Below are 40,956 nucleotides of genomic sequence, written 5' to 3' on the forward strand. Positions count from 1 at the left end.
ACTATAAACTATAAACTATAAACTATAAACTATAAACTATAAACCGTAAACTGTAAACTGTAAACTATAAACTGTAAACCCCCTATCTACTTTCAAAACTTTTGGAAGAAATGAAATAGCACACCACTACTCACGACTCTCTTCGCGGCTATTACCCATAGGGTGGATAAGAAGATTATTTTCTCTTATATTGGCCCCGATTTTTAACCAACGATAATAACTATGAAAAAACTAAACTTGTATTTTCTGATGGTACTGGGGGCTACATTGGCGGCCTGTAATGGTACTTCCAATAAGGGGGAAGCTAACGAGACAGAGACAACAGAAACAACTGAAGAGGTCAAAGCCAGTAAGGAGCAGATGACTGCCCGGGCGCAGTTGTCGAGCGCTAGCGGGAGCGGGGCAACCGGAGAGGCTACGTTTACCGATCTTGGAGAAGGAGAAGTAACGCTTAAACTGACGATAGAGAATGCTACTCCGGGGGAGCATGCAGTGCATTTGCATGAAAATGGAGATTGTAGCGCTCCTGATGCCAGTTCAGCAGGCGGGCACTGGAATCCTGCCGGTGTTGAGCATGGTAAGCGCCCGGTAGATATGCAATTTCATGCAGGTGATATTGATAACCTTGTGGTAGGTGAAGACGGTAAGGGAGAACTGACTATGACCGTGGCCGGATGGAGCATAGGAGGGTCTGACAGCACTAATATTATCAATAAAGCAGTAATTGTACATGCTGAGGCTGATGATTTCGAATCACAACCATCTGGCGCTGCAGGCAAACGAATTGCCTGCGGGGTGATAAAAAAGACTGAATAAAGTGCCGTTGAGTAATCATAAGCTATTTTGGATAAAATGAAGGGTTACTTCATTTTATCCAAAGCTATTTTCCTGGCCGCAATTTCCATTTTCATATAGGCCAATACTTTATTTACCCTTTCCTCGATTTCCTTCTTTGAGATATACTTACTTGGCTCGGGAAAAGCTTTGATGTGCTTTCTAATATCGATGATCATAATACTCTTAAATTTTAAAATGTTCCAACTTCTATATTTAAATAACGTAAAATCACCGCGATCGGTGCAGGGCATTCGATAATATTTTTTATTAATTTCCCTGTTCCAGACTGGCGATATTTACCTCTTCATTTTGCAAAAGTTTTTGCTGGTAATTATCCCAGTAAGCCGTTATCTTTTTGGCAAAACTATCGGGGTCATCCTGGTACAGGTTTGAACCTAACAGAAATGCCAACCGTTGCAGTTGATCACGTTGAAAATTAATTAAAGCGGAAAGTAATCCTTTTTCTGCCTCATCTTTAAAATTAACTCTTCCACCACTAATTTGTTCATGTAAAATTGACAGATCGTGGTCTAGTCCGAGAAAATCTGCCAAACTATCTAATTCTGTAGTATAAGCGTTCATTACATTTGGCCAAACAATGGTGAATATCTCATACTGATAACGTAAATATTTGACTCTTTTCCGCCATTCATGCAAATCATTGGTGTCTTTCGAATGCTTTGATTTGTTAAAAGATTCCAGTCCACGGGCATACACTTTCCTCATACCGGATGCCACATGGTCAAAAGTAAGAGCGTCCGGTGACAGATGATTTTGTTGTTTAGTTTTTTCTTGCAGGTGGTTGCTGATGTTCTCAAGTCTTTTTTCCCCGGTTAAATATTGTTTAACCATCTTTTGTCTGTGGGCTCTCAACGTTTTTAATGGCACTTCAAAGGCATCATTAGCCAGCTCAGGTTGATACACACCTTTTATATGCTGCAAGGCTTCAATTATGGCGGTACTGTCGCGTAACTCCGCTATTTGTTTACCCATATCCCGGTAAAACCCATTTTCGGCTTTGTACGACTCCTCACCAATAGCATGCCGGATAAAGCGCAGCATAGCTCTGATCTTTTTGCCGGACTTTCGCAGTTCATGGATAACGTTGTGACGGTTGCTGGAAGAAACCTTTTCCAAAATTTCAAGGCAAAAAGATTCTTCCTGACGTATTAATTTATTGATTCCGTCTGTAAGGTTTTTGTCGGGAAGTTGCAGGCTCATCATTTCCCAGGAAATTTACTCAATAAACGCGCCATTTGGAATAAAAACATGTTTGTATATATTGCCTCTGAGAATTGGGTAGTGATGTGCACGCAAAGGGTATTAATTTGCACAAATACAGTGACAAGTAGTGGCTCGTCATGGCCACTTTCTCAGGGCTGTTGAGATTGTTTTGTCATTATTCACAAAATCAACTAAAGGTAATTGGCTACCTGCCAATTACGATTAAGTGTGAGTTTTGTTTGAGTACTAAGTAGTGTCTCTAAGAACACGTCAATGTCCGCGTTACGCTCGTTGCAAAATGATCTTCCCGACAACTGTAACAACTGTACATGACTACCGCTTTTTGGAACTTCGTCCCGCACTTTGTCACTTTATCGGGAACGTTTTCTTACAGCCACTTAGAGTTTTCTTACAAACACTAAGTATGCTCTCCCTTCATCGGGTGACACCACATGTAACTCCTCAGTGGTATCCACCATGTGTGGCACAAATTTTTCGGGGAGTTAGATATGAGAATTTTTAAGACAAATTACTTGCCTTGCGTATTTATAGGCTTGTTTTTGCCAATTGCTACTGTTTTTTCCCAATCAGGAAACCGCATTGACTATTACTCAGACAGTAGAAATCAGGCAGACCTTCCCACAGACCAGATGGTATTGCTTGAGGGGAAGCAGTTGTTCAACACGCATTGTGGAAGCTGTCACAGCCTTTGCCAACAAAGAATCGGCCCTCCACTGGCCGGAGTAACCGACCGAAGACCTGTGTCATGGTTGTTTGACTTTATAGCCAGCTCGCAAAAGGTGATTCAAAATGGGGACCCATATGCAGGCTTTCTATATCAGCAATACAATAATGCCATTATGCCCGACTTCAACTTTTTATCACAGGAAAAAGTGTTGGCTATCCTGGGGTACATCAATGCAGCTTCTTCTGCACCTTCACACATAGCGGGCGTAAATGGCAGGCCTTTGCGCGATGCACAAGAACTTAAGCAGCCTGGGGAATTTCCACTGCAGGGTAAGGTGACAGCAATGGAGGACGAACAGGAGGGATCGGCCGGCACTAAGTATCTTATATTGAAGGTAGTGATCTTTGTGGTGGCTACACTTTCAATGCTGGCGCACATTCTCTATGTAGCAAGTTTATGGAAAAAGGGAAAAGCGAAATTTAGGATATAGATTTAGCATCTATTCGTGAGAAGCTTCTTTGTTGCGTTGTTGAGCTTTTTCAAGATCATCTCTGTGCGTTTTTTTCCATTTTGGCACCTGCATCAAATGAGCAGCTCTGCTAATCATATGTGTAGCAACAGGTGTGGTAAGGAATATGAATGACATGATGACAACACATTTAATGACAGTGGCAAGATCAAAAAAATGAATGCACAGCGCGGTGAGCATAAGGAACATACCCAACGTTGGAGCCTTGGTAGTGGCATGCATGCGCATATAAACATCAGGAAGTCTATGCAGTCCGATGCTTGCTATGAGCATGAACAACGCTCCCGATACCAGTGATATGACAACCAGCCACTCTCTAATCATTCCTGGCTTTGGTTTTGAGATACTTAGCAATAACAACGGTGCCCAGGAAAAATATAGGAGCAATAATAAGTACGGTGTTGATGTATACTATTTTGTTGCTCATAAATATGAAACTTATAATAATCCCCATTGTCAACGAAGCGACCAGATCCAGCGAAATTACCCTGTCAGGTAAGGTCGGACCCTTAATTAACCAAATGATGGTAATAGCAAGTGCTAATAACAGAATAACAAATGTAATATGTGTGGCTGTTTCTATCATTAATCAAATATTTTATCTATCCTTTGTTCCAACTGTTTTATTTCTTTTAGAAAATCCTTTACGTTATCTACATACATAGCATGTATATACAGCTTTTCCTTATTATCAGAGATATCAAGGCTTAAGGTGCCGGGTGTCATACTTATCAGGTTGGCCAGGAGCAGAATCTCATGATCAGTTTTGACTTCAATAGGCACCTCAATAACTGCCGGCTCCATATAAAAGGTAGGGGTGAGAACTTCATGAGCGACTTCAATATTTGAAGAGATGAATCGCTTAAAAAAGAAAAAGACCATTTCAATAACGAACCATATTTTAGATACTGCTCTCATGGTGTTGCCCCTCCTAGTATTGCTTTTATATAATGATCCGGGTTCAACAATTGTTCAGCGGCAATAGTGGTCAGGTCAATGAAAAAAGATGCACCTATGCCCAATGCAATACTTAGGGAAGCTAATACAATGCAGGGCAACGCCAACGCTATGGAGAGTTTTGTTTTAGCAGTGGGGGTGTTCTGATCTTCTTGCCAAAAGGCTTTATTCCATATTTTTATCATTGAAAATAATGTGATGATACTCACTAAAAGTGCAAAAAAGGAAATAACATATTGTTGACTTTCCAATCCCGCTTTAACGAGGAGAAATTTACCAAAGAACCCGGAGAGGGGAGGTAGTCCTGCCAGGGCCATCGCAGGAATAAAGAATAGCAAAGCGACCAACGGACGTTCATTATACACACCTCTTAAGGTCTTTAGGTGGTATGAGCCCTTCAGATGATTTAAGATCCCGGCTACAAGGAACGTATTTGTCTTGGCCATTACGTTGTGAAAAATAAAGTATATAGCCCCTGCTATACCTAAGGGAGTAAATATGCCGAGGCCCATGATCATATAGCCTATTTGGCTTATGATATGAAAAGATAAGATGCGCCTGATGTCGTTTTGGGAAGCAGCCATAAGCACACCGATAAGCATGGTTGCTCCGGCTGTAACTAATAGCAGTGTGTGCCAAAAAGAGGTATTATGAATAAAAAACAATGTAAAGGAGCGGATTAAGCCATATACACCAACTTTGGTTAATAAACCTGCAAACAAAGCGCTGACTGCTACAGGAGGTGTATGGTAAGATGCAGGGAGCCAGTAAAAAAAAGGAAACATAGCCGCTTTTATGCCAAAAGCAATGAAAAACAACATTGCCGAAGTGTTCATGAGCATAGAATTATCTTCTTTTATTATGCGTGCGAGGTCAGCCATGTTTAGTGTGCCGGTTTCTCCATAGATAAGTCCAATACCTGCTATAAAGAAAAATGAAGAGAGAAGGCTGAGTGTGATGTATTTTATAGCACCTTCGAGTTGAGCTTTTTCATTTCCCAATACCAACAAGCAAAATGAAGCCATTAGCATCACCTCGAACCATACGAAGAGGTTAAAAATATCCCCGGTAATAAAAGCTCCATTAACACCGAGCAAGAGGGCGTTAAAAAGCGGATGAAAATGATAGAGCTCTCTTTGTCGGCCCACGTTGGAAGTTGAAAATATGCTGATGCAGATACCTATTATGCCCGACATCACCAGCATAATTGCGCTAAACATATCGATCACTAAAGGTATACCCATGGGAGCAGGCCAGTTGCCAACATGCATCACTTGAATACCTTGTACATGAACGATGTTAAGGAGGTAAATAGATGATACTAGCAGGAGTAGGGTTGCTGTGATGGAGATGAAGCGTTTGAACACAATATTTTTGAATAATAGCAGTAATATGATGCTTGCAAAAGGGATTAAAATGGGTAGCGTTATCATTCGAATTTATCCGTTTCTTTTACCTGATCAAGATCTTCAGTGCCTGAAACACTATGATATTTGTAAGTTAGCACCAGGGTAAATGCTATCAGCCCGAAACCAATAACAATGGCTGTAAGGATTAATGCCTGCGGTAACGGATCCGCAATATTCTCAGGAGGTGTTTGTTGTTCCTGTTCAATAAAAGCGGGTTTTCCATGGGTGAGTCCGCCGGCCGTAAATACAAGAAGATTGGTTGCATTGCTTAAGAACATAATGCCCAATATCAACTTTACAATACTCCTTCTTAGCAGAAGGTATACGGATATAGCATATAATAATCCTATTGATATGGCTAAAATTACTTCCATTCCAGTTCCTCCAATATTGCAAGTGTAATTCCTAACAGCACGCTCATTACTATAAAATAGATCCCGATATCGAACAAAAGAGGTGTGCCGAGCTTTATCTGTGTTATCCCGATATCTACCTCCGTCCATAAGCCGGTGAGTAAAGGGTTATTTGTAGCGAATGCCGCTGTAGCACCAGCCAAGATCATTACCATTCCGAAAACCAGGAGTGTCTTTGGCCTGTGGTACCATAAATATCCCTTATCTGCTCCATGAGCAAAGGTATAGAATAGAATGCCTGATGAAGCCAGAAGTCCACCTATGAACCCACCCCCGGGTGCATTATGCCCTCGAAGAAGCACGTATATTGAGAAAAGCAAAAGCACCGGTTTCAGATACCTGGCTGCCAACTGTAAAATGATCGAATTCATATGTTGTTATTTTTAAATTTGAGTAGAGAAAAGATGCCCAGAGATGCAATGGCCAAAACCAATATTTCTCCCATAGTATCCAAAGCCCGGAAATCCACTAGGATTACATTTACAATATTTTTCCCATGGGCTTCTGTATAGCTATTTTGAGCGATATAGTTTGAAACCGGATAGCTAAGGTGTAAATGGTCTGATTTTAGTACCAGTCCTGCCATAAAACCTCCTATCGACAGCGCTATTATTGCATCACGAACTTTGGAAGAGCGGGATAGGTGCTTGGTGAAGGGTGGTAATTTTTGAAAAACGAGTACAAAAAGAACCAGTGTCAGCGTCTCTACCAATACCTGGGTAATGGCAAGGTCTACAGCTCCGTAAACCAGGTAGATCACAGCAACCCCAAAACCTACTGCTCCCATAATGACGATCGCGACAAGCCTGGACGTGGTGAAAACAGCAGCTATTGCGGCTACAGACATAGCAATGGCAATTGTAGCCACGTAGTAAGAAACGGGAGACAGATTTTGAAGGAATACCCAACTCCATGTATTATTTAGTTGATACCATATCAGCCCGGCAGCAACGATAAATACCACCATCAGGTAAAAGCGGTAGTACCCATGCTGAAAGAAGCTGGTATGTTTCTTTGTCAGTATCAGGAAATGATGCACCAGGTTATTGAAAACCGCCGCAAACTCAATGCTGAAAAGGGCGTTATTGACCTTGGCGAAAAGCGGTAACATAAATCTTCTGAAAGTAAAAATTAAAACACCCGATGCTACCGTCACCAGGCTTAGCAGAAACGCCACATTGAAGCCGTGCCACAGCTTTAATTCAACTTCTACCGGTATGACTTTGACAGCGGCAAGAGCAAATTCCATCAAAGGTTCAATGGGTTTGGGAAACAATGCCAATACGAGGCTCAGGGTAGCCAGGATGGCGGGTCCTATCCAGAAGGCAGCCCCTGCTTCCTTTACCTGATGCTGCCGGTCTTCTTTTTTGAAGAATACTTTGTAGGCGAAGATCATGGAAACAGCCACCATAAAAATGTTGGACAGAACGCTGAACATCAACACATAATCAGAAACCCCGGGGGCTTGTTCTCCGGCCTGGTATATGAATTCTTTGCTGATGTAGCCAAGCATTGGAGGCAGACCTGCCATTGATAGAAGCGCCAGCATGGCTGTGGCTGTGGTCAGCGGCATCTTTTTGTAAAGCCCTCCCAGCTCATTAATATTTCGGGTGCCCGTTTTTTTGTCGATGGCGCCGGCCACCATAAACAAGGTGGCCTTATACAGCGCATGTACGATGAGATAGGTCAGGGCAGCTTTCACCGAAAGAAAAGTGCCTATTCCGATCAGCATCACTAAAATACCCAAAGCGCTGATTGTTACATAAGCAAGTATGGCTTTAAGGTCTTTTTGCGTTAGGGAAAGATAAGCTCCGACCAGCATTGTGGCTGCCCCAAAAAAAGTGATAATATTTTGCCATTCGCTGGTATTTCCAAGTATAGGATTCAGCCGTGCCAACAGGTATATTCCTGCGTTGACCATAGCTGCCGAATGCAGGTAAGCGCTCACCGGGGTGGGCGCTTTCATGGCTATTGGCAACCAAAAGTGAAATGGGAATTGCGCTGACTTTGTGAATGCACCTATCAGTATGAGAATTAAGAGCGGCAGGTACAATGGATGCTCCGACAGCGACTCAGGGTTCGACAGCAGTTCAGTCAACTCGTAGGTTCCGGAGGCATGCCCCAGCAGGATGAATCCTGCCAGTAAGGATAGCCCTCCAAACTCAGTGATGATGAGCGCTTGCAAAGCAGCAGATCGGGCCTTCTTTTTATAGTGGTGAAAACCAATGAGTAAAAATGAGCTGATACTGGTGAGTTCCCAGCAAACGTACAGGGTGATGAGGTTGGCAGAAAGTACCAGGCCGAGCATGGCTCCCATAAAAACAAGCATAAAGCCATAGAACCGCCCCTTATGTTCGTCAGACTTCATATACCCATTGGAGTAAATAAGCACCAACCCACCGATACCCAGAATTATTAGAGAAAACAGCAAGCTGAGACCATCCAGGTAAAAAGTCAATTGAATGCCCAGGGATTCCACCCATCCATAGGAGGTGTATAACTCCTGGCCGTTCCTGATAGCCGAATAAAGGGTCAAAAAGTAAATGAAGAGTATCAGGGGGAGGATGGCCAAAACCATCCCGATACTCTTTTTGAGCAATTTTGCTATCAATGGTGCGAAGGCAGCAGCCACAAATATCGACAAAACGGATTGAAGCATAGGGAATATCGTCTTACCTGCTTGTTCAACAAGTAGTACCGGTAATAGTTATACCCGATTCTATTACCGGTTAAAGAAATCCATACTGTACAAAACAAACAATCAATCTGCCGGTTATTAAAATGACTTCCTTTTAGTCCTGATATTTCTTGGGGCAAATTTTGCAGCAAAATATTTTTATGTTGATAAAACAGCATCTGGTATTTATATTTATTTTAATTTCAGCTTTTGGGCAGGCGCAATACGATGACCAAAGTACCGCATCTGATAGTAGTCAATTCCTGTCGCTTATTTATGCCAATCGCGACCTGACCTATTTCACTTTTTTTGATGGAGTGGGGAACCTGCCGAATATGGTAACAGAAGCACGTTTTTCCGGTAGTTACTTCCTCAAAAACAGCAAGGTGAATTGGGCGCTGGAGCTCAATCTCAATATGACACTCCGCATCCTCGACAAGAAATCCTATCCCATTCCACCTCCCAGTTATAATCCTGAGTTAACTTATTATCGATTGATTAGAAGCAGTAATTCGGGCGTGTTGAGTAAACTTTTATTTAAAAATGCATACTGGGAGATCTCATTGGGTCATCACTCCAACGGGAGGGCGGGTGATTTCTATAAAGCAGATAGTTTAGGGAATGAAACACGGCAAATTGATCTAAGAGATGCCAGTTTTACCACCCATTATATAGAGCTGGGATATTCGACATTCCATCATCGTAAGAATAATGCCGGGCAGGATTTTTACACCAATTTGAAACTTGCTTTGCGCGTGCTTCCGGCCCTTATGGCTACAGAAGAACTGAATGATAGCTACGGCTTTTACAGAGCGTTTATTACATACAATATTTTTCGTATTCCACTGGGTAATCTACAGAATAGTTCCGGCTTCTTTTCAAGGTCCCGATTGAGGTTTCATGCCGGCTGGATATTTGGTGATGTTTTTAATGCTGCTGCCAATGAAGCAGAAAAGCGATTGGTAGGGGAGGTCACCTGGTTTTATTTCCCTGACTGGCTGGCAGAAATGGGGTTTTTCGTTCAATATTATTATGGTCAGGATTACTACAACCTGCAGTTTATGCGAACCATGAATACTTTTAGGATAGGGATATCTTCTAATCCCCTGAATTTTTCAGGATTCCGTAAATTTCTTAAAAACTAACACCAGATAACGGGTCATGATTTTTGCTTGTTGAGTACATCAGACAGCTTTTCACCACCTTTTATTCCGAAGTCCAATGTTCTGATAGGGAATGGAATGGTGATACCATTGTTGTCGAAAGCCTTCTTTAGGTTTTTGATACCATCACTTTGAGCTTGTAAAAAATCCGGTTGTTTTTTAAAATGCACCCAGTACCGTACTACAAAATTGATAGAACTGTCACCAAATTCCTGGTAGAAAAACTCGACTTTCTTACCAGGCAGCAAGTATGGTATCTGTTCGATGGCCCTTACCGATACCTGCTCCACTTTGTCCAGATCATCACCATATGAAATACCACATACCAGGTCTATTCTTCGGCTGCCATTTATCGTATAGTGGGTATATACGTTTTGAAAGATCAGCCTGTTTGGGATAACTACATCTTGCCCTTTAGGGTTGAATATTGTTGTTGCTCTTAACCCAATTTCCTTTACAGTACCTAATACACCTTGAGACTCAATAATATCGCCTACGTTAATGGGACTCTGAACCGCCATGATAACACCGGATATCAGGTTAGCGGCAGCATCCTGAAAAGCAAATCCGAGGGCCAAACCAATAACACCAACACCAGCCAGCACTGAGGTTACCGTTTTGTCCAGTTTGAGTACACCCAGGGCTACTGTAAGCCCTATGATCACAATAATAAAAGATGAGATAGAGAGGATCAGACTAACAACGGACTGGTTTCTGACAAACCGGGACAATGCTCCTTTTAAGATACGTGCTGTTATTTTAGCAATAAAATAGAAGACAATAACTACCAGAATGGCTATTACAAAGTTTGGAAGCATGACAATAGCCGAATCAAGCCAGCCCTGTAGCTTTTGCACAACTAATTTAGACGCATCAGTGATTTCGGTAAACATATTGGCTTAGTGAAAAGTTAGTGGTTAAACTTAATGAATGAGTATAAAACTTTAGGTATCCTAAATTATATCCCGATAGTGCATATAGCACATCGGGACAGGCGGGGGATGGATAAAGTTTATAGCGAATTCCATATGGCTATTGAAAATTAAATTATATACACATGCAACTAATTTAGTAATTCATTATATTCTGCCAAAACTAAATTATGCGGGACAGGAGACACTACTTTGCACGTATAAGAACCCAAATGGCAAATGAACGCACGCTGATGTCGTATTACAGAGCCGGATTAGCACTAATCGGGATTGGTGCGTTTATATATAAATTCTTTGTTTCCCTTGTGTTTATGATATTATCAGGTCTATTTCTGGCCTTAGGTATTGCAATGGCTGTATATGGTACTTTACGTTATTTCAGGTTTAAGAAAAAAATATTGAGGAAATAAGTCCTTATATGACAGTAGAGCTTATCATATTGTCGGCTATCGTGTTGGGAGCACTGGTTCTTTTCACCACAGGTGTCGTTTCTGTGGATATTACCGCCATTATCGTGATGGTATCGTTGATGGTTACCGGCATTTTAACACCAGAAGAGGGAATTTCCGGGTTTAGCAGCACAGCCACCACCACAGTTCTTGCTTTGCTTATCCTCAGTGAAGGACTAAAAAATACCGGAGCAGTGGAAATGCTGGGTGATAAAATGATTACCCTTACGGGAAAGTATGAATGGTTTACCCTGGTGGTGGTGATGATCATTCCTGCTTTTGCTTCCGCCTTTATCAATACCACGGCTGTTGTGGCCGTATTTATTCCGGTGATGTTCCGCATTGCCAGGTCTACAGGTATCAAAGTGTCCGTTTTGTTAATCCCGCTTTCTTTTTCCGCGATGATTGGTGGCGCTTCAACAATGATCGGTACGTCAACCAACCTCCTGATCAACTCAATCAGTCAGAGCTACGGCCTTAATAAATTCAGGATATTTGATCTTACCCTGATGGGAGGCATCCTGTTCTTATCACTGATGCTTTATATGCTTCTTATCGGCAGGCATTGGCTCAAAAAAGGAGGAAAAAAAGAGAAAGCTACGGATGACAGCTATGCTACCGCTAATTACCTTACGGAAATTGTTATTCCCGAAGGGTCATCGCTGATCAATAAGAGCCTGAATGGCGGGCCGCTGGCGCCATCAGCAGACTTAAACATATTGCGGGTGATCAGGGGAAGTGAGGGAGAGGGGTCGTTTTCTCCGGTACAGGTAGGTAAGCTTAAGGCTAATGATATACTGGTGATCAAAACCAATATCAAAGAACTCATCAAGCTTAATAACGACCCAAACGTGAGGATTATGACCAACATAATGCCCGCAAGGAAGTCTGATGCCGGTGTGACAATGGAAACAGATCTGTTCGAAGCGCTTGTTATACCTAATTCTAATCTCATTGACAGAAAAGTTAAAGACGTGGATTTTTTACGGTTCTATGGGGCATATCCACTGGCAGTGCGAAAAGGCGGGGTAATAGGTGATCAGAAGCTGATGGACCATAAAATTCATCTGGGAGATATACTTCTGATGGATGGTGATAGTGAGCCTAAAACTTTCTATTCCAGAAACGACTGGATCACTATCCAGCGCATCGCCAGAGATGAAATTGAAAAGCACCTCTATCGAAAGGATAAGCTGACACTGTCTGTGGCTATATTGATTGGCGTGATCCTGCTGGCTGTGACTAACACATTGCCCATACTAATTAGCGCATGGGCAGGAGTTGCTCTTATGCTCCTGACCAGATGTATTTCAATAAAACGCGCTTATCAGAATGTAGACTGGAGGGTGATATTTCTGCTGGCGGGAATTATTCCATTAGGAGCAGCTATGAACAAAACCGGGGCAGATCAGTTGATAGCACATGGCTTTGTGGAGCTGACATCAGGTACATCTTCTGTATTTGTGGTTTCAGGTCTTTTTTTGCTTACTACCCTGCTTACCGGGGTCATATCCAATCAGGCAACAGCAGTATTGCTGGTGCCAATAGCCATAAAAATAGCCACAGAGTTGGGCATGCCCCCGGAGCCATTGATTATTGCCATTCTTTTTGGAGCCAACACTAGCTTTTTAACACCCGTTGGCTATCAAACCAATGCCATGGTCTATGGGCCGGGCAATTATAAGTTCACCGATTTTGTTAAAGTAGGAGGCGTTATTTGCTTCATTTTCTGGCTCCTTGCCACCTTTCTCATCCCACGCTTGTACATGTAACCTTCTGCTAAGCGCGGAGAGCGGAGGGATGGGTGTTGGGGTGTTTGGAGGATTCAGCTCTCCGCCCCCAGCTCTCCGCCCTCCGTCCTCCGCCCTCCGCTCTATACCCCTCGTTTATTTCCATAAATATGGATATGCAGGCGATCAGTGTAATGGAAGTGATGTTCTTTGCATTGCTCGATAAGCCACTGTTGCTTTTGTTTGAGGGTTTCAGCAGAAGTGCCTTCAGGCATCAGGTATACTTTATTGTGATTGATCTCATATTTCCTGATCAGCCTGAAAACCTCTTCCATATCTTCGGGGGTATTGACCACAAACTTAAACACAGCTTTGGCATTGCTGGAAAAGAAATTATAGGCATCTTCCTTCTCTCTGATCCTTTGTGTATTGCCTGAGTTGGCGAGCTTAGGCGACACATTGTACTGGTCGATGAGGACATCAAATTTTGCACTGGGTATAATAGTGCCATTGGTTTCTATTTCAAACCAGTAGCCGGGATCAATATTTCTCAGATGCCGGATAAGGTCTAAAAGATCAGTCTGCTGCAGTAGGGGCTCGCCACCAGTTAGTACTATGTTTTTGCAACCCAGGGCCACCACCTCACAGGCAATGCCTTCAATGGATAGTTCGGCAATATACTCCGCTTTATCAAACTTCTGATAGCCCGGCAGCGCCTCATTTTGATGGTGAAAGGGGGTGCCTTTCCAGTTCCAGGTGTAGTCTGTATCACACCATGAGCAATGCAGGTTGCATAGTGATGTACGTATAAAAATACTGGGACGCCCGATATTTTTTCCTTCTCCCTGAATACTATAAAATATTTCTGCTTTCCCGTTGAGCCTGGCCAGTTTCATCCTTGATTAAACATTTAAAGTGCAAAAGTACATATATTAATATTAAAGAGAAGATGATTGTTCAATTTGAAAAGATGCGGTAATTTTCGGGTTACAATTTATTCAACCCCAGCTAATTGTAAATTAATTATTTCACTAAAACTCAAAAACAAATGAATGCTTATCCTTTGAAGTTCAAAGCTATATTTAAAGACAAAATTTGGGGTGGACAAAAAATTGGTACTATTCTGAAAAAAGATTACTCACCACTTCCTAACTGTGGAGAAACGTGGGAATTGTCGGCAGTAGAGGGAAATGTATCGATCGTGGATAACGGTGAATTGGCAGGAGAGCCTTTGGACAGGGTGATTGCGGCTCACCGTAATGAGATACTGGGGAGTAGCGTGGTCAAAAAGTTCGGAGACGAGTTTCCGCTTCTCATTAAGTTTATCGATGCCAAAGAAGACCTTTCGGTGCAGGTACACCCAGATGATGAACTTGCACAAGTGCGCCATCAGGGAAAAGGTAAAACGGAGATGTGGTATATTTTGCAAGCAGATGCAGATGCTTCTCTGATTGCAGGCTTTAACCAACCGATGGATAAAACTTCCTATCTGGATCATTTCAATAAAGGAGCGCTAAATAACGTACTAAATAGGGTAAGTGTACATGCGGGTGATGTCTTCTTCATTCCAGCAGGTCGTATTCATACTATTGGCAAGGGTATTTTATTGGCGGAAATTCAGCAGACATCGGATATCACTTATCGTATTTATGACTTTGACAGAATAGATGCCGAGGGTAACAAGCGACAGCTACACACCCAAGAGGCCTTGGATGCCCTGGACTATAAATATTACGATACCTACAAAACCCCTTATACTTCGGGTGTTAATAAAAGAATTTCGCTGGTACAGGCGGAGTACTTTACCACCAATAAATTTGAGCTGGATCAACCCCTGGGTCTTGATTATGCAAAGCTGGATTCTTTTGTGATCCACATTTTCACAAAAGGGCAGGGCCACCTGAAATATGGAGACGGGGAGGAGGCAGTTAAAATGGGAGATGTATACTTGCTTCCTGCGACTATGAAGCAGATTCAAATAGTTCCGGATGGTAAATTAGAGCTCCTTGAGGTGTATGTAGAGGCATAAAACTTGATGATCAACGGGTTGAAGAAAAAGAAACCTCACGGGCGTAAGTATTATTCAAAATTTAGAATTAACTTATGTTGATTAATTGTTTTGATACATGTGTAGACTGTTGGCTTACCTCGGACAGCCGGTTTTAATGGATAAGTTCCTTTATGAACCGGACAATTCAATGATTAAACAAAGCTTTGAAGCAAAGGAAATTGAAGAACCGCTTAACGGCGATGGCTTTGGAGTGGGGTGGTACCACAGGAGCATAACTCACCAACCCGCTGTATTTGTTTCTGTTTATCCTGCGTGGAACAACAGAAACCTCAGGTACCTTTCTTCCCTTATTCAGTCAGACTGCCTGGTGGCGCATGTGCGGGCAGCCAGTGTTGGTGATGTGTCGGAGTCCAACTGTCACCCTTTTCACTACAGCAACTACCTTATGGCACATAACGGAGGTGTTGAAGAGTTCGAGAAAATAAAGCGACCACTAAAGCAGTTGCTGTCTGATGATAAATATCTCTGGATAAAAGGACAAACAGACTCGGAACATCTGTTTGCGCTTTTCCTGGAGTATCTTGAGGTCAAAGGCACAGTATACACCGCTGATGATGTCGCAGACGCCTTTGAGCAGATGATAGATACGTTGAAAAAACTCATGAATGATCGTGGAATTACCGAACCGGCCTACCTGAATATGGTATTCATAGATGGAGAAAGAATGGTGGGCCTACGCTATGCGACTGATGAAAATGTGAAACCACTTACATTATACTACTCTGAGGGTAGCAAATATATCTGTGAAGAGGGCGCATGCTATATGGTTCCCGCCAACGGTAGTGATAAGTCAGTGATGATAGTTTCTGAAAAACTAACTGATATCGCTGAGGATTGGCGTATGATCCCCGATAATCATATGGTTCTTGTTTATAAAGATCTAACTGTTAAATTGCGCAAGGTAACCGTGTAGACAAAAAGTGAAAAATTCCATGTATTGCTTTTTTAAAAACTTTGGTGACTTATAGTCGTGATCTGTGATGATAAGGACGGCTATATTTTTCATATTTCTACAACTTCCTTCGCTCTATGGACAAGACCAGAGGCTTGACAGTATGCGGTCTGTTTTAGATCGCCAGCCATCTGCCAATGAGAGATTGGATACTTATAATGCCATTGCCGGGTATTTATGGCACTATGATCCTACAACTGCGGCTTTGTATGCAGATTCTGCTTATCAGTTGGCAGAAAATTCTGATTATGCGTCCGGCCGGGTTGAAGCTTACGCTAATAAGGGTATTGCTGCCTATACTGCAGGTGATTATAGTGGAAGTGCACACCTTTACTCCAAAGCTATCGATCTGGCTGCGCAAAACAACCTCCCGTCAATTCATATTTTTGCTTTTTATATCAGCCTGTTAAAGCGCCAGGGAAGCTACCTTAAAGCCCTAAAGGTATCTGATTCGTTGATAACTGCATTACCACCATCCCACTCGTTCGTTAAAAGGCTGCAGTTAGGCAAAGTCGATTCTTATATAGAATTAGGGCAGATATCTGAAGCTCAGGAAGTGGTCGATTTTTTGGTGGCATCTGAATCTTTTATGGAAGGGAAGGAGAACAAGGCGGACTTGTATGTAAGATTTGGTGAACTTGATGGTCTGAGAGGCGATTACGAAGAGGGAATTAGAAAGCTTCAGGAAGCCATAGCAATATATTTGCAGATAGATGATGTGCTGGGTGCAGGCAGGGCATATCTCGAGTTAGGGATGCTTTACGCAGCCAAAGGGAACTACGTACAGGCAAGGGAGGCTTTCAATCAATCCAAATTATATAATGAAAAAGTGAAATATCCATTCGGCATGGCCGAGGCAGTTTATCAACTGGGAGCATTATATGCTTCGCTCGGTGAGTATAAACTGGCAACCGAGTTTTTCTTTAAGTCGCTGGATATCTACGAGCATCAGAAAAACAGAAATGAGATAGGAAAGGTATACTATGATCTTGGATGGGTGTATATGAAACAGCAGTGGTATGAAAAAAGTGAATACCAGATAAAGCAGGCTATCGACATCAGCAAGGAAATTGGCAATGTGAATGGAGAGGCAACAGGATATAACTACCTGGGGATCCTCTATTTTACTCAAAAAAAATATGACGCTGCACTACAAGCGTTGAACAGGGCGCTTGATATGAAGAAGCAGATCCTTGATAAGAAAGGTATAGCCGATACGCAATTCAATTTAGCAGAATTGTACGAAGAGCTGGATTTTTCTACCAGGGCTGTTGACTTATACCTAAGATCGTATGAAACAAGGAAGGAGTTAGGAAATCTGATTGGTATAGCTATCAGTGAGAATAAGCTGGGCAGCTTTTATACAGCAAATAATCAGCTTGAAAAGGCAAAAATGTATCTGGATAAGTCCAGAGCTACTCTACTAAAGCTTGGCGCTAAAGAAGAGCTATTAAAAAACTACAAGTATACGGCTGAGTATTTTAAAAAAGTTGCGGATTATAAGTCGGCCCTTGGTTACAACGAAATGTATGCCAGCCTTCGAGATACTGTTTTTAGCGCAACCAAGAATTTCCAGATTGCCGAGATGGAATCCCGTTATGCGCTGGAATCCAAAGAACGCGAAATAGCGCTGCTGAATCTCGAAAATACAAGCCGCGAACAGAGCCTTAAGCTGCAGGAGGAAACCATTCGCAATCAGCGAGCAATTATATGGGTAATATCTATTACCGGTTTACTGGTAATATTTCTGTTATTCATTATGTATCGCCTGCTACAAATGAGAAATAAAGCCAATAAAGAGCTTATTTCATTGAACAAGGCTGTGCATGAGCAGAAGGAAGAAATTACAGCCCAGGCTGAAGAATTACAGGAGGCGCACGATCAAATAGGCGCTTTAAATGAAGACCTCGAATTCAGGGTACGCCAGAGAACACATCAACTGAAAGAAGCGCATAAAGAACTGGATACCTTCTTTTATCATGCGTCACACGATTTCAGGAAGCCACTGACAACTTTTCTCGGGCTGGTAGAGATAGCCCGGAAGGAAGTAAAAGATGATGAAGCGCTGTTTCTGTTCGAAAAGGTAAGAGAAACTGCCGGCAGCCTTGATAAAATGGTAAATAAACTGAGAGCTGCAAGTATCATTGGCTCCGATGATATGGCGATTGAAGAGCTTTCTTTTCAGCAGATAATTAATGAGGTGCTGACAGAGAATCAGCAACTGATCAATAAGTACAATGCAAGCATAAGATTGAATATGCAGGAGGTGAAACCTTTTAAAGGCTCGAAGTATTTGATGAAGGTTTGTATCAACAACCTGATTGAAAATGCACTGCTCTATTCCCGGCCGGAAGGTGTTTCAGTTGTTGAGGTCTCAATAAGAAATGAGCGTGGAGATGTGGTTATAGAAGTGAAGGATAATGGTCAGGGTATAGAAGCATCGCTGCAACCACGCATATTTGATATGTACTTTAGAGCTAACGAAAGCTCTGAAGGCAATGGCCTCGGATTATATATAACAAAGAAAGCTGTAGAGAAAATGGGAGGCGATATTACCTTTACAAGTGAGTATGAGCATGGCAGCTCCTTTATTCTGCATTTTCCTACCGGACGCATCTATTAGTGTGTAGCATGCTAATTAGTGTCTGTAAGAAAACGCCAATGTCTGCGTTACGCTTGTCCCAAAAATGCTCTCGTACCTTAGTACGCTCCGCTTTTTGGGACTTCGTCCCGCCCTTTGGCGGGAACGTTTTTCTTAAAGCTACTTAGAGTTTTTTTGCAAACACTAATTAACGTGAGTTCGATATGAAATGCTTAAAAAAGGGCAGTCATCCTATCCCGAAGGCTTTAAGGCTTTCGGGAGAAGGATCTTCCTAAGTTGTTGGTAGTATACTTGAACTTAGTAAGATTCTTCGTGCCTCCCCGAGGCAAGTTGGGACAGGCAGAATGACCTAAAAAGAGGGTTTTTAGGGATATGAATACAATTTTATTGGTTCTACTATATCAAACTCACGTTAATTAACACTCTACACACTCAATATGCGGGCTCTTGTAATCCCTATTTAGAACTTTCATCCAAAAAGTGATGTCCCCAATAGCAAAAAGCTCCTGAAGCTATTGTCGGTTAAAACCTGCTTCAGGAGCTAAGACCGCAATTGCTATTAGAGATTTACCTTTACATCAAATAGTATACTTCTTTCAGGCCTCCTGTAATCAAAGGGATAAGCATTATTTTTGATCAAATAATTTTCGCTATTAAATAAGTTTTTTACCAGTATGCCGACTTCTATTTTCTTAGAGGGAGTATACGCCACCTTTAGGTCCATTTCCGCCCAGGCATCAAGGTTTTGCGGCCTGAAAGGAATTGTTTCTATGGTGATGTCTGATGACCTTCTGCTTACCTCTCCCTGGTAGTGGACAACCGAGCTCAGGTAAAATTTCTTATTGGTATAAGTGATGCCCAGGTTGGCGGTTTGTTGGGGTACCCACGTTACCTCGTCTTTGCTTTCGGTAATGGTGTTATCCAGTATCTCCTCGTCTTGTCTCCATACTTGTGAGTAGTTGAAGAAACCCGAAAACTTGTTGATATTGTACAGCAATTCCAACTCTGAACCCAAAGAGGTAAGCGAGTAAATATTTGTGCTTAAGTTAGCATTGGCCACACTATAGGCGATTTGATTTTCAAAGTCAGTATAGAAGCTGTTAATCCTCAGATTAAACTGCTTATTGAGCTTCCAATCGGCAGCAAACTCTATTGTGGTAATGAGCTCAGGTTCTAATTCACCTATGTTAGAGGCCAGTGAATAGGTGTTGGCTCCAAACATCTCAGTAGGTGCTGGAGTTCTAAAGGCCCGGCCGGCCAGCCCCTTAAAAGTAAGACTCTCATTAGCGAAAAATACCAACCCTACACGTGGGCTGAATTGACTGAATGACTTGCTTTCCTCCTGGTCATTGTTATATATGTCTATATAATCAAATGACTGTGTATCGAAACGTGCACCTATGGTGGCTTGCAGTTTTCCACCCATTTTCGGTGAAATATATTGTCCGAATACGCCCACTGTATTGACAGGTTTTCCATCAATAAACTCGAACCAGGGATTGGCGGCTACAAACTGGTTGCCCGGGTTTGCTTCGTAAGTATTATTGAGGTCAATGTTGCTACTATGAGCATCATCCCCGTTGTAAATAAAAAGAGTGTGTTCGATACCGGCAAGCAAGGACGATTCGCTACCAAAATTGTAGTTAACCTGAGCTCTGGTAAGCAAGTCATCTGCATGAGTTTTCAGATATTCAGTTACTCCATCCGGGTAAAAATCATCAAAAGCACCGTCTGAATAATACCTCATATTCCAATCCAGGCCATGGCGCTGATAGCGGGTCATAAATTCATAACCGAAATTTGAGTTGAGGTTCTGGGGCTTGTATTTCAGAGAGATGAGTCTTCTAAACTCTTTCATGGATTCTGGCTGATCTGGTATGTAGAAAAGCCACCCATGTCCTGTTTGAAAATCCCAATGCTGCTCGTGGTACTGTACCGAAAGGCCTTCTAAAGCTCCTTTTGCTGCTATTTTTGCAAAAATGTAGTTGCTGGAACGGCCATCCTGCACTTTTCTTTTTGTGGTGAGGTAGTTGTCGCCATTATCCCTTGTGTCATCATAAGAAAAATACTCATTGCCTTTTGTTTCAAAAGAGTTAAATGCAAGAAGTATTGAAGCATTGTCATTTTCTGCCCCTGTTATAGCATCGTAGATTCTCGTACCCCTGGAGCCAATTCGCATTCTGGCTGTCCCAATTCCATTCAGGTCTCCGGGGTTCATGGTGTTAATGGTGACAACACCATTGGTGGCATTAGAACCATACAAAGCAGACCCTGGTCCACGTATGATCTCCAGGGATTTTGTAAACACCAGAGGTGTTATTTCCCAGGTATATGCCGTGCCATACAGGTTGTCGTTTACGGGCACACCATCCACCAACATCAGCAGGTGGTTATTATTCCATCCTTCATAAAGTCCGCGGCTTGACAGTGTTCTACGATCATAATCTTTTGATTGTGAAAAGCCTGGCAAAGTACCAGCAATATCATGTATACTGATCCAGCCGTATTTCTGGATCTGACTCTGGTTGATCAAAGACACAACACTTGGCGCATCGGATATCTTTTGCGAAAATTTTGAGGCGCTGCTAATAGGTATATTCAGTAGTTCCTCCAACGTAAGCTCAAAGTAGTCGACTCTGGTTGTATCTTCCTGGGCTCTAAGTGGCAGAGTGGAAGAAATGCATATAGCAAGGATGACGTAATAAATGTTTCTCATAGGGCATCTATATTTAAGGTCCAATATTCAAAAAAAAATAGAGAGAAGTGGCCCTACCACTGCAACGTAAGTCAAAATGGTGCTTTCAGGTAAAAAATGTAAAGCCAACTTTATTTATAATATACAACTAATTTTTGTACTAAACCAGAAAAAGGGATGCCTGTGTTGCTCATGAGTTGATAGTCCAATCTAACTAGTGTCTGTAAGAAAGCGCCAATGTCTGCGTCCCCAAAAAAGCTCTCCTACCTCAGGACGTTCCACTTTTGGTACTTCGCAAGCCTTGCTGATATTCCCGCATTAAGATCCGGGGTTTTTTTAGGACCTGTAGGATTTTAAACCCCATAGTTTTCGTTATCTTTATATACATTAAAATCGAAGGAGGTAATAATATGAAGTGGATACATCAAAACCGAAATAAGGCGCGCGCTACACTCTTGCTGACGGTCATTATTTTAGTGATCCTGGCTGGTGGTTTTTGGGAAAGATCATTAATAACCCGCATGAACCACTCCTTTACATCTATTTATAAGGACAGGCTGGTGCCTGCTGCAGAGTGGTTTCATGTTAATGACATAATGTATAGCAAGCGACTGCTCCTGGAAAAACATTTGTTGGGCCATGATGAACTGCCGGCAGACGTAGTACGGGATAAACTGGCTGTTCATAATGCACAAATAGATTCTATTATAGAGGCTTTTGAAACCACCTACCTCGTACATGAGGAGAGTGACGCTCTGCACCTGTTTAAAGCCAAAATGATGCAATATAATGATATCGAACATCGATATGTATCTCTGGAGGCAGGGACCAAAATGAAAGGCTATGGTCAGGAGTTAGAGCCATTGTTTAATGAATTGAACCGGCAGATCGTTCGGCTGGGAGATATACAAACTAAAGTGGGCAAGGAGCTGGTGCAAGGTTCGGAGTATACTATGGGCAGCGCCAGTATGTTGAACTCCTTGCAAATTGCAATGGCTGTGGTAATTGCGCTCCTTGTGCAAATATTGCTTTGGACTTCCAGGAGTGTGATGCCTAAAAAGCCTCAGAAATTTCATTTGAATTAGAGAAACAGTATACAGAGCCTGTTGTTTTAACAGCATGAGCTCAGAAGTCACTTCTACCGCTAGCTTTTTGCTGTTGACATCTATATTTTTTGTCGCCATAGTACTGCGTTACTTTCTGGTTGCCGGCATTTTTCACCTCCATTACTATGTAGTCAAACCCGGGGCCTACCGTTACCGTAAGTTGGGTAAAGAGGTAAATAATAGTCAAATCAGACGGGAAATATTAAGAAGCATTACATCTTCCATTGTTTTTGCTGTAGCCGGAGCAGGCTCATTTTGGCTCTGGCAAGAGGGTTATACGGCCATCTATTTGGAAGCAGACCAATATGGCCATTGGTATTTGCCTGTAAGTCTTATCATAGCCATGCTGATCCATGAAACGTATTATTACTGGGTACACCGGCTAATGCACCACCCCGGAATATTCAGGGTTGTTCACAAAGCCCATCATGATAGCTTGTCGCCAACTCCCTGGACGGCCTTTTCATTTCACCCATGGGAGAGCCTGCTGGAAGCCATTATTCTTCCGCTGATCCTGATAATTGTACCCCTTCACCCGGCTGTAATAGGTTTCCACCTGATGATCATGACTGTTAGCAGCGTAATCAATCACCTTGGCATTGAAGTATATCCGGTAAAATTCCTGGAGCATCCTGTGGGGAAATTATTTATCGGAGCTACACATCACCACCTTCACCATAAAGAGTTTCGAACTAATTTTGGCCTGTACTTCACCTTTTGGGATAAGTGGATGGGCACCGAGAGCAAGGCCGGGGGATAGTTGCTGGTCACTGGTGACTGGTCATTGGTTGCTAGCTGACATGTCGTTAAACATAGCCCAGTTTTCTGCGTACTTTGCCAAGAACTTCCCTGGCAATAACACGGGCCTTTTCTTCTCCTTCTTTTAATTTATTATCCAGTTCTTCAGGGTTTTCCATATAATAACTGAATAACTTTCGCTGCTCTGCATACTCTTCCACTAGCAACTCAAAAAGCGCTTGTTTGGCATGGCCATAGCCATAGTTGCCTGCCAGGTATTTGTTGCGTAGCTGTTCCGTTTGCCCTGGTGAAGCTATCAATCTATAAATCGCAAACACATTACAGGTATCGGGGTTCTTGGGTTCCTCAAGAGGCGTGCTATCAGTAACAATAGACATCACCTGCTTTCTAAGCTGCTTTTCAGGTAGGAACAGATCGATAGTATTGCCATAAGACTTACTCATTTTCTGACCGTCAGTACCTGGTATGGTCATTACATTTTCGTCTATCTGTGCTTCGGGAACCACAAAAGTATCACCATATATATTGTTAAAAATGTTGGCGATGTCTCTTGTAATCTCCAGGTGTTGCTTCTGATCTTTACCCACAGGCACTATATTAGCATCGTAAAGCAGGATATCACAGGCCATAAGCACAGGATAGGTAAACAGACCTGCATTCACATCGGCCAGTTTATCCGATTTTTCTTTAAATGAATGTGCATTAGCCAACATGGGGAAAGGAGTGAAGCAGTTGAGGTACCATGTCAGTTCGCACACCTCCGGTATGCGGGATTGTCTGTAGAAGAGGTTTGTATCCGTATCAAAACCAAAGGCAAGCCAGGCGGCAGCAGTGGCATTGACATTGTCAATGCGAAGTTGAGCATCCTTAATTGTCGTAAGGGAGTGGAGGTCGGCTATAAAAAAGAGGGAATCATTGTCCTTCTGCCTGGAAAGCTCAATAGCCGGTTTAATTGCTCCGAGTATATTTCCAAGGTGTGGCCTTCCGCTACTCTGAATGCCTGTAAGAATTCTCGCCATGATTTGAAATTTTTGGCAAATAAAAGAAAAACAGTTTAGAAATGATAAGCGCGCCAAGTAATAAGTGAACCTTTTTGTGTTAATACTGATTAATAGATCATCTTATGTTCCGCAGTTATTGTTGTTATTGATCTGTTAATTCCTCATCAGAATACTGGCAGACTATCGACATTTTATTATTTTTAACGAATAATATTTCTTGCAAAAGGGTTTGGCCCTGGAATTGAAAAAAATACATGTTATGACCGTAAAGCATTTTTTGTTGGTAATAGTTGGAATGGTATCTACAGTTTTTGTTTATGCCCAGCAAGCTGAGGAGCTTGTGTTTAGCGAAAAGACCTTTGATTTTGGAACCGTTAAAGAAGAAGATGGACCCATTATCCATGAATTCAGCTTTATCAACAAAGGTTTAAAGCCGATAAAGATCACTGGCGTCAAAGCTTCCTGTGGGTGTACTACTCCGGACTGGACTAAAGAAACCGTTAACCCTGGTGAAACAGGTTATATCCAGGCCCAGTATAATCCACGCAATCGCCCCGGAGCATTTAATAAGAGCCTTACCGTTACTACAGATGCTTCAAACACACCTATGAGGCTGTATATTAAAGGAAATGTGGTGCCAAAGCCAAAGTCTGTAGAGGAGGAATTACCCACCGCCATGGGTGGGTTGCGGGTGAAGTATCGCTCTTTCAATATGGGTAAAGTGGAGACCACTGATGAACCTGCGGTGAAGGAGTTTCAGGTTTATAATATGAGTGAGACCCCGGTTACATTTCTGGAAAAGCAGGAGGCGCCTTCTTACATCAGGTTGGAGTTCGATCCTCAGGTGCTGGCCCCTGCTTCGGAGGGTGTGGTCAAGGTGATCTATGATGCTAAAGCGAAAAATGATCTTGGCTTTAGCTCTGATAATGTAAAATTCTTGACAGATGAGGAGGGAGATGATGCGGTGAAATCGATTTCTGTTTATGCTACCATAGAAGAATATTTTCCACCGATGAGCCGGGAGGAGATGGATAAGGCGCCTCGTCTTAAGCTGGATGAAAATGTCCATGATTTTGGAAAGCTGAATGCTGATAAAAGTACAACCGGCAAGTTTACACTTACAAATGTTGGAGGGGGTCCATTAAAAATACGTCAGACAAAGTCCAACTGTACCTGTGTGGTAGCCAAATTGGGTAAAGAGACCCTGGAACCCGGGGAGAGTACCGAAATGGAGGTAACTTTTAACTCAGAAGGAAGGCGCGGCAATCAGCAAAAATCGGTCACCATCTTTTCCAATGACCCGCGAGGTTCAGCCCAGCGTGTGACTATTAAGGGGTACGTTAATAGCGATTAAATATGGTCACTGGTGTTAAGTTAAGCATACTTTAGCCATACCAAGCTTTGTTGTTTTTGTCCCATGCTGCCTTAAAAAATACACGGCTATGCTCATATTTTTTGCGTTGCCTGGAACAAAAATAACTACAACTTATACGACACAGTACACTTAACTCAACACTAGCTGCTAGTCACGAGTCATTGGTCAGGTTCAATCTATGGCCGGTGTCTTAAAAGTAGGCAGTTGGCAGAAGCAGTAGGCAAGTAGCGTCCTGAGTGTTTAGTCATGAGTATTGAGTGTCGAGTTACGAATGCTGCGTTACTAATCCTATAAAAGACTAGTAAAGCTTTTCAGCAAGAAACCAGCAACCGACTGACCAGAACCAGCAACCAACAATTACACCATATCCGTAGCTACTTTGTAGGTAGGATCTTCGTAGTAATTTACTTCAATAATAGCCGAGGCATTATTCATAAGTTTGCGGCAATCTTCACTCAAGTGCCTTAAATGTACTTTTTTTCCAACTTTAGCGTAGCGTTCGGTTACTTTATTGAGCGCTTCAATAGCGCTATGATCCACTACTCTTGATTCTTGAAAGTCTATTACCACATGTTCGGGATCATTAGCCACATCAAATTTTTCATTAAATGCCGCTACTGATCCGAAAAACAAAGGTCCGTAGATCTCATAATGCTTGTGTCCATGCTCGTCCAGGCTTTTTCGGGCTCTGATACGCTTGGCGTTTTCCCATGCAAATGCAAGTGCCGAGATTACCACTCCAAGAATTACGGCCACGGCAAGGTTGTGAAAGATAACGGTTACACCAGCTACCAATACCATTACAATTACGTCAGTGAGGGGTACTTTTCTGAATATTCTCAGGCTTGCCCATTCAAAAGTGCCAATAGATACCATAAACATAAGCCCTACGAGCGCTGCCATGGGTATTTGCTCTATGAGTGATGACCCAAATAGTACAAAAAGCAGTAAAAACACCGCAGCAACGATCCCTGAAAGCCTGAACCGGCCACCGGAACTCACATTAATAATACTCTGGCCTATCATTGCGCATCCGCCCATTCCGCCAAAAAAGCCCGTTGCTATATTGGCAACACCTTGAGCCACACATTCTTTATTGCCCCGTCCTCTTGTTTCAGTCATTTCATCAACCACTGCCAAAGTGAGCAGACTTTCAATTAAACCTACCAGAGCCATGATTAACGAGTAAGGAAAGATAATGGTCAGCGTTTCCCAGTTTAATGGGACCACCGGAAAATGGAACTCGGGTAGTCCACCGGCAATGGAGGCAATATCACCTACTGTTTTTGTAGGTATACCAGCATAGATTACCACCAGTGAAATACTTACAATGGCCATTAATGAAGAAGGTACTGCCCTGGTAAGCTTAGGGAGAAAATGAATAATGGCCATTGTAAGTATTACGAGGCCCAGCATAGTATATAGTGGCTCACCAGTGAGCCATTGCAAGTTGCCAGAAGCATCTCGGGCTTTAAATTGACTTAGTTGAGCCAGGAATATGACTATAGCCAACCCGTTAAGAAAGCCGTAGATCACCGGATGCGGAACTAGTCTGATGAATTTACCCATCCGTAGTACACCTATAACTATTTGAATAAGCCCCATGAGTACAGCGGCAGCAAAAAGGTATTCAACACCATGCCTGGCCACAAGAGTAACAATAACTACAGCTATAGCACCTGTGGCTCCCGAGATCATTCCTGGCCTGCCCCCAAGAATGGATGTGATCAGCCCGATAATAAATGCAGTATATAGTCCGATCAGAGGGCTTACACCTGCAATAATGGAAAATGCTACTGCCTCTGGTACCAGAGCCAATGCTACGGTTAGGCCCGACAATATTTCATTTTTAGGGTTGAATCCCTTCGTCTTCAATTGCTGAATAAAGGTCATTTATAGAATAATTAGGGTTTGTAAGAAAACGCTAAGTGGCTTTACGAAAACGTTGCTGCCAAAGGACGCGGCGAAGGGCCAAAAAGCGGAGTCCGCGGGGGATGAGCATTTTTGGGTCGGGCGTAACGCAGACATTGACATTTTCTTAGAGACACTATAATTAATAATTAGAGAATAGTTGACTCGTCTTCATTGCTTCAATGAATGAGTCGGACAGAATACTATGATAGACGCGCTAATAGCCTGAGTGAGTATCAGGGTGGAGTCGGACGGGTGTGTTTTATACTGTGTTTCATAAAGAAGCTGCGAAGATAAAGTGCTATTAGGTAATAAGCAAAGAGGGGACAGCTATTTAATAAAAAAAAGTGCTACTATCAGCAGCAGGCGAAGTGAAGCTGGAATGGTTAAAGTACACCTGCTGATGTGCTGATAGTAGCGGTTTCGGTTTAAGATTGATTATTGGTGTGCTTATCTATATTAGGCTTACGAGTATTTCTATTTGGTTTTGTCCGCGCATCCTGTTCAGGTAGGTCATCATCATCAACATGTCTCACACGAACGCGATCGCTCTCCTTCATTTTTTTACGGTCGTAGCTACTTGTTTTGATGGCCGCTTTACTCTGTTCATTCTGAGTTGGGCTTCCCTTATGGGTTTTTCCTCCGCTTTTGGTTTTTTCAGACTGTCGTGGCATATCGGTGAGGTTTAAGTGATTAGTTTATTCCATACCTGATTAACAAACAGACATACCAATGGTTATGGCATAGTAAATATTTTAACGTGAGTTCGATACAGTGGAACCGATGAAAGGTATACATATCAGAAAACAGCCAAAAGAACCTCTTTTTAATATCATTATTCACAGAATCAACCGAAAGTTGTTGCGTGCCTTCCCGAGGCAAATTCAGAGGCAAGTTCGGGACAGGGCAGAATGACCGCCTATTTTTATGGGTTCTATATCCGAACTCATGTTATTTTAGAGTAGTTAATGGATATGCTGGCAGATCAAAGGTGCTATACTCCTTACCTCAAGAAAATCATCCTGAATATTGATGGCGTTTTTATGTGTGTCTGTACAGATCACTTTGCGGATCAGTCCGGATGATTTTAGTTTATCCAGTCCGTTGTTAATGAACAAACCATGTGTGGTGATAACATAAATATCCGAAGCGCCTGCTTGTTTGTAGGTTCGGGCGGCATTGATGATACTGCCTCCGGAGCGGATCATATCATCATAAATAACCACTTTCTTGCCTTCAACATCTGCATTTACGGCACTTACTTCAGTGTGGTCTCCTTTGATACGCCTCTTCAGGATAAAGGCTGCATTTACCCCGGCATCATTGGCAAGTGATTCTACCCATTTGGCACGGCCGGAGTCTGTACTGGCCATTACAAAATCATCACCAGCATAGTCCTTTGCGGTGTCAATGACTATATCCTTGCAGTAAACATGAATTGGATACAGGTGGCCTTCAAAATAATGAGGAATACCCTCAGTATGAAGGTCAAAAAGATAGATCTTGTTGCCCTTGTTACTTCTGGGAATGGAGGACAACAGCCGTGCCCGTGTTTTTGCTGTTACAATCTCCCCGGGTAATACAGATCGCTCCATAGTTGAATATCCATAGTAGGGTACCACCAGGCTTAGAGAATTAGCCCCGCAACTGACAATTGAAGATGCGAGATCAAATAATTCTAAAGTAGCCTGATCATTGATCGTGCCACCTACGATCACTACGTTCCGGTCTTCCACGGAGGTTATTATCCTTTGATAGCGCTCTTCATCGGAAAAGAAATTCACTTCCACCTCCCCGTTTTCAAAATCGCCACAATCAAGCATCTTGTTGGCCAGGTATGTGTAATCGGTAGTGTGGAACAATAGCTTTTTCATAATTTTAGTTTTGCGGTATGTATGTTAATAAATAGTTTAAACCTCAAGTGTAACATTTAAGTGATCTGCCACTATTCTACACACCAGGTACTCATACTATACCACCAAAGCTATTGGTTAATGTACTTAAAAACAAAGCTGAGCCCAAGGCACAGCAAACCAAGTATTGGGAAGGGGGCTCCAGCTAATGAGCCGTGAACCAAAGCATGCGCTAACTGTATCTTCGTCATCTCACCTGCAGCATCTGCTGCCTGTAATACGTCCATATATCCTTTTACAAGACCGATGACTCCAAAGGTAAGAGCTGTCAGGCCTAAGGGTACAAGCGAATGCCCCGAGAGGCCGGGCTTTCTAAAAAGATGCTTATTGAGCGATTGCCACAGACCTATTCCAAATATTAAAAAAAGACAGAGATACAAGACAACAGATATCCATGAGGAGACGGGGTAGGGTAAAGTCATAACTATAGATTTTAAGGCTCAAATTAACGTTATTTCCCTGAATACAAAATTATTTTTTCTTTCATAAAACACTTTGAACCAAGATTTTCAGGAAATGTCAGGTATAATAACCTCGGAACCCGGAACTATCCTTTTTCTTTTTTTAAAGCCTCGATCTCAGATGGCTCTATGTGAACCAGCACGTCTTGTATCTCAGGTAAATTTTCCTGAATATAATTCTTTACCTCGTGAGCTATCTCATGTCCATCGGCAACGGAGATGTTGGAGTCGACCCAAATGTGCATATCTACTATATGCATAACGCCCATTTTTCGGGTATAGCACTTTTCCACATGATGCACACCTTTAACATGGAAGGCCAACTCTTTTACCTGTTTATTTAATTCAGGAACAAGTGATTCATCCAATAGTTCACCGATGGCCGGCCTGGCAATATGGTAGGCATTATAGCCAATAACAATAGCGGCAAGTATTGCGGCATAATCATCAGCCGACTCATAGCCTTCACCACCTATAATGGCAATAGATATACCCACAAAAGCTGCAACTGATGTAATGGCATCACTTCTGTGGTGGAAGGCATCCGCTTTAACTGCTCCGCTGTTTATTTCTTCTGCGGTTTTTAGTACGTAGCGGTAGAGCAGTTCCTTTACCACAACAACACCCACTAAAATGATGAGAGTAAATGGTGCAGGAGTTTTGTGTGGGGTCAATATATTATTGATACTGTCTTTCGTGATGATAATTGCGGCCGTGGTAAGCGCCAGAGCAATGCCCAACGCTATTAATGCCTCGGCTTTCCCATGTCCGTAGGGATGGTTCTTGTCAGGGGGGCGAGCCGACCATTTTAACCCTAACCAGAGCATGGTTGAAGAAAGCACATCCCCGGCTGATTCTATGGCATCAGCGATAAGGGCATACGAATTGCCAAATATTCCGCCCAAAGCCTTCACTACTGCCAGTACGGTACTAATAATAATGCCTGTTAGTGTGGTTTTCAGGCCTTTTTCCGTAGGGTGTGAAATATTCTCTTGCACTTCTTTATTCAAATCCTTTACAATCTGCAGGGGGAACGGATACCCCCGCTGCCTGCTGATATACCAATGAGGCGCCCAGATCACCCATGTATGTAAGCATGCCGCTGCCGATAAGCATTAACGTAACTACAACGGCTGTCCAGATTTTTTTAAAACCCGGAAGTTTGTCGGATATTATGGACAAATCCAGAATTGAAGCCACTGAGAAAATATACGCAAGGTAGTAGGCCATGTTTTCATGACTTTTAAGCACTGTTGGATCACAAATCGACCTGCTTACTCTTCCATCTGCGAGATCTCCTGTGTAAATAGCTATCCATGCCGTAATAGTACCCAAATACAACAAAAGGCTTCCTGATGAGGTTAAAAATTGCTTCTTTACAAATATAGCAATTAACTTCAGCAGTGTGCCCAACAGCAGAAATGCTATTGGAAAATGGACGGACAGAGCATGATAAACCTCTGTCCTTATCCAATCCGGTAATAATCCCATACTTTATTCAAGTACTCTTACTGCAATAGGATCAAGTCTCTTACCCACTTTCTCAACTTCAACTTCAACCTTCATGCCTTTTTTTAATACTTCAAAATCTGCAGGGGCACCATTTTGGGTGAGGGTGGTTTGATCAGTAAAGTAGAGCTCTAGTTTTTTGTTGTCTGCTGTTTTTACATATATCTCTGTTTTTTCAGGCTCAACTTTATCGATAGTGCCCTGGTAGGTACCAGACTCAACTACATCGGTACCCCCTCCGCAGGCGGCCAAAGTAACAACAAACAAAATAGCCAATGATACTGCGGAAAGATAATTTGTTATTCTCTTCATAAATAAAAATGTTTAAAATTATTAATGTGAAATCTGTGCCCTAATAAACAGTTATAAAACCAAATGCTCTAGCCTGAATGTGGGTTTTATTTAAACGGTGTATTGTAGCGGGTTCAAAGTTACTAAACCACAGGCATAACCCCGAACAATTTATGTGAGGTCATCGTCCGGATCATGATCATGAGGCCCAACTCCAGGTGGGTTGAACAGCCCCCAGCGGTCGATAGTGTAGTTCCATTGGTCAAACTGGCTCACCCATTCAATGAATAACAACCTGTATTCTTCAATCGCTTCTCTGATCAGGTGGAGATACTGTGTTTCCTTAAAACCAAACATCTCCAAACCACTGCAATGTGTCATCAGGTCACGGGCGGCTTTTCTGATGATGGTTGCATTTTCCATTCTGATATCGTATAGATCGGCTGCTTCTGCACCAGCTACCTTTACGGTGAGCATGGCAGCATCTTCCAACATAAATTCCTTGTAATTGCACAACATACGGTCATCATCATCAGCAATCAAGTCAGTGATCTTTGAGGTAAGGTCGAATATTTCCTTGCCCTTTTTGAATATCGGTAGCTGTTCAGGGTTTATGGTATGATCGTCTTCTTCTTCGTGCATGTGCTGCTCACTTTCTCATGCCAAATTTACTTAACTTATCCTGATGACCAAAAAATGTACGGCTTTATCAGTATATGCGGGAGTCTATTGTGATAAAAGAGCACTAATTAGTGTCTCTAAGAAAACGTCATCTGCGTTATGCTCGTCCCAAAAATGCTCACGTACCCCCAGTACGCTCCGCTTTTTGGCACTTCACAAGCCTTGACCTTAACGTTTTCTTAAAGCCACTTAGAGTTTTCTTACAAACACTAATTAGTGTCTCTAAGAAAACGCCAATGTCTGCGTTATGCTTGCCCCAAAATGCTTTGTGATCATTACACTAGTACCCAGTGCGATTCGCTTTTTGCGACTTCACAAGACTTGCCCCTCAGTCAAGCGATCCCTTTAGTAAATCTTCCATGCTCTTTAGATAAGAATGTTATCCCGAGACAAACGACAACTTTTAATTGATTTTGAGGATAATGACATTATGCATCATTAACCACAGAGGAGGAACAGAATCACAGACCACCACGTCATCCTGGAATTTTCGTAGAGCAACGGAGAAAATATTCAGGATCCCCTGATCCGTTGGCAGAGGCTGAAGTTCAGTCACAACCAGTAGCGAGGAGATCCCGGATCTTCACTGTGTTACGTCCGGGATGACGGTAGTGGAGAATTGAATAATTATCTGACTATCAGTATGTAATTTAGCCATTTGCTCACAGCCTTGGCTTTTTTGTTATCCCGAAAGCTTCTTAAAATTTTCTTTCAGACACCAATTAGTCTACTACTTCAACATTCACAGCATTCAGCCCTTTACGACCCTGCTCCACATTGTATGTTACACTGTCGTTTTCATTGATTTCGTGGATAAGACCACTTTCATGTACAAAAATATCTTCCTGTGAATCGTCTTGTACTATAAAACCGAAGCCCTTTGTTCTGTTAAAGAATTTTACTGTTCCTTTTTTCATTTTTATTATAATTGATTATCTGTACTTATTTTTGTTGTGTTTATCGCCATCTTTATCTTCTTCGACTTTCTTTTCATCCGGAGGTGTGGAGGTGATGTTCCCATATTCGTCTACATAGGCTATCATTTGATCCAGATCACCACCTGTAGAGTTTTCCTTTCTTTCTTGCTTCTTTTGAAGCTTTTCTTCCTTCTTCTTTTGTTTCTTTTTTTCTCTCTGTTGCTTAATGAAGCTGTTTTGAGATCGTGCCATATGATATGCTTTTAGTTAATAAATGTGACTGCCTTCCCTGCTTTGCCTGCTCTGCCAGTGCGACCTATCCTGTGGATATAGTCATCATACGTTTTAGGTATTTCGTAATTGATAACCATTGAAACATCTGTTACATCGATGCCTCTTGCCATCACATCAGTGGCTACCAGTACAGTGATTTTCCCGTCTTTAAATCGCTTTAACGCTTTTTCCCGCGCTTGCTGGCTCTTGTTCCCGTGTATTTCATCAGCGCGTATGCCTGCTGTGTTCAATTGTTTCGATAGTTTATTGGCCCTCCTCTTGGTTTCGCAGAAAAGAATTACACGGCTGTCGTGGATATTTTCATTGGACAGTATCCTGACCAGGGAATCAAATTTATTTTCTCCCTCAGATACACTGACTACGTCCTGATGAATATTGCTGGATGATTTGAGCGCTGTTGTTGCTTTTACCCTGACTGAAGTGGGCACAATTTTATTAATTATACCTTCCTGGGCCGCGGGCATAGTAGCTGAAAATAACAGCGTTTGTTTCCGGGCTGTCATCTGACTAATGATCCTCTCAATATCTCTGATAAATCCCATGTCCAGCATTCTATCGAATTCGTCCAGAACCAGGAGTGGAAAATTTTTAAAAGGAAGTTTTCCACGCTGCGCCATATCCATTATCCTGCCAGGCGTACCAATGATGATATGTGACGGTCTGGCAAGCGCGGCCAGCGACTTGTTCATATTTGTTCCCCCGATAAGTGTTGTTGAGAACAAACGTGCTCCTATGGTCAGTTTTTTGAATTCATCTTCAATCTGCAGGGCCAGTTCACGAGTGGGTGTAATGATCAAGGTGTCGAAATGTGCCGGATTAGCCAGCAGCCTATTGATGATAGGTACCAAAAAGGCGCCTGTCTTACCAGTGCCGGTTCCTGCCACCCCAACCACATTTTTTCCGCTAAGAATATGGTTAATACTTTTATCCTGTATCTCGGTGGGGCTGCTATAGCCACGCTCTTTGATCCTTCTGATCAGTTCGGCATTTAAGGGAAAATCTTCAAAATTATTTTCAATTTGATAGGGCTCTTGCCGCTCATTTATGACAGTTCTGTTGATGAATTTATTAATATCTATGTTTGTTCCCTTGCTTTTTTTATTGTCAGATCGGGTACGATTAAATTTCGAGGCGGGTCTTGTGGGCCTCTTCTTAGTTTTATACATTTTTATAATTTTAAGTACATTAAAAAGATGCTTCACCACTCCTGTGGAGAGCATTGCTGTGAACGGAAATATAGCCTGAGCCTACTTTAGGATCACATAGTTGCTATCAGCCAATACCAAAAAGAATGATTTTTCGGAATATACTGATCTGCTTGAAAAATTTCGGTTTCGATATTTTTAGAAAAGAACCGACTTTGGTCAAAGTCGAAGGATTTTAAAGAAAAGAATCTTTTGAGAAATTTTCTGAAAGAGATTGCCTCTACTTTGATAAAGTACAAAGGTAGCATGAATAAAGTTAGGAACCTAATGGAATGTCTTATATTAAGACTTATTGTTTCAGTGGCAGGCGTAGGAGTACCATTACTTCGTCAGGGTGTTGGCGATACCTGGCATCAGCCTCTTCGGTGCCTAAAACTTTAAACCGGTCTATGATCACGCCATTTCTGATGATGCTTAAAAAGATTGAACCGTGCTTTTGTGTGGCCTTCAACTCTGTTACCGAAAGGTAATAGGAACGCTGTACCTCTTCCTGACAAGTTTGCAAATCCGACCACAGAAATTCCGTGTCACCTACAAGCCGCCATTCCACAAATTGACAACAGGCCCACACCGGATAGTAATTTTTAGATATGCGTTGCATTCTCACCGTATCAGCATCATAGAATTGGTTGTCTTCATTGCAGCTAATGTAGATATACTTATCTTCTCTGTAGGTGAGGTAGTTTCTGATAAATTTCTTCAAGATGGGGCCATCTTCCATGGTCTTTGCTTCCATTTCAATAGAATGCATGCTTTCATTGGCATGATGTAATTCTGCCAAAGCGGGCCGCGTTTGTCCGGGAGCTTGTTGTGTCAAAAGTAGCAATATCCAAAAAAGGACCTTCTGCATAGTGATAATTAGTACTTGTACGAAAACTCTAAGTGGCTTTAAGAAAACATTAAGAATCAAGGCTTATGAAGTGCCAAAAAGCGCAGTTGGGGGTACGTGAGCATTTTTGGGACGAGCATAAAGCAGACATTAACGTTTTCTTAGAGACACTAATTATGTTCACTATATCCTATGCCAATGGTTTGCCAAACGGAAAAAACGTATATTTTTGAATTTCCGGGTATTATTACCGGTAATTAGTGAGGCCTAAATTCCCCTTGATGTAGTTATGCCTTCGAGTTATAAACACTAATTTTTTTCACAAAAGGAGGCTGCCTCAACAGGTTTCGTCATCTGTACTTGTTTCATAATCCTTTTCTATTTCTGTGCTTGACGATTATTCCAAAGCGAAGCCTGGAATAGCGAACATTCTATAAGACAGCATGTGACAAAAAGAACAAAGCTTGGTATGGCTAAAGTACACTTAACTCAACACTGGTGTCTATAAGAAAACTCTAAGTGGATTTAAGAAAACGTTCCCGCTAAAGAGCTGGATGAAGTGCCAAAAATGCTCACGAACTGAGATATGAGAGCATTTTTGGGACAAGCATAACGCAGACATTGGTGTTTTCTTAGGGACACTATCTATCCCTCATATTCTTTCAAAGCATTGTCAATTAAAGTTCTCAAGTGTGCTTTATGTGCTTTTGATGCTATGTTTCCCGTTGATGAACCTGCTTTTATTTTGATAGCGTTAAGGTTATAAAGGGCCATAGATTTAGCTATATTGCTATACTTGCCTACTCTGTCTTTATTTAATATGTCTATCAGCATTTTGGTATACTCCAGTTGCAGGTTTTGCCGGAATGAATTTATCGCAGCAGAAGATATATCCGCATCAAATATCGCCTGATTCAGATCGGTCATGAATTCTACCAGATCATAATCGTTACCGTAAAGTTCAGTGTCAGTCAGGCGCTGCAGTGTATTTTCGTGTAGCAAATGCTGAAGTATGGATCGTTGTGCAGACAGTACAGTTTCATGTATCTTTGGATCTTCAGTATCTCTGGAAAAGTTGAACCCTCTTCGCTGCATTGCCAGATGGCTAAACAGATCAGAAGGTATGTCAAAAGCAGCAGGACTAAATATGTTCTCGCTCAGCAATTGCATCGCTCTTTTTTGGTCTTGATAAGCCACAGGTGTAAATGGCTGTTTTGCGCCATCCTGCCCCACCACTGAACGGTCTACATAAATTCCTCCGATAAACCGTGATGCAACCCGCCCGGCCTGCGCATACTGTGCGTGCAGAATGTAAAACGCTTGCCTTAGCTCCTGGTAGCTCTGACCTTTTTTAGAATACTGTCCTTTTATCTGCCCCATCATATGCTTCACGAGTTCCATTCTGTCTGCTGAATATGACAACTGGTCGTTAGACTGGTCACCGATCATCACTCGAGGGTCAACACCACGGTCGGAGGATCGCATATCATCAGCATCGTTTCCAAATAGCAACTGAGGCTCGGTAGACCTGGCAAGGATCTCATCTAATTCCGAAGCATTTTTTACCACCTTATATCCGAATTCGATCGCCCACTCATCGTAAGGGCCAATGGTTGGAGAAAAGTACTGTCCCTGCTGGCTCCTGTCTTTTGTTGCATTAATGGCCAAATAATCCATTACGGAGCCTGAAAGCGCCTTTCCCTTAATAAAATCTTTGTCGTTGAGTTGAGTGGGTGTATATAGCTGGCTTGCTTTCATATTATGGTTCAGGCCCAGTGTGTGACCGACCTCGTGCATGATCAGCTCCATCATGGCTTCTTTCTTCATACCCTCCAGTTCCAGGGCATTAGCTCCTTCTGCCAGCATTACAGCCTGACCGAAAAGGCTATTTTCGAGCATCATATTGCCATAAAAACAGTGTTTCGAAGCATCATCAACACCCCATTCAGGCATGTGGTGCTCGGCAGTGGGATTAAGATCGAAAAGATTGGAATATGCTACCCTGTTGGTATGGAAGATGAATTCAAGCATAATATCAGCACCCATGATCTGGCCTGTTTTAGGGTTGACAAAGCTTGGACCATAGCCCCCAAAAGCAGGCTGGGGAGAAGAAGTCCATCTGAGCACGTTATAACGAATATCCCCGGCATCCCAGTCGGCATCGTCAGGCTGCACCTTAACCTCGATTGCATTTTTAAAACCGGCCTTCTCAAAGGCTTTATTCCACTGCAATACAGCTTTTTTTACGGTCTCTCTGAATTCCAGGGGAGTAGTGTTTTCAATCCACCAGGTAATAGGAGTTACGGGTTCTGAAAGCACAGCTTCCGGCTCCTTCTTTTTTAAATGCCAGCGCTCGATCATATCCCGGTAAGGTGTGGGGCTTACAGATGTCATATCGTCCACCTGCGTAGTGAAATAGCCCACCCGAGGATCGTCAAATCGGGGTGTGAAATCATTTTCGGGCATTGCGATAAGGCTGTGGTAAACTTTTATGCTCACATTTCGCCCGTCAGCGATAGCATTGGAGCCACTATTGAGTACGGAAGAGCTGCTGTATACGTATTCAACAAGAAAATCAGCATTTTCAGGGTAGTTCCTTATGGCTCTGACTTTGGTTTTTTCATTATCCAGTTGCCCCAGGGTGAATGAGTTGAGCGGCAAACCGAAAAACTTTGGCGGCTTAACTTGTTCGAATGTCTCTTTTAAGAACAGGTTATCGGCTTTGATCAGGTAACGGGAGTTGGTGCTGGCTTCTATTTTTTCAGTGGCCATAATTCCCTTACTAGTATTGGCTTCTGCTGATCTGCTTAAGGGGTTTTCTTCATCAAAATAGAAGGAGTTATTCTGAGTTATAAAATCCAGTTTGTCGTAGTACTTTTCTATTTTAAAAACCTTTGAGCCCCGATAAGCTCCCCGGAAGGCGTAGGCTTCTCTAACACCATCGGCAATCTGACTGAAATAAATGTATTCCTTATTCAATTGGTTTTCTCTGACCTCCATATATAATGAGCCCGATGTGGTATCTCTGTAGAAAGTGAAAAGTCCATCTATTTTCTCGCATTTCTTTACCAGATCATTAATGGATTTTTTCTCAGACTTGCGCGTAGTTTGCTCCGGGGCCTCGTTCCCGGATTTCTTTTTCTTTTGAGCTTCAACAGGGGCCGTTATTAAAAGCAGGTAAAACGCCATAAAGACCCACTTAATTTTTAAGGAGGAAGATAACATGATTAAACAAAGTTAAAATTGTAAGTAGATAAAGACTGAAAATAATAAATTTATATATAACTGTGTATTAAAAAACATGCCAGAATTCAAATTTTATTTTTTGTAAGACCTGATTTACAATAGGAGCAATATTTTGCTTAAGCCTTAGCGAAGCTGACTCAAAACAAGAGTTGAATTCATCTTCCACTTCGAAAACACAAATACCGGATAAAAAGTGTAAAAAACTTTAATTTTATTTTTTGCTATAGCATGACGGTAAGGGCAGTACTGTAAAATGCCCGTGTTAACTTTTTCAATCGTTACCGGTGGTGTTGCACTTTTGGTCTTTATTTATTTCAGGTGCGTCAGGAGTACTTGTATTGCATCCCGTAGATTTTAAAATCTAATAGATTATTCCGAATTTGTGATCTGATAGTAGACCGGGTTCCAATATTTCCAATAAAAAGAATAGCAAATGAACACGACACAAAAGGAAGTGCCCGCACAATTTCAGGTAGCGCCATTAAGCCAGAATACTTACTTGGTAAATGGGGAACTGAAACCATGGGAGGGTAAAATGACAGAGGTGTATTCTTCCATACATACTGTAAATACACAAGGGGAGTATACTCCTACCTTGCTTGGAACTGTCCCTCATATGACCGGGGAAGGAGCGCTGGATGCACTTGATGCCGCATGTACGGCCTATAATAAAGGACAAGGTGTATGGCCAACAATGAAAGTGGCTGATCGTGTAGCTTGTATGGAGAAATTTGTCGCACAAATGAAAACTCAACGCGATGAGGTGGTGAAGCTTCTGATGTGGGAAATAGGCAAAAGCCTGCCGGATTCGCAAAAGGAATTTGACAGAACGGTGGATTATATCTACGATACTATTGAGGATTATAAGCAACTCGACAGGAACAGTGCGAAGTTTCAGAAACATGAAGGTGTTCATGCCCATATTCGCAGAGGCCCTTTGGGTGTGGTGCTTTGCCTTGGCCCTTATAATTATCCGCTGAACGAAACGTTTGCCTTGTTGATACCCGCACTGATTATGGGAAACACGGCTATTTTTAAGCCGGCCAAACATGGTGTTTTATTAATCACCCCGTTGCTGGAGGCTTTTAGAAGCAGTTTTCCTGCCGGTGTTGTGAATATTATTTACGGAAGGGGCAGAGAGGTAGCAGCGCCAATTATGAAAACAGGCAAAGTTGATGTGCTGGCCCTCATCGGTAATAGTAAGTCAGCGATAGCGCTGCAAGATCAACATCCGAATAAGAACAGGCTACGTCTTGTGCTAGGATTGGAAGCTAAAAATCCGGCTATTGTACTGCCGGATGCCGACCTTGATTTGGCAATTGATGAGTGTATAACAGGCACCCTGTCATTCAATGGCCAGCGATGCACGGCTTTGAAGATACTATATGTACATGATGATATCATCAGTGAGTTCAACAGGCGATTTGCTGAACGTGTCGATACACTTAAGTTTGGCAATCCATGGGATGAAGGAGTGAAGCTGACACCACTTCCTGAGCCTGATAAACCTGACTACATACAAGGGCTGATTGATGATGCAGTAGATAAAGGGGCGAAGGTAATCAATGAGAAAGGCGGACAAATTACTGAAAACTATATATTCCCTGCAGTGCTGTATCCCGTTACCAAAGAGATGAGGGTGTATGAGGAAGAGCAATTCGGCCCTGTGATACCTATACTGTCGTTTAAAGATATTGAGGAGCCCCTAAATGATATGGCAGAGTCGAACTATGGGCAGCAGGTGAGCCTTTTTGGCCAGGATGTACAAACTATAGCGCCACTGATCGATACACTGGTCAACCTGGTGTGCAGGGTCAATCTCAACAGCTCCTGCCAGCGTGGTCCGGATGTTTATCCTTTTACCGGCAGAAAGGATTCTGCGGTAAGCACATTAAGTGTGCATGATGCGTTACGGTCGTTTTCGATCCGGACATTTGTGGCTTCAAAGGATAATCCTTACAACAATAAGATATTGCAGGACCTGCTTGATAGCAAGGCCTCGAACTTTGTGAACACGGACTATATTTTGTAGAGATATTCAGGCTGTCTCAAAAGACCAAGCTCAAAACTGAAAGTCATTCTGACGGAGTCCCGATAATTATAATAATTATCGGGATCCTTGACTTTGGC

Annotated in this window: 38 protein-coding genes; 12 read left to right on the forward strand and 26 right to left on the reverse strand. The window is 42.3% G+C overall.

Annotated elements, in window-relative coordinates:
- The first annotated feature begins 222 nt into the window (after positions 1-222).
- Positions 223-816, forward strand: coding sequence for a superoxide dismutase family protein (locus C900_RS15960; RefSeq protein WP_009581088.1), 594 nt, complete (start codon positions 223-225; stop codon positions 814-816).
- A 44-nt stretch (positions 817-860) separates the two neighbouring features.
- Here C900_RS15960 and C900_RS29945 read toward each other — a convergent pair whose 3' ends face one another.
- Both C900_RS29945 and C900_RS15965 read right to left on the reverse strand, forming a co-directional pair.
- The gene (locus C900_RS29945; RefSeq protein ID WP_009581089.1) at positions 861-1,013 is read right to left on the reverse strand and encodes a hypothetical protein; all 153 of its coding nucleotides are present in this window, start codon (positions 1,011-1,013) and stop codon (positions 861-863) included.
- Between the two features lie 91 nt (positions 1,014-1,104).
- On the reverse strand, positions 1,105-2,061 hold the full coding sequence (locus tag C900_RS15965; RefSeq protein WP_009581090.1) for a CHAD domain-containing protein: 957 nt from the start codon (positions 2,059-2,061) through the stop codon (positions 1,105-1,107).
- Positions 2,062-2,570: 509 nt separating this feature from the next.
- Between C900_RS15965 and C900_RS15970 the strand changes: the two genes are divergently transcribed.
- Entirely contained in the window at positions 2,571-3,239 is a 669-nt protein-coding gene (locus tag C900_RS15970) for a cytochrome c (RefSeq protein WP_040496924.1), read from the forward strand.
- A 9-nt stretch (positions 3,240-3,248) separates the two neighbouring features.
- Here C900_RS15970 and mnhG read toward each other — a convergent pair whose 3' ends face one another.
- Genes mnhG through mbhE form a run of 7 tightly spaced genes read right to left on the reverse strand, consistent with a single transcriptional unit; the run spans position 3,249 to position 8,716 of the window.
- Positions 3,249-3,602 carry a monovalent cation/H(+) antiporter subunit G gene (gene mnhG / locus C900_RS15975; RefSeq protein ID WP_009581092.1) on the reverse strand — a complete coding sequence of 118 codons (354 nt, stop codon included), beginning with the start codon at positions 3,600-3,602 and terminating at the stop codon, positions 3,249-3,251.
- On the reverse strand, positions 3,595-3,864 hold the full coding sequence (locus tag C900_RS15980; RefSeq protein ID WP_040496925.1) for an MrpF/PhaF family protein: 270 nt from the start codon (positions 3,862-3,864) through the stop codon (positions 3,595-3,597). The genes mnhG and C900_RS15980 overlap by 8 nt, the downstream gene beginning before the upstream one ends.
- The gene (locus C900_RS15985) at positions 3,864-4,196 is read right to left on the reverse strand and encodes a Na+/H+ antiporter subunit E (protein WP_009581094.1); all 333 of its coding nucleotides are present in this window, start codon (positions 4,194-4,196) and stop codon (positions 3,864-3,866) included. The genes C900_RS15980 and C900_RS15985 overlap by 1 nt, the downstream gene beginning before the upstream one ends.
- Positions 4,193-5,668 carry a proton-conducting transporter transmembrane domain-containing protein gene (locus C900_RS15990; RefSeq protein WP_009581095.1) on the reverse strand — a complete coding sequence of 492 codons (1,476 nt, stop codon included), beginning with the start codon at positions 5,666-5,668 and terminating at the stop codon, positions 4,193-4,195. Before C900_RS15990 ends, C900_RS15985 begins: the two co-directional genes overlap by 4 nt.
- Entirely contained in the window at positions 5,665-6,018 is a 354-nt protein-coding gene (locus tag C900_RS15995) for a Na+/H+ antiporter subunit C (protein ID WP_009581096.1), read from the reverse strand. The genes C900_RS15990 and C900_RS15995 overlap by 4 nt, the downstream gene beginning before the upstream one ends.
- Positions 6,009-6,428, reverse strand: coding sequence for an MnhB domain-containing protein (locus C900_RS16000; protein ID WP_009581097.1), 420 nt, complete (start codon positions 6,426-6,428; stop codon positions 6,009-6,011). Before C900_RS16000 ends, C900_RS15995 begins: the two co-directional genes overlap by 10 nt.
- On the reverse strand, positions 6,425-8,716 hold the full coding sequence (gene mbhE / locus C900_RS16005) for a hydrogen gas-evolving membrane-bound hydrogenase subunit E (RefSeq protein WP_009581098.1): 2,292 nt from the start codon (positions 8,714-8,716) through the stop codon (positions 6,425-6,427). Before mbhE ends, C900_RS16000 begins: the two co-directional genes overlap by 4 nt.
- A gap of 179 nt (positions 8,717-8,895) precedes the next feature.
- On the opposite strand from mbhE, the gene C900_RS16010 reads away from it, so the two are divergent.
- The gene (locus tag C900_RS16010) at positions 8,896-9,879 is read left to right on the forward strand and encodes a hypothetical protein (RefSeq protein ID WP_009581099.1); all 984 of its coding nucleotides are present in this window, start codon (positions 8,896-8,898) and stop codon (positions 9,877-9,879) included.
- A gap of 14 nt (positions 9,880-9,893) precedes the next feature.
- On the opposite strand, the gene C900_RS16015 is transcribed toward C900_RS16010, so the two are convergent.
- Positions 9,894-10,790 carry a mechanosensitive ion channel family protein gene (locus C900_RS16015; RefSeq protein WP_040496928.1) on the reverse strand — a complete coding sequence of 299 codons (897 nt, stop codon included), beginning with the start codon at positions 10,788-10,790 and terminating at the stop codon, positions 9,894-9,896.
- A gap of 251 nt (positions 10,791-11,041) precedes the next feature.
- Between C900_RS16015 and C900_RS31050 the strand changes: the two genes are divergently transcribed.
- A complete protein-coding gene (locus C900_RS31050) occupies positions 11,042-11,239 on the forward strand; it encodes a DUF202 domain-containing protein (protein ID WP_425401997.1) in 198 nt (65 codons plus the stop codon).
- Positions 11,236-13,050, forward strand: a complete 1,815-nt coding sequence (locus C900_RS16025) for an SLC13 family permease (protein ID WP_342662399.1) — start codon at positions 11,236-11,238, stop codon at positions 13,048-13,050. Before C900_RS31050 ends, C900_RS16025 begins: the two co-directional genes overlap by 4 nt.
- Before the next feature lie 101 nt (positions 13,051-13,151).
- Here C900_RS16025 and C900_RS16030 read toward each other — a convergent pair whose 3' ends face one another.
- Complete coding sequence (locus tag C900_RS16030; RefSeq protein ID WP_009581103.1) at positions 13,152-13,904, reverse strand: 7-carboxy-7-deazaguanine synthase QueE; 753 nt, start codon at positions 13,902-13,904, stop codon at positions 13,152-13,154.
- Between the two features lie 152 nt (positions 13,905-14,056).
- Between C900_RS16030 and C900_RS16035 the strand changes: the two genes are divergently transcribed.
- The 3 genes from C900_RS16035 to C900_RS16045 all read left to right on the forward strand — a co-directional run bounded on the left by C900_RS16035 (position 14,057) and on the right by C900_RS16045 (position 18,654).
- Entirely contained in the window at positions 14,057-15,037 is a 981-nt protein-coding gene (locus tag C900_RS16035) for a type I phosphomannose isomerase catalytic subunit (RefSeq protein WP_009581104.1), read from the forward strand.
- A gap of 97 nt (positions 15,038-15,134) precedes the next feature.
- A complete protein-coding gene (locus C900_RS16040) occupies positions 15,135-15,992 on the forward strand; it encodes a class II glutamine amidotransferase (RefSeq protein WP_040496930.1) in 858 nt (285 codons plus the stop codon).
- A gap of 67 nt (positions 15,993-16,059) precedes the next feature.
- Positions 16,060-18,654, forward strand: coding sequence for a tetratricopeptide repeat protein (locus tag C900_RS16045; RefSeq protein ID WP_040496931.1), 2,595 nt, complete (start codon positions 16,060-16,062; stop codon positions 18,652-18,654).
- 538 nt (positions 18,655-19,192) lie between these two features.
- On the opposite strand, the gene C900_RS16050 is transcribed toward C900_RS16045, so the two are convergent.
- Entirely contained in the window at positions 19,193-21,349 is a 2,157-nt protein-coding gene (locus C900_RS16050; RefSeq protein ID WP_083867509.1) for a TonB-dependent receptor plug domain-containing protein, read from the reverse strand.
- 389 nt (positions 21,350-21,738) lie between these two features.
- On the opposite strand from C900_RS16050, the gene C900_RS16055 reads away from it, so the two are divergent.
- A complete protein-coding gene (locus C900_RS16055) occupies positions 21,739-22,413 on the forward strand; it encodes an MCP four helix bundle domain-containing protein (protein ID WP_040496932.1) in 675 nt (224 codons plus the stop codon).
- A gap of 34 nt (positions 22,414-22,447) precedes the next feature.
- Positions 22,448-23,194, forward strand: a complete 747-nt coding sequence (locus tag C900_RS16060) for a sterol desaturase family protein (RefSeq protein WP_009581110.1) — start codon at positions 22,448-22,450, stop codon at positions 23,192-23,194.
- A 46-nt stretch (positions 23,195-23,240) separates the two neighbouring features.
- On the opposite strand, the gene trpS is transcribed toward C900_RS16060, so the two are convergent.
- Positions 23,241-24,212, reverse strand: a complete 972-nt coding sequence (gene trpS, locus C900_RS16065) for a tryptophan--tRNA ligase (RefSeq protein ID WP_009581111.1) — start codon at positions 24,210-24,212, stop codon at positions 23,241-23,243.
- Between the two features lie 241 nt (positions 24,213-24,453).
- Between trpS and C900_RS16070 the strand changes: the two genes are divergently transcribed.
- A complete protein-coding gene (locus C900_RS16070; RefSeq protein ID WP_009581113.1) occupies positions 24,454-25,548 on the forward strand; it encodes a DUF1573 domain-containing protein in 1,095 nt (364 codons plus the stop codon).
- A gap of 378 nt (positions 25,549-25,926) precedes the next feature.
- Here C900_RS16070 and C900_RS16075 read toward each other — a convergent pair whose 3' ends face one another.
- The 13 genes from C900_RS16075 to C900_RS16140 form a co-directional block, all read right to left on the reverse strand.
- On the reverse strand, positions 25,927-27,462 hold the full coding sequence (locus C900_RS16075; RefSeq protein ID WP_009581114.1) for a SulP family inorganic anion transporter: 1,536 nt from the start codon (positions 27,460-27,462) through the stop codon (positions 25,927-25,929).
- A gap of 446 nt (positions 27,463-27,908) precedes the next feature.
- Positions 27,909-28,154, reverse strand: a complete 246-nt coding sequence (locus C900_RS16080) for a hypothetical protein (RefSeq protein WP_009581115.1) — start codon at positions 28,152-28,154, stop codon at positions 27,909-27,911.
- 291 nt (positions 28,155-28,445) lie between these two features.
- Positions 28,446-29,354: a ribose-phosphate diphosphokinase gene (locus C900_RS16085; protein WP_009581116.1), complete on the reverse strand. Its 909-nt coding sequence runs from the start codon at positions 29,352-29,354 to the stop codon at positions 28,446-28,448.
- Between the two features lie 110 nt (positions 29,355-29,464).
- Positions 29,465-29,815 carry a hypothetical protein gene (locus C900_RS16090; RefSeq protein ID WP_040496933.1) on the reverse strand — a complete coding sequence of 117 codons (351 nt, stop codon included), beginning with the start codon at positions 29,813-29,815 and terminating at the stop codon, positions 29,465-29,467.
- 125 nt (positions 29,816-29,940) lie between these two features.
- Positions 29,941-30,864, reverse strand: a complete 924-nt coding sequence (locus tag C900_RS16095) for a cation diffusion facilitator family transporter (protein WP_009581118.1) — start codon at positions 30,862-30,864, stop codon at positions 29,941-29,943.
- A complete protein-coding gene (locus C900_RS16100; protein WP_040496934.1) occupies positions 30,857-31,345 on the reverse strand; it encodes a DUF2231 domain-containing protein in 489 nt (162 codons plus the stop codon). The genes C900_RS16095 and C900_RS16100 overlap by 8 nt, the downstream gene beginning before the upstream one ends.
- A gap of 3 nt (positions 31,346-31,348) precedes the next feature.
- Positions 31,349-31,675 carry a hypothetical protein gene (locus C900_RS16105; protein ID WP_009581120.1) on the reverse strand — a complete coding sequence of 109 codons (327 nt, stop codon included), beginning with the start codon at positions 31,673-31,675 and terminating at the stop codon, positions 31,349-31,351.
- A gap of 150 nt (positions 31,676-31,825) precedes the next feature.
- Complete coding sequence (locus C900_RS16110; RefSeq protein ID WP_009581121.1) at positions 31,826-32,296, reverse strand: hypothetical protein; 471 nt, start codon at positions 32,294-32,296, stop codon at positions 31,826-31,828.
- 761 nt (positions 32,297-33,057) lie between these two features.
- The gene (locus tag C900_RS29950; RefSeq protein ID WP_009581122.1) at positions 33,058-33,252 is read right to left on the reverse strand and encodes a cold-shock protein; all 195 of its coding nucleotides are present in this window, start codon (positions 33,250-33,252) and stop codon (positions 33,058-33,060) included.
- A gap of 15 nt (positions 33,253-33,267) precedes the next feature.
- Positions 33,268-33,504 carry a hypothetical protein gene (locus tag C900_RS29955; RefSeq protein ID WP_009581123.1) on the reverse strand — a complete coding sequence of 79 codons (237 nt, stop codon included), beginning with the start codon at positions 33,502-33,504 and terminating at the stop codon, positions 33,268-33,270.
- A gap of 11 nt (positions 33,505-33,515) precedes the next feature.
- Positions 33,516-34,712 carry a DEAD/DEAH box helicase gene (locus C900_RS16125; RefSeq protein ID WP_185113976.1) on the reverse strand — a complete coding sequence of 399 codons (1,197 nt, stop codon included), beginning with the start codon at positions 34,710-34,712 and terminating at the stop codon, positions 33,516-33,518.
- Positions 34,713-35,040: 328 nt separating this feature from the next.
- Positions 35,041-35,532 carry a hypothetical protein gene (locus C900_RS16135; RefSeq protein ID WP_009581125.1) on the reverse strand — a complete coding sequence of 164 codons (492 nt, stop codon included), beginning with the start codon at positions 35,530-35,532 and terminating at the stop codon, positions 35,041-35,043.
- A 693-nt stretch (positions 35,533-36,225) separates the two neighbouring features.
- Positions 36,226-38,769 (reverse strand): zinc-dependent metalloprotease, encoded by a 2,544-nt coding sequence (locus C900_RS16140; RefSeq protein ID WP_009581127.1) that lies wholly within the window; start codon positions 38,767-38,769, stop codon positions 36,226-36,228.
- Between the two features lie 490 nt (positions 38,770-39,259).
- Here C900_RS16140 and C900_RS16145 point away from each other — a divergent pair, with 490 nt between their 5' ends.
- Positions 39,260-40,858 (forward strand): NADP-dependent glyceraldehyde-3-phosphate dehydrogenase, encoded by a 1,599-nt coding sequence (locus C900_RS16145; RefSeq protein WP_009581129.1) that lies wholly within the window; start codon positions 39,260-39,262, stop codon positions 40,856-40,858.
- The last annotated feature ends 98 nt before the right edge of the window (positions 40,859-40,956 follow it).

Origin of the sequence: Fulvivirga imtechensis AK7, from assembly GCF_000331535.1 — a bacterium.
Classification (GTDB): Bacteria; Bacteroidota; Bacteroidia; order Cytophagales; family Cyclobacteriaceae; genus Fulvivirga; species Fulvivirga imtechensis.

What these genes read in the sequence shown, in the direction of transcription:
- C900_RS15960 (WP_009581088.1), top strand. Translation starts at nt 223, where the DNA reads ATGAAAAAACTAAACTTGTATTTTCTGATGGTACTGGGGGCTACATTG.
- C900_RS29945 (WP_009581089.1), bottom strand. Translation starts at nt 1,013, where the DNA reads ATGATCATCGATATTAGAAAGCACATCAAAGCTTTTCCCGAGCCAAGT.
- C900_RS15965 (WP_009581090.1), bottom strand. Translation starts at nt 2,061, where the DNA reads ATGATGAGCCTGCAACTTCCCGACAAAAACCTTACAGACGGAATCAAT.
- C900_RS15970 (WP_040496924.1), top strand. Translation starts at nt 2,571, where the DNA reads ATGAGAATTTTTAAGACAAATTACTTGCCTTGCGTATTTATAGGCTTG.
- mnhG (WP_009581092.1), bottom strand. Translation starts at nt 3,602, where the DNA reads ATGATTAGAGAGTGGCTGGTTGTCATATCACTGGTATCGGGAGCGTTG.
- C900_RS15980 (WP_040496925.1), bottom strand. Translation starts at nt 3,864, where the DNA reads ATGATAGAAACAGCCACACATATTACATTTGTTATTCTGTTATTAGCA.
- C900_RS15985 (WP_009581094.1), bottom strand. Translation starts at nt 4,196, where the DNA reads ATGAGAGCAGTATCTAAAATATGGTTCGTTATTGAAATGGTCTTTTTC.
- C900_RS15990 (WP_009581095.1), bottom strand. Translation starts at nt 5,668, where the DNA reads ATGATAACGCTACCCATTTTAATCCCTTTTGCAAGCATCATATTACTG.
- C900_RS15995 (WP_009581096.1), bottom strand. Translation starts at nt 6,018, where the DNA reads ATGGAAGTAATTTTAGCCATATCAATAGGATTATTATATGCTATATCC.
- C900_RS16000 (WP_009581097.1), bottom strand. Translation starts at nt 6,428, where the DNA reads ATGAATTCGATCATTTTACAGTTGGCAGCCAGGTATCTGAAACCGGTG.
- mbhE (WP_009581098.1), bottom strand. Translation starts at nt 8,716, where the DNA reads ATGCTTCAATCCGTTTTGTCGATATTTGTGGCTGCTGCCTTCGCACCA.
- C900_RS16010 (WP_009581099.1), top strand. Translation starts at nt 8,896, where the DNA reads ATGTTGATAAAACAGCATCTGGTATTTATATTTATTTTAATTTCAGCT.
- C900_RS16015 (WP_040496928.1), bottom strand. Translation starts at nt 10,790, where the DNA reads ATGTTTACCGAAATCACTGATGCGTCTAAATTAGTTGTGCAAAAGCTA.
- C900_RS31050 (WP_425401997.1), top strand. Translation starts at nt 11,042, where the DNA reads ATGGCAAATGAACGCACGCTGATGTCGTATTACAGAGCCGGATTAGCA.
- C900_RS16030 (WP_009581103.1), bottom strand. Translation starts at nt 13,904, where the DNA reads ATGAAACTGGCCAGGCTCAACGGGAAAGCAGAAATATTTTATAGTATT.
- C900_RS16035 (WP_009581104.1), top strand. Translation starts at nt 14,057, where the DNA reads ATGAATGCTTATCCTTTGAAGTTCAAAGCTATATTTAAAGACAAAATT.
- C900_RS16040 (WP_040496930.1), top strand. Translation starts at nt 15,135, where the DNA reads ATGTGTAGACTGTTGGCTTACCTCGGACAGCCGGTTTTAATGGATAAG.
- C900_RS16045 (WP_040496931.1), top strand. Translation starts at nt 16,060, where the DNA reads ATGATAAGGACGGCTATATTTTTCATATTTCTACAACTTCCTTCGCTC.
- C900_RS16050 (WP_083867509.1), bottom strand. Translation starts at nt 21,349, where the DNA reads ATGAGAAACATTTATTACGTCATCCTTGCTATATGCATTTCTTCCACT.
- C900_RS16055 (WP_040496932.1), top strand. Translation starts at nt 21,739, where the DNA reads ATGAAGTGGATACATCAAAACCGAAATAAGGCGCGCGCTACACTCTTG.
- C900_RS16060 (WP_009581110.1), top strand. Translation starts at nt 22,448, where the DNA reads ATGAGCTCAGAAGTCACTTCTACCGCTAGCTTTTTGCTGTTGACATCT.
- trpS (WP_009581111.1), bottom strand. Translation starts at nt 24,212, where the DNA reads ATGGCGAGAATTCTTACAGGCATTCAGAGTAGCGGAAGGCCACACCTT.
- C900_RS16070 (WP_009581113.1), top strand. Translation starts at nt 24,454, where the DNA reads ATGACCGTAAAGCATTTTTTGTTGGTAATAGTTGGAATGGTATCTACA.
- C900_RS16075 (WP_009581114.1), bottom strand. Translation starts at nt 27,462, where the DNA reads ATGACCTTTATTCAGCAATTGAAGACGAAGGGATTCAACCCTAAAAAT.
- C900_RS16080 (WP_009581115.1), bottom strand. Translation starts at nt 28,154, where the DNA reads ATGCCACGACAGTCTGAAAAAACCAAAAGCGGAGGAAAAACCCATAAG.
- C900_RS16085 (WP_009581116.1), bottom strand. Translation starts at nt 29,354, where the DNA reads ATGAAAAAGCTATTGTTCCACACTACCGATTACACATACCTGGCCAAC.
- C900_RS16090 (WP_040496933.1), bottom strand. Translation starts at nt 29,815, where the DNA reads ATGACTTTACCCTACCCCGTCTCCTCATGGATATCTGTTGTCTTGTAT.
- C900_RS16100 (WP_040496934.1), bottom strand. Translation starts at nt 31,345, where the DNA reads ATGGGATTATTACCGGATTGGATAAGGACAGAGGTTTATCATGCTCTG.
- C900_RS16105 (WP_009581120.1), bottom strand. Translation starts at nt 31,675, where the DNA reads ATGAAGAGAATAACAAATTATCTTTCCGCAGTATCATTGGCTATTTTG.
- C900_RS16110 (WP_009581121.1), bottom strand. Translation starts at nt 32,296, where the DNA reads ATGCACGAAGAAGAAGACGATCATACCATAAACCCTGAACAGCTACCG.
- C900_RS29950 (WP_009581122.1), bottom strand. Translation starts at nt 33,252, where the DNA reads ATGAAAAAAGGAACAGTAAAATTCTTTAACAGAACAAAGGGCTTCGGT.
- C900_RS29955 (WP_009581123.1), bottom strand. Translation starts at nt 33,504, where the DNA reads ATGGCACGATCTCAAAACAGCTTCATTAAGCAACAGAGAGAAAAAAAG.
- C900_RS16125 (WP_185113976.1), bottom strand. Translation starts at nt 34,712, where the DNA reads ATGTATAAAACTAAGAAGAGGCCCACAAGACCCGCCTCGAAATTTAAT.
- C900_RS16140 (WP_009581127.1), bottom strand. Translation starts at nt 38,769, where the DNA reads ATGGCGTTTTACCTGCTTTTAATAACGGCCCCTGTTGAAGCTCAAAAG.
- C900_RS16145 (WP_009581129.1), top strand. Translation starts at nt 39,260, where the DNA reads ATGAACACGACACAAAAGGAAGTGCCCGCACAATTTCAGGTAGCGCCA.